Genomic DNA, 57,671 nt, shown 5'->3' with positions numbered 1-57,671 from the left:
CCTTATTGGATATATTCTATTACTCACCTACACTATTTTATTAACCATTAAGTCAGGTATTGCTGCATCAGAAAGTATAGATTTTATTAAGGCTATTCGTTCATCTGACCAGGGTTCTCATCAAAAATAACCTTGGAAAAAATAATAACGAGTGGTGATAGTATTATGCAAATTTCTATTACCACAGCTAAAATAACATATCCATTATTAGTATTGTCCAGATTACTCAAACTAAAATGTGGGGTGGCATTGAGAAAACACACTGATAAAACAATGAACGAAAAATAAAAAATTACTGAAATAATTATAACAAGTTTCTTTTTCATATACATATCTTTTAACCTTTATCTTATATGCATAAAAATATCAAACCTATACTAATTGTCAATGTTACTTTAAAAATAAAAAGCAAGGGCTAACTCTCCGAAGCTCCGCTTCTCTGAGTTGCCTTGCTTTTCCTCCTTTCAGTCAGAAAAGAAAAAATCAAAAGCGAAGCTATTGACATTGTTCGCAACCACTATATAAATAATATAATAACGTAAAGCATAAGGAATATGCTTATTAATGTTGAACATACATATAAAAGGAGTTTATATGGAAAACAAATCAAATCTTCGAAAGCATTGCGTCAGTGCAAGATTTAACAAAGAGGAATTAGAGCTTCTCAATTTAAAGCGAAACACTAAGAGTAAAGGCGAATGGCTTCGCATAGCATCGCTGAATCAACTACCTCCTATTATTCCTGAAATAAATCACGCTACCTGGATTAAGTTAGGCGAAATCGCACAACAGTTTAATCGTGTTATTTCTCACTTGAACAGTAAGAGCTTCGATAGCGGTCTGACAAAAACAGAGATTTTCTTTATAAAAAAACTAATCAGAGAGCTTCGAGCCAATTTGCTGCAAGGAGCTTCTTATGAAGGGAATGCAGAAGATAAAACGGGGTAAGCAATTCGAAGGTGCAGTGTTTTACGTTTTAAAACCAGGACAACACCATAGGTGTGATCCATATGTGATCGGCGGTAATTTGGTCGGTGCTTTGGCAACAGAACTTATTGAAGAGTTTAATCTGTCAAAACAACAGCGCCCGGAAGTAGAAAAACCCGTTTGGCACAATTCGCTTCGGTTGCCTGAAGGTGAATCGCTGTCAAAAGACAAATGGGTTATGTTCGCAGATGATTACATGAAGAGAATGGGGTTCAATGACACTCATCTACGCTGCTATGTCCTACATGATGACTCAGCAGGTCAGCACATACACATTATCGCCAGTCGTATCGACTTCAACGGCGGTAAACTTTACCTTGGTAGGAACGAAAACCTTATCAGCACCCAGATCATTAGTGAACTCGACATCGCTCACGGTCTGACAGTGACCAAAACTGCATCTTCCTCCTCACAAGCACAACCGAAGCGGAAGAGAATCTCTCGGAATGAACAGATGCTTTCTGAACGGACTGGCCTTCCCTCCCCTAAGGAAGCTCTCCAGCAGATACTTGATAAAAGTTTGACAGATACACCTGACCTTTTAACTTTTATCAAGAGGCTGGAAGAAGCGGAAGTCGGCTGGACGGCAAATGTCGCTTCTACCGAGAAAATGAACGGGTTCTCGTTCTCCTACCGCGATATAGCTTTCAAGGCATCTCAACTTGGAAAGGCATACTCTTGGGTAAATCTTCAAAAGCAGCTTAACTACAACCCAGACCACTTAGAAGCTCTTCGAGAGACAAAGGAAGCTATCCCAGCACCAGCACCAGCACCAGCACCAGCACCAGCACCAGCACCAGCACCAGCACCAGCACCAGCAGGGATGGTAATCAAGACAGCTAGGGAAACGCTAACGATTTCAGAAAAAATAGCTTCTCTTACTCCTTCTCCAAAGGCTTCTATTGCTCTTACACCGTCTTTGACACCGAAGACAGCAGTTAAGGAAGATAAGCGCAAACGTATAATTAATGCCGTTCTCGATTTGCAAAACTCACAAAAAAGGAACAAAGCAAAACCTCCCCGCTTCATCTTATGGCTTCCTTTCCTTAGCTTGCTGAAAATACTTGGTTTTTTCTTGATACATACTTTCAAAAAATTCAAGAGAGTCCTAAAAGCCCACGCATTAACCCCATCAATTCAAACACAACTCACTGCAAATATTAAAAATCATAAATAACAGAAAGTTACGGTTCAACTGGGTCAATCATAAAATCCAGGCTTTTTTAAACGATTGATTTTCCGTAATTTTATTGATCGGTTTTACAGATCAATAAATTATTGTTGATAGTTTTTAACTATCACAGGTGCAGCATCGATCGGTACAAACGTTTTTACTTCAGGCCGGTAAACATCGAAGATTCATCGAGATACGCCTAACCGCAGTTAAAAATTGTCGATCTGGAAAATAAAATGAAAAAATATACTTTTGTTGCAGCAGTCATAATTTCGTCTTTCATGCTTGCAGGGTGCGATAGCGAACCATCTGAGCAAGATATGTTTAATGCCTTAAATCAATCTATAGAAAGCGGAAATTCTGCAGTTCGAGCCATTAACCCAAATGTTCCGGAAGCAATGCTTAGAACGCTAAAAACAGTTAAGAAGATTGATTGTATAAATGAATCTGATAAAAGCTATAAGTGTAATGCAGAAGTAACTATTAATAATGAACACCGAACTACCACCCTGAAATTTTTAAAAAATGACGATGGATGGAAATTGATAGGAAATTAATGACTAAATCCCTTACAAAAGCTCCCAAAAGGGAGCTTTTTTCTAAATCATCACAGCCTTGCCCTTTTTCTGGAACTGCCTTTATTGATAACGATCTCTCTGCTGATCTCTTTCATTTCATACTGGGCTTTTAACTCGACATAGACTTGCTCTAATCTGCTTTGATTCCCTTCGATATAGTCAACAAGTGCATTTAATTGGATAAAAATGACTTCTTTATTTCCTAATTTTTTGATGAAGTTACTTTTCAAACATTTAAATACACTACAAAACATTTGCATGATATTGTCAACGTTATTAGTTGAACAACAATATTGAGGGATTGGACTAAAATATTTTATATGGTAGCCCACAAAGAGCAGGTATAGCTTGTATGTATACATCTCATCTTCTGGACTGTATGTATCAGTAATATATTTATCAATAAGTATGATAAATTGCTCTTCTTTCGAGAGATAATTCTTTTCTTTTTCCATATGGTTGCATCCTTGCAATCTATAATCGTCTTCCTGACGAACATGTATATAGTTTTATCATATAATATAAATTAATCAAGCATTCCGTAAACATTTATTTACATCGTAATGTATTAATTCCATATTTAAGTTAGTTTTCGGTCAGTTCTTCTTCTATCTATTAGTGGTAACGGCTCATCTAAAATATGCTTAGTTATATTATGTTTAAATGCATTATATTGCCACAATACAAATTGTTGCTTTAAGTTTCTATTTTCCACTTCAAGAAGTTGAAGTCTGGATTCCAGATGAAAAATTCTTTGAGAAGCAATAGAAAGTGAAGAAGGCTTTTTGAAATTATTATGATTATCTTTAATACCATTCTTCTTACTTTTAAATGCCTCTTTTATCTCGTTATGATAAGACAAAGTTTGTCTACTTGGCCTATTACTAAGAAAAGTGGCACATTCTTCGCAAAGCTCTTCCCAGGTAATTTTCGGCTTACTCCAACCCAGCAACCTATTCATAATAAGAGTTTTTTCATTTTTAGTTAATTTTTTTGACATGAATAATTTCCTTTTTATTATTTAATAATTTTTCCGCATTATAGATTCTTGATAAGTGTGAGTAACTTTTATTGGATAATCGAACGAATGATCCTTCAGGAACCTCTTTACTTTCTAATATACTAATTAACTCCTGCAATCGTTCCTTTATTTTTAAATGGAAGTTTAACCACCGATCTTTATCGATTTGACGATCATTTTCATTTGTATCTTTCATTGTCGTTTCAATTAACTCATTAGTTTCTGACAATCGTTCTTTGAGTCTGGTCAAACTATCAAGCGAACCTTTGATGCAGATCTGCTCTGAACAATTTAAGCAATCTCTGAACTTTTCACATGGAGATATAGCGTAGTCATGAATGCAATATCCAAACTCTGTCTTATGAACAGCCCCATGACTTACAGATAAAAAGCTTTCTCTTGAAACAGGGTTACGGACTGTTATATTTTCACTAACTGTATAGTTAGTTGCAGCGCGCTTTAAAGATTCATATTTTTCGATTATCTCCTCTTCACTAACATGATTGTAAACCCTGTTTTGTTTTATGCTTGCTCTTCCTGACCATTTAGCTACTTCGTATTCAGTCATGCCGTTACGTTGAGCTATAGTATTTAATAGATGTCTTATTTGATGGGAGTGAAAGTGAAAACTCTGTTTGTTCCCATTTTGATATTCATGTCTTTCGAAAATATTTTTTCTTTTTTCTTGGTAATAAGTATCACTATAAAAAGAACTTGTATGGGGTGTATATAATTCTATTATGTTGTCAGACTTATTTAAATGAAGGCTATCTTTAAAAAATAAAAAAAGCAAATCGCTAAATTTAATATTTTTCTTTTTGTTATACCATGGGAATCCATCAGGAAGACGGCTTTGCAATTCCTGCCATAAAGTTCTTAATGAATATATATTATCATGAGATTTGATAGATAAACGTTTTAGAAGCTTTACTCCCTCTTTTTCTGAAATTGATTCATTTAACAAAACCTCACAAACCTGAACAGTTGTTAGTAATTTACTCTCGGAATAGCGGCTGAATCTTGTCTGTTTATGGAACGCTTCAAAATTTAACTCCATCAGCTTTGCAAACGTTCTGGGTTTATTAGTTAACCTTCTTACTCTATCAATTGCTTTTTGAGTGACAGGAGCCATGACACTCGGAATCCATTTTATATCTCCTCCGTAGCCTTTTCCTGCCCAAAATCGTAAGCCCCATTTTTCATTACCTTTCTGTGTTGTATTTGTGAATACACAATCAATAGATAAAGATAGAACTTCTGAAATACGTGACGGTGCTGACATTAATAAAGCAACAACGGATGTTGTAAAAATATCTCGTTTATCTGTTAACTCCTGGCTGAAAATATCTGCGAAGATATATATAATCTCTTCGTTTGGGATTTTTTTATTATGTTTTTCTTTATCATCTAAAAAATAATCTTGTTTAAATCTGATAGGACTTTTCCACCCCGCTATATTTTTGTATGTTAGTTTATTTTTGAATAAAAATGAACATATACCTTTCAATTCCCGACCAATAACATAAGCATAATTATTACTATATCTATTTTTGATAAAGGAAATAATTTCATCAAGAATAGTATAATTAACAAGGCATATATTAGCACACGAATGTGTTTTAATGAGGATATATTCAACGCACCTTAGAGTGGCGATTACTATCTCTACTCTGTTTGATTCAAAAGGATATTCATGGGTAATATATGCTTTTGCAAAATCGATAAAATCCGAATTCATTTTTTCATTATGAAAGTGTTCTTCACTTAATTTAGTAAATTTTATTTTTTGTTTTTTTATAACCCACACATCCGAACCCCAGGATTTATGCATATCATTTGTCGCCTTATCCTGCATATTACTAATGAATAAACTCATAGAGTTGGTAACGTTTCGGATCTGTATGTCTTTTATATTAATTACACTCATTACCACCTCCTGATTTTATTACATTGCACTTTTTAATAACTTCGCTTACAGCTACGATTGTTCGATCTAGCGCCGTTGTAACTTTTATATCCTCTGTAATATCCGAAATTCTTTTCCTTTCTTTTATAAGAAAGTCATATAGCTCATTATGAGGAGCCTCTATCCAAGGTTTGAAATATGGACATGTGTAGCAAGGAATTGGGACGGGAGCATTGCAATCGTTACAATTGGAGCAGTTACCTGAATCTTTACCTTTATGGTTTTTTATTTTAATACTCCCAGTATCCGAATTAACCAATTCCCCTTTGAAGGCTTTAACATAGTTCAATATACTTCCAGCAACCAGGTCGTCTATTTTGTCTGCATGTTCTGGTATGTTTTTCACATAACAAGCTACAAACTTTGTCGAACGATGGTCTAATAATTCCGCTATAATACTCTCTCCATAGCCCTCTTGTGCAGCCCTTGTCCCTAACGAATATCTAAATCTTCTTGCATTGATAACTTTTGCGTATTCCAATGAGTCAATATTATTTGCGATTTTTTGTATTTTGCATGTAATCAAATTAGCTTTGATATGAAAATAGTCAGTTTCTAATAATCTTGAAAAATCATTGTTATTTGTAATTACATTTAAAGCTTCAAGATCAATAAATAATGGTAGTTCTGCTAACTCATCATTAGTTAAATCTCGGCCCACTAAATTTTCTACAACATTAATATTCTCCTTACACAAAATAATGATCAAGTCATTAAGCTCTTCCGTTATTTTTAATTTTTTAAATTCAGATCGAAAGGCACCACTATGTTTTGCTCTTGGATATTTTAATGCTATTTCATTAGAATGAACATCGGAAAGGCTCAATATGTCTTTCAATTTTAAATGCGAGGTTTGTATTGGTCTACGCCCTGTGTATGAGGTTATCAATGCCATAACTAATTCGGAAATTTTAATAATTCCTTTTTCATATAATAAAATAGCGCCTTCGTTAAAATTTATTATGTCATTTTCTATCAATGGACCTTTTCTTAAATCCATCGTATTTACCATTTCTCCTATACGTCTTTTTTTTGTTTTACCCTCACACAAAACTTTAACCTGATCATCAGTTACGCCTGGATATTCTAAATAAAGCCATTTTTTAAAAAAAACTCTCATACTTTCAAGGTGGTCTGATTTATTGTTTATTGCTTCCTTATAATAGTTTATTACAGAAAGATCTGTTATTAGCCCATCTTTTGAGCTTTTCAAAAAATCATTAAAAGCCCAGAACATTTTCTTTGTATAAGAAGTAGACCTTGTTGTAGCAAAAAAACTCAATGTATTCAAAAAATAGTCATGGTGCGATGAATGTAATTTTTCAAGAATCAGACTTATATTCAATTTTACATTTTTATCTAAAACCCATGCAGGATCTGCTAATGAGAATTTATATCTGCTATTTGCTGTGATCAATTCATAATCTCTTCCTCTGCACTTTGTATTATTTATCATTTTGCACTCCTCTATTTCTACAACTTAATCTTTCTTGCAATCTTACTGAAGCATCATTTGCTTTCTCTTTAACAAATCTTTTATTATATTTTTCGGCTGTTCCAGAATTCGGTCTCCACCCCATTACTTTTTCCCTGATGACTCCCTGTTCTTTTTCACTCACATTAAGTGAATCCATTAAGCAAGAAAAGTTGTAATTCCAAGTGTGACGAAATTTATGACCTGTTAGACCTTTTAGTAAAAGATCACACTTACTGATTGTAGATAAAATTTTAAAATAACCAGATTTACTCAATGGCTCTCCCTGAAAGGGTCCAGATTTATATGTTATAAATAAGAAGTCAGATTTACCTTTTGAAAAGAGCTTTCTATCATAAATGATATAATCCATCAATTTAGATGATAATTCATTACTTAATGCTAATGCTCTGCCAAGGGTTTTAACCAGTGGCTGATTTAATCTCGGATCATTTACCTCGTCTGCTCGCCTTCGAATGTAAAGCATTTGTTCTTGAAAATTAATATCTCCAATTTTTATATTTAATAACTCACCACCTCTAATCCCCAATTCAGTTAGAACCATTATAATTATTGCATTTCTATTTCTTACAATAGATTCGAATGGATTATCGGGTGAATGAGGATCGATACTTTTCATTATTATATCTACTGCACTATCACTCAATGCTTTATCTCCATCTCCAGCGCACTCACTATCGTTATAGTAATTACAAATTGGCTTCCTTGCATTTATAGTTTTAAGCATTTTAGACAGGTGAGTTTTATACTTTGGAAAATCATATTGTAAAAGTTCTTCTGTTAACCATGAAAGATAAGCAGTAATATTATCTAACCTATTGCATAAAGTTCGTTTTGACACATAATCAGATTTATGTCGCATACCTTTTTTCAAATCAGAAGTCTTGGAAAGAAAAATAATCAAATGATCGATATCCCTTCCTGACAAATATTTTCCACTTAAAATATATTCTTCGATATCGATATTTTTCTTCTCCATGAATCTATAAAACAGAGAAAGATTAACTGCTTTTGATTCTATTGTAGCAATAGCATGTCCACTATTTCTAACTTGTGTCGTTAAGTATAAATTAGGATGAAAAAGTGGTATTCCTGTTTCTTTATTTATTATGACGCAATATCTTTCCCCTGAATCAAGAAGGAATTTATTGACTTTTATTTTACTCATATAGTCTCCTTTTTTGCATTTTTATAAGGTGTAACACTTATAATTATTTTGGCAATATTAATTTTGCACTTTTAGGATTTTTTATTGCATAACGACATGTTTAAGAAGGATATTTTTTTAGAATCTTGCGATTCCCCTGCAGGGGAATATATAATCCTTTCTGTTTACCTGAGAATAACTAAAGCCTTCTTCATATCATATAACAAGCCAATGTCCGTAAAAAACGTAAAAAATAATGCAAAAAACAGTTACTAAACTTCTTTATTTTTTGCATTTTGCCAAAGTAATTACTATATATATATTCTATGTTTTTTCATAATTCAAATTTATTTTTAATGAGAGATACTTATTTTACATGTTTATTTTTTTGATTGCTTTATTGCTATGAATTAAAACATGATACAATATATTGTTGCTTATAAATGTATTTGCTAAGGAAGGTTTATCATGAGGAAGATATTGAAATCATTTTTAATTGGATTATCAATTATCATCGGATCTGCTGGTTCTCTTTTCGGAATATATTCATATTTCTTTCCTAACCCACCGGATATGCACAGAAAAGACGATATAATTGGAACCTGGACAACAAATTATTCATATTCGTATGATAACAAAGGAATTGTTGTCTCTGTAAAGGACAAGACCTCTTATTTCTCAAATGGAAAATACAATGTTAGCGGAAAAATATCTTATAAAGCAGATAAAATCAACAACTCTGATATTTATGTTTCTTATTTAGTCAATGGCGCGGGGGAGTGGGAGATAAATAATAAAGAATTAGTTATCTCTTTAAACAATTTGAAATCAACTCCTGAGAAAATTATTTATAATGGAGAAAATATTGATCTTAAAAACCTCTCTTTATTAGAAAATATCACACATAAGAAATTCCCGGTAGTTGAAGACATGATGGCTAACGGTGCAAGTCAATCATATAGATTAATAATTGATGAGCATAATTACAAAACACTTGATGTGGTAAATCCATTTGGAAAAGATTTCAATATAGAGATGTATAGAGAAAAGTAAAAAATACATTTCTGATATACACGGCCAATGCAGAATTGGCCACGTTTATCTATTCATCAAAGGCATCATTCAACGTATATCTTTCCTGTTCTGATTCCGAAGCACGAGCTATATTATCTAATGTTGACGTAAAAATTTCGTTCCAAATATTTCTTTCTTCTTTAATTTTCCACTTCTGAAATAGAGCATTTTCAATTGAAATCCATACCACGTCTGCGTTTGGCTCTAATAGGTTTTTCTTGAAGTCATCATCAGAAATAATAAGAGCATGAGATATAATTAAGTTTATATCTTTTGAATTATTGGCAATCTTCCAGAAAGGTTGAGGTTCGCAGAAATCGATCAATGATTTGAAAGCTAACCCACGCACCTGAGCCGCGTGCATTGTGTTGCTTACTTTGTGGTTATCTCGCCAGGAACGAAGATCCTTTAAAAGGTAGTTTATTCTCTGGTTTCTGGCCTTGCTGTCTTCCGATTGATACTGGATATATTGTGGCCCACTACCACTCTGTCGATATCTTGCTAACGTTTTTACACTGACACCAAGATATAGAGCGGCCAAGTCAACACTTAGTGTTGTATCGTCTGGCATATCACTGAACAAACGCCAGACCTCAGATAGTTCTCTTAATGTCTCCACGACGCCCATAGCTCAGACTCCTTGTTCCAATAGAACGCTATTTAATATAGATTTAAATGTATTTATCCAGGATTCGCAACTCTATATTACTTAATTTTTTTATAATCTCCAACCTTCTGCTTTTAAATGTATTTTGAATGTCTTGATGGTTTTCGCAATTGTAAAATACACTTGATATTTTTTTCATTATCTCTCTAGGTATTCCTGCATCACGTAGAATAATTTCGTGACTATCATTAGTACCATATTCAAGCAAAGAAACTATATAATCTAGACTTATTTCCTTTGATTTTTTTTCATTTGCAACAAAATTAAATATACTTTCAAATGCCTTTATATACCGAGGCCACATAAATTCAAAATACTTAGTGATCAAATCAAATGTAAATCTTATTCTTGAATTCTCTGTTTTCCTTAAAAACTTCACAGTATCTGAATTCAATAAAACAGGAAATGATGGCGTTAAATATACGTAATATTTCGTTAAATTTAAGAGGTTCTTTTTCCCTATCTCCCCTGAAAAACTACCACCTTTATTGCCTTCAGTGAATAGAAGGTCGTAAATAATCGATAAGATATTTTCTAAAATTCCCTTATCAGGTATTTGGGTAGAAAAAAAGTACTTATCCAAATTACCATTAACTCTCAAACTCTCCACCATTGATATTTGCCCAGAAATATCTACAAATTTGTTTCCCTTCAATAAATCAAGGGGGATTTTTAATTTCAATAGATTTTCAATGAATTTTTGATATTCAACCCTATTAGCTCCTATTATATCAGCGTCATTTAATTGAACTAACGTTTCCAATTTAGGATCACCACTATCAATAAACTCTATCTCTACGTTGGTATTTTGGTTTTCACTTTTTTCAATCTGCTCAAAGTAAAAAACTCTCCCAAGGAAATGTTGCATGAATCTCCCTGCCCGCCCTTCTATATTTTTCCTATCAAGACTTTTTATTTCTTCGCCATTACCTATTTTCAAGTCATAGAGAACAACGTTTTTTGCCGTAGAATTAACTCCTTCGGTTAGAGAAGTCGTACAAAATAAGTAATTTACTCCCTCACCGCTACTTTTATTAAACTCATCGATGATTAAGTCTTGTATATGCCTTGGCATTGCGCCATGATGAAAAGCAATTCCTTTTTTTAAACATTTAACCAAAGACCAATTCTTTGAAATATTACTTTCTAAATATTCGACCAGACTCTCATTATGTTTCTTCTCTTGTAGTTCGCCTAAAAGCCTTTCCGCAAGATCTTCCACATATTGCTTTCTATATCTATAAATTAAATACTTCCCATCGATACTTTCATTCCCTATAATTCTCTTCAAATTCTTATATTTATCACCGACAACTCTAATTGTTGCCCCCTCTATATTATGAATCCCTCTTTGGTTAATATAATCTAACTCGTAATAATCTTTTTGCACTATTTCAATATCAAATTTTAACATCTTGATGCTGAATTTATTTCGAAAACCCTCACTAAACTCACTAATATATGGTCCAATTAGATATAAATCAGCCCCACTCCTTGTCAATCTGTATAATATATCTGCAAACACTCTAAATCTGTCATCATTCAGCTTGTAGTCAGCTTTGTAGATCTCATCCATCACGAAAAAATCTACATTCATATGAACATTATCTTGCATTAAAACACTCATTCTTTCCGGTGTAAGAATAAGTATATATTCTTTTTCTTCTTCTATTTTTATTTTAGATGATTTAGATACTATATACCTATCAGAGAATTCTTGCTTAAAATCGTTATATGACTCTGAAAGCAATGATACTGTTGGCATAATAATCACGATCATTTTGTAATCATTATGAGAAATTATTTCACGAATTATTCTAGTTTTTCCAAATGAAGTAGGAGCACTTACAATTAATCGTCGGTTCGTCTGAAACTCATTAAATATCTCTTTTTGCGGTTTGGTTAAAGTTGTTTCAGATACAGAGCTTGTGTAGAATGCTTTTAAGAATATGTCTTGTGGAGAAACACTTGGGTTATAGCCTATTTCGCTATTTTCAAGCATGTCATCGTACAAGAAAATTCTCGATTTTATAATGCAATCGTGCAAAAGCTGTTGAACCATTGCATCTTCTAAATGAAGATTGGCAATATGGCATATTGCTTTTACACATAAATTATAGTTTTCATTATTATCAAGAAGACGATAAATATCAATTAGGAAGTCTTCAACAACGTTAGTTTCTCTGCCTTTTGTTTTTTTTATTTCTTCTAATTCGATATCAATGTTTTCAATAATCATGGAACCCTCGTTATCAAAACTTCATAGCCTGTTCAACTAACTCTATATTTTCTTTTAACTTTGCCACATCCTCAAACGGAAAAAGGAAAAATACTAGTTTTATATTTGAGTCTTTAGGCCAAGCCTTTTTATATATATCTTCGAAATGTTTGGTTAGCTCCGTTCCCAATTCTGATAGAAATGGATCTTTATCCATTAAAACCTTTCCCTTTCCGCAGCATTGACCTATATACTTACTGTCGTAAGTCAATAACACTGGAACAGCGATTTCAACTGAGTCCAGACTCTTCCCACCATCGACATAACTCTTTAATTGTAAATAGAGTTTTCTATCAAGGGTTTTGTTTATCTCAATTTCCCCACCCAATAACTTTAGTTCACTTGCTATTCTACTTTTATCGTTCAGATGGTCTGTTAGCGAACTCAGTGCTGATGATATTGCTCCGCTTATAGATTTATGAAATTTTGCTTCACCTAACCAAAGAGTGATTTTATCATTTTCAACTGAAAAATGAGCGCAATCAAATCCCTTTATCTGCTCTCTTGTCGTAGAACGTAATCTTGCCTTCGTTACGAATTTTGGCACATCATAAAAGATACTTAAAATCAAAAAAAGCATTAATTCCCCATAATCTCCTTTTGCCTGACGCCGTGCATCAGAGATTCGAGTAAAGCTACGTTTATTAATCTCGGAGGGATCTAGCTCTCTCATTTCATCTGCTGTTAAGGAGAAGTATGGAACAACATCTCGGATTAACCCAACCAAGTCGTCTTGCCGATACTTCCCATCAAAAAAATCCAATGTAAATGTGTTATCATCCAGACCTGATGACGGTAGTCTTACTTCATACTTAAATATCTGATTGCTGATTCTTATTTTTATTGAGTCGTCCATCATTCTAATCCTCAGAAGTTCACAGCAAAATAGTGATCAAACTTAAATAATGAATGTTTTTAATCACGGAACGGAACTATAATTTTTATCTTTGCAATGCTTTATGAAGTAGATACAAAATTTTTGTGATTCCCTCCACGAGACTCCTTCACTACTTATACTATCTTTTATTCATCTGCTGGCAACAACGGATACCGTACTGAAGCTAACAGCACATTGTATAACTTAGGTGCCGTCATCAGCATATGCAACTCTATTCGTTGTAGTGCTTCTAAAATTCGAGTCTGCTCAGGAATAGCATATCTTTCAGTAGGATCTGTTGTATTTCTATGATTGAGTAATCTCTTCACAACAGCATAAGAAGTATGTTCCTCAGCAACACGCCCGAAAGTTCGCCGTAGGTCATGCATTCCAAGCTTTACGATACCGGCATCCTGACATAAATATTCACGTAAACTTTTGCTGTCAGAATAGTGCCCTGCTTTGCTTCTTGGCGAACGTGCTGGAAAGACCCACTTCTGCTTATCTGGACAAGTTTCTGTGTTAGTGACGATATCTCGTCTGTCTTCAAGTATCCGCTTTACAGCATCACAAACTGGTAGTTCATGATCGTTGCGATTTTTTGTGTCGTAAAAACGAATGATTCTGTTATCAAGATCAACATAGCTGATAATTTTGGCTTCTTCACTGGTAAGAGATTCTCTCCAACGCAGCGAAGCTGTTTCTTCTTTCCTGGCTCCCAGCAGGATAGTCAACAGTAGGTAATCGCAACCAAGACGGTTGAAGTTTCTCTTGTCATGTAAGGCATTTAAAAAACGCCCTAGCGTGTCTTTTGGTGACAATGGATTTCTGACACCTTTTGCTCGGTAGCTGTCTTCCAGTTCCGAGCGAGTCCTGAATTTTTTCTGCACCTTTAAAATGGAAAAAGGGTTATACGACATGGAAGGTTGTCGTTGTTGTGTCTGAGCATTCCCTGCTTCAATTTCAATCGCGTGTTTGACTGCAACGTTAGCCCACCTGAATGTTTGCTCTGCTGCTGTTCTGGCTCTGCTGGCAATTTCATCAAACTTACGAAGAATTTCATTACCTGTTAAATCCTTTACTCGCAAACCAGCCCAGTCTTTCAAACGGTTCTCGGCTTTATCAAGCACCGCAAGGGTGTTTGGTTTAGCTGGTTTAGATCTACCCATTAAATGATTTCTGTATTGAGCAAAGATTTCGCTCATTGTGAGTTCTGCTGAATCTACTTCTCTCTTGATTTTATTAGGATTTCTTTTAGTTGCGATCATTGTCTGAACCAACTGTCGAGCGACTACACGGGCTTGATCGATACTGGGAAAATCAGACACATTCCCTACTTTCACTTTTAAGACCGAACTCGGTTTCTTGCCTTCTTTCACATCACGGTCACCGGAAGACACTCTTCGCTGGATTACATACGTTTTTTTCGTCAAACTTACTTTCACCCCGAATCCCACTGGGGCTTCTCTGTGATCATCAAAGACTATGTAAGGTTTTTGGTCAGGGTTAGCTTCGAAAACGACTTTTCCAGAGTTACTGAGTGCAGGCTTAACATTGATACTTAACTTCTTGATAATAAAACCCTGACTGAGAGTTGTTTTCAAAGCATCACCACCATTTGTAGCCCAGAGAAAGAGTAAAACCAATTTATCACGCATTGGGCTACAAGTGAGCTACAAATTTATGGGTTTATGTGAGTTTGAAAGGGTTTCACCTGGGGCCACATGAGCACTTGATCGAATATAAAAATGAGTAAAATCAAAATGAAAGAGTCTGCAAGCAAGGATCTATCAGACCACACCCCCATGATGCAGCAGTACCTGCGTCTTAAGGCAGAGAACCCGGAAGTTCTGCTGTTTTATCGTATGGGAGACTTCTACGAACTGTTTTATGACGACGCAAAACGTGCGTCTCAGCTGATGGATATTTCCCTGACCAAACGCGGCGCTTCGGCAGGCGAACCGATTCCGATGGCCGGTGTGCCTTATCACGCCGTTGAAGGCTATCTGGCCAAGCTGGTGCAACTGGGCGAATCCGTCGCTATCGCTGAACAGATTGGCGATCCGGCGCTGAGCAAAGGGCCGGTTGAGCGCAAAATTGTGCGGATCGTAACGCCCGGCACGGTCAGTGATGAAGCCTTACTGAGCGAGCGTCATGACAATCTGCTGGCGGCCATCTGGCAGGACGGGCGTGGCTTTGGCTATGCGACGCTGGATATCAGCTCCGGTCGTTTTCGTGTCGCCCAGCCAGACGATCTGGAAACCATGGCCGCTGAATTACAGCGTACAAATCCGGCAGAACTTCTGTATCCGGAAAGCTTTGAAGCCATGCCGCTTATCGCTTCCCGCCGCGGCCTGCGCCGTCGTCCGATGTGGGAATTTGAGCTCGAAACCGCAAAGCAACAGCTGAATCTCCAGTTCGGCACCCGCGATCTGAGCGGGTTTGGCGTGGAACAGGCCACTCAGGCTCTGCGCGCCGCCGGTTGCCTGCTGCAATATGTGAAAGATACCCAGCGCACCGCCCTGCCGCATATTCGTGGCGTGACCATGGAGCGCCAGCAGGATGGCATCATTATGGATGCGGCGACGCGCCGTAATCTGGAACTGACACAAAATCTGGCCGGTGGCGTGGAAAATACGCTGGCGGCAGTCCTGGATCAGGCCGTCACGCCGATGGGCAGCCGTATGCTCAAACGCTGGATCCACATGCCAAGCCGCGACATCAAAATGCTGACCCATCGTCAGCAGGCAATCGGGGCATTACAGGATCTGACCGCAGACTTGCAGCCCGTGCTGCGTCAGGTCGGCGATCTCGAACGTATTCTGGCGCGACTTGCCCTGCGCAGCGCCCGGCCACGCGATCTTGCCCGCATGCGTCATGCATTACAGCAACTGCCGGAAATCCGTGGGATTTTGCAGGACGCTGACGCCGCGCATGTCGCTACGCTGGTGGAGCAAACCGGCGAATTTACAGAGCTGGTCGAACTGCTTGAACGTGCGGTTGTTGAAGCCCCGCCGGTTCTGGTGCGTGACGGCGGTGTGATTTCGCCAGGCTATAACGCGGAGCTGGACGAATGGCGCGCACTGGCTGACGGTGCAACAGACTATCTTGACCGCTTAGAAATTCGCGAACGCGAAAAGCTGGGGCTGGAAACGCTGAAGGTCGGGTTTAACGGTGTACATGGTTATTACATCGAAGTGAGCCGCCGCCAAAGCCATCTTGTTCCTATTCATTATGTCCGCCGCCAGACGCTCAAAAACGCCGAACGTTACATCATTCCGGAACTGAAAGAGTATGAAGATAAGGTTCTGACGTCCAAAGGCAAAGCCCTGTCGCTGGAGAAAGCGCTGTACGAAGAGCTGTTTGATTTGCTGATGCCGCATCTGTCAGCTTTGCAGCAAAGCGCCAGCGCGCTGGCCGAGCTGGATGTTCTGAGTAATCTGGCAGAACGTGCCTACACGCTCAGTTACACCTGCCCGACGATGAGCGAGAAACCCGGCATCAACATTACCGGTGGCCGCCATCCGGTCGTGGAACAGGTACTGAAAGAACCGTTTATTTCCAACCCGCTGAACATGTCTCCGGTGCGCCGGATGCTGATCATCACCGGCCCGAATATGGGCGGTAAAAGTACCTATATGCGTCAGGCGGCACTGATTGTCCTGATGGCGCATATTGGCAGCTACGTTCCTGCGGATACCGCTGTTATCGGCCCCGTAGACCGGATATTCACCCGCGTCGGCGCGGCAGATGATCTGGCTTCTGGCCGTTCAACCTTCATGGTGGAAATGACCGAAACCGCGAACATCCTGCATAACGCCACGGAAAATAGCCTGGTGCTGATGGATGAAATCGGCCGCGGCACATCCACTTACGACGGTTTGTCGCTTGCCTGGGCGTGCGCCGAGAATCTGGCCAGCCGCATTAAAGCCATGACGCTGTTCGCGACCCATTATTTCGAGCTGACGACGCTGCCGGAAAAAATGGAAGGTACGGTCAACGTTCACCTTGATGCCATTGAACACGGCGATACCATTGCGTTTATGCACAGCGTGCAGGATGGCGCAGCCAGCAAAAGTTATGGTCTGGCCGTCGCAGCGCTGGCGGGTGTCCCGCGTGATGTCATTAAACGTGCACGCCAGAAACTGAAAGAGCTGGAAACGTTGTCCAACAACGCCGCCGCCAGCAAAGTGGATGGCCCGCAGCTGACGCTGCTGGCAGAAGAAGTGTCGCCTGCGGTAGAAGCGCTGGAATCTCTGGACGCAGATTCTCTCTCGCCACGTCAGGCACTGGAATGGATTTATCGTCTGAAAGACATGGTGTAAAACTGCGGCCGCTGGCGGCAGAAATGAAAAACGGTGGGGATTAACCCACCGTTTTTTTGATACCGAACTGTCTTTCCGGCGAACAGTTTTTCTTAACGAAAAGTTATTCGCGGAACAGTGCTTCGATGCTCAGCCCTTGTCCCTGCAGGATTTCACGCAGGCGACGCAGACCTTCTACCTGAATCTGACGAACACGTTCACGTGTCAGGCCAATCTCACGACCCACATCTTCCAGCGTTGCAGCTTCATAACCTAACAGGCCGAAACGACGCGCCAGAACTTCACGCTGTTTTGCATTCAACTCGAATAACCACTTCACGATACTCTGTTTCATATCGTCGTCTTGCGTGGTGTCTTCCGGGCCGTTGTCTTTTTCATCCGCCAGAATATCTAACAGCGCTTTCTCTGAGTCACCGCCCAACGGGGTATCTACAGAGGTAATACGCTCATTCAGGCGCAACATACGGCTGACGTCATGCACCGGTTTGTCGAGTTGCTCAGCAATCTCTTCAGCACTCGGCTCATGGTCCAGTTTATGTGCAAGTTCGCGTGCGGTACGCAGATAAACGTTCAGTTCTTTAACGATGTGAATTGGCAAACGAATGGTACGGGTTTGATTCATGATCGCCCGTTCAATCGTCTGACGGATCCACCATGTTGCATAGGTAGAGAAACGGAAGCCGCGCTCAGGGTCAAATTTTTCAACCGCACGGATCAGACCCAGGTTGCCTTCCTCGATCAAATCCAGCAGTGCCAGACCGCGATTACTGTAGCGGCGGGCAATTTTAACCACCAGACGCAGGTTACTTTCAATCATACGGCGGCGGGAAGGAACATCTCCCCGCAACGCGCGTCGTGCAAAATAAACTTCCTCTTCTGCGGTCAGCAGAGGGGAATAACCGATTTCACCGAGATACAGTTGAGTGGCGTCCAGCACTCGTTGGCTTACAGCCTGCGACAACAATTCTTCTTCAGCATCGTTGTCGGCAGTCTCTTCGACTATTGCTTTCTCGTCAAAGGCTTCAGCGCTGTTCTCATCGAAATCTACATCATCATGTAACTCGTTAACTTTCAGCGTATTCTGACTCATAAGCTGCTCCTACCCGTGGTCCCGAGGGCAGAATCAATGCTCTGCCCGGATTTATCGCTGCGGAAGATAACGCAGCGGGTTTACGGATTTCCCCTTGTAACGAATTTCAAAATGCAATCTTACTGAACTGGTTCCGGTGCTACCCATCGTCGCTATTTTTTGTCCCGCCTGCACTTCTTGTTGTTCCCGGACCAGCATTGTATCGTTATGTGCGTAGGCGCTCAGGTAATCATCATTGTGTTTGATGATGATTAGATTACCGTAACCGCGAAGAGCATTACCGGCATAAACAACACGCCCCGAGGCAGTTGCTACGACAGCTTGTCCACGCGAACCAGCGATATCGATCCCCTTATTTCCCCCTTCAGCAGCAGAGAAATTATCGATAATTTTCCCGTCAGTCGGCCATTTCCATGTGGAAACCGGACCGCCATTATTCGTTGAGGTGGCGACGGGAGTGCTGGCTACAGCAACAGGTGTTGTGGTGGTGACTGCACCTGATGTAGGCAACATCTTACCTACATTCTGTTTACCAGAAGATTCAGAATACGTGGTAGTTGGTTGAGATGCAACCACAGAACCTGTGAGCATTCCCCCAGTTGGAACTTTCGGAACACCGCTATTTGTGGCGTCTGTGACGGCCGTCGTACTGCTCGTGCTGGCGGCAGAAGAAACGTTATTTATCTGGACTGTCTGACCCACTTCTAGGCTGTAAGGAGCAGGGATATTATTGCGCGCAGCAAGGTCCCGGAAGTCATTGCCGGTGATCCACGCGATGTAGAATAAGGTGTCTCCGCGCTTCACCTGATAGGTGCTGCCGCTGTAACTTCCCTTAGGGATTGAGTTATAGCTGCGGTTGTACACAATGTGTCCGCCAGGGCCGACGGCAGGTGCCATTTGCGGAGGGGAATTCAGAGTATTCTGACTGCTGCTGCCGCTGTTTCCGCCGCCATTAACGCTGCTGATCGGCGCGGATGTGTTGGAATTGTTCGAACATCCCGCCATCCAGGCACTGATAAATGTACACACTGCAATGCGGCTTAGTGTTTTTATTGGGCTTCCCGTGCTCATATTTTCCCCCGTTACGGCAATCTCAGAATATCTCTTTATCCGCGCACACCGCGCCAACTGGCGATTTTCGTGTCATCTGACACTGTACGCGCAGGCGACATGCCCGTTCAGGTTTTCACCCGGAACAGACCGTGCCATAAAAAACTGTAGTGGATGCTATCAACATCGCCAGTACAGCACCATATAACAGTTGTATTTAAATTTTAAGGGGTTAGTCCTGCGCGCGTCTGGGTTCAGGCCAGTTCGCCTTTCACCAGCGGCACAAAACGGACAGCTTCGACGGTCTCCGCAACGAAATCGTCACCACGCCGGGTGACGCGCTGGAGAGTCTGGCTTTCTTCGCCGACGGGCAACACCATCACGCCGCCCTCGTCGAGCTGTTGCAGTAAATCTTGAGGTATTTCAGGCGGTGCAGCGGTAACAATAATGGCATCAAACGGGCCACGTGAAGGCCAGCCCTGCCAGCCATCGCCGTGACGCGTGGAGACGTTATGCAAATCGAGCTGCTTGAGACGCCTTTTGGCCTGCCACTGCAACCCTTTGATACGCTCAACCGAGTACACATGTTCAACCAGATGCGCCAGAATGGCCGTCTGGTAGCCCGATCCGGTGCCGATCTCCAGCACGCGGGATGTCGGCATCAGGCGCAGTAATTCCGTCATTCTCGCCACGGTATAAGGCTGAGAGATGGTCTGGCCTGAGCCAATCGGCAACGCGGTATTTTCGTAAGCCTTATGCTGAAACGCCTCATCCACAAAGCGCTCACGCGGTACGGACTCGATGGCATGCAGCAGTTTTTCATCATGAATGCCCTGCAGCCGGAGTTGCTCCAGCAGGTTATACATCGGCTTATTCACCATTCGCGCTCACCCCGGCCTTTTCCAACCATGAGACCACGACATCCTGAGCCGCGTAGGCGGTCAAATCCACCTGCAATGGCGTCACGGAAACATAACCTTGCGCGACCGCCGCAAAATCGGTGTCAGGTGCGACGTCAAACTTATCGCCCGGCGGGCCAATCCAGTACAAGTCTTGCCCGCGCGGATCCTGCTGACAAAATACCTGCTCAGCAGGATGGCGGCTACCGCAACGCGTCACCTTAATCCCTTTGATTTCGGAAAGTGGCAGGTCCGGAACGTTAATATTCAGAATTTTGCCAGTACGAAGAGGTTCGCGCGCCAGCGCCCTGAGCAGCCGGCAGGTAATAATCGCTGCGGTGTCATAATGCTGATGGCCGTCGAGTGAAACCGCCAGCGCAGGAAATCCCAGATGACGCCCTTCCATGGCCGCCGCGACAGTGCCGGAATAAATGACATCATCGCCCAGATTCGGGCCTGCATTGATGCCGGAAACGACAATATCCGGCTTCGGGCGCATCAGCGAATTGACGCCGAGATATACACAATCGGTCGGCGTACCGTTGATGACCGCGGTATCGCCGTTCGGATAGGACTGAATACGTAACGGCGCGTCGAGCGTCAGCGCGTTCGACGCGCCGCTGCGGTTACGGTCAGGGGCGACCAGCTTTACATCCGCAAATTCACGTAGCGCGCAGGCCAGTGTCTGAATGCCGGGAGCCAGTACGCCGTCGTCGTTACTCAGTAATATCCGCATTCATTTCATCCAGATGCATCAGTTCACGCACTACGCTGGTGGCATAACTGCCCGCCGGTAGCCAGAATTTAAGTTCCAGAGTGACGTCATCCCAGCGCTGCCATTTCATCTGCAAAGGCTGGAGCATAATGGCGCGACGTGCAGGTTCAACACGCTCGCGTTTGAGCAGTGAAAGCAAATCTTCCTGCCCGGCCAGACAAGCCAGCTCAAAGGCTTCGGCCTCTTCTGCCGTGCCTAACGATCCGTCTCCCGGCAAGGGTGCCGTCACCAGCAGTTCGCCGCTTTCGACACGCGGTTGCAGCGATTCAAACTCTTCCGCTTTCGCCACAAACCAGCTGCCGCGGCCACTGAGTTGTAACGCATCGCCCAGTATTGCCTGACGGACGGTGCCTTCTGCCAGGCGCTGGCTGGCGACAATGTTAAACATCGCACTGCGGCTGGCGGATAAATAGAAACTGCGTTTGGCGCGCTCTTTAGGGCGTGCTTCATTGGTGGCCCAGCGTTTCGCCTGCACCAGATTATTGCCGCCGCGGCCAAAACGCTGCGTGCCGAAGTAGTTCGGTACGCCCTGCTCAACAATTTTCGCCAGACGTGCTTCGACATTATCGATATCACTTATCTGTCGCAAAACCAGCGTAAATTCATTGCCTTTCAGGGTGCCGATACGCATTTTCTTGCGATGGCGCGAGGCGCGGATCACCTCGCACCCTTCGAGATTGAACTGGCTCAAATCAGGATCTGCCTTGCCGGGCATATGCAGGCAAAACCACTGTTCTGTTACCGCGTGCCGGTCTTTAAGCCCGGCGTAGCTGACATCGCGCGGATGCACTTTGGCAAAACGCGCCAGCTGCTCGGCAACAAACTGCGTGTTGCAGCCATTTTTACGGATCCGCACTAAGAGATGTTCACCTTCGCCATCCGGTTCAAACCCCAAATCCTCTTCGACGATAAAGTCTTCCGGATTGGCTTTCAGCAGGCCGGTAGCAGTGGGTTCACCCAGCAACCAGGTGAGACGCGACATATCTATCATGCGGTAATCTTCCACAACATCATTCCTTAATCAGCAGTGCAACGGCTTCGCAGGCGATACCTTCGCCACGGCCGGTGAAACCCAGTTGTTCAGTTGTGGTCGCCTTGACGTTGACGTCGTCCATATGGCACTGCAAATCTTCGGCCAGGAATACGCGCATTTGCGGGATGTGCGGCGCCATTTTCGGTGCCTGAGCGATGATCGTGATATCGAGATTGCCCAGCTTGTAGCCTTTTGCACGAATGCGACGATAGGCTTCGCGCAGCAGTTCACGGCTGTCCGCGCCTTTGTAGGCCGGGTCGGTGTCCGGGAAAAGCTTGCCGATATCACCCAGCGCCGCCGCGCCAAGCAATGCGTCAGTGGCGGCATGCAGCGCAACGTCGCCGTCGGAGTGCGCCAGTAACCCCTGCGGATAAGGAATACGCACACCACCGATCACCAGCGGGCCTTCGCCGCCAAACTTATGTACATCAAAACCGTGACCGATACGCATTATGCGTTCTCCTCCTGATACAAGCGGGTTAAGTAGAATTCAGCCAGCGCCAGATCTTCTGGTCTGGTGACTTTAATATTATCGGCCCGCGCCGGGATCAGCATAGGATGAAAACCACAATATTCCATTGCGGAAGCTTCATCAGTGACCACAGCGCCTTCATTCAGTGCGCGGCGCAGGCAGGTTTTCAATAATTCGAGAGGGAAGAATTGCGGCGTGAGCGCATGCCAGAGTTCCTGACGATCTACCGTATGGGAGATCGCATGCGCGCCGGGCTCACCGCGTTTCATGGTGTCACGAACCGGCGCGGCGAGGATCCCGCCAATTTTGCTAATCGCAGAAATGGCCAGAAGGTTTGTCAGATCATCGGGGTGCAGACAAGGACGTGCCGCATCATGCACCAGCACCCAGCCATGATCGCCCGCGGCCTCAAGGCCTGCCATCACAGATTCGGCGCGCTCATTTCCACCGGTAACCAGCTGGATCCGGGGATCACTGGCGACGGGCAACTGCCGGAACTGCGTGTCATGCGGGCTCAGCGCCACAATAACTTTGGTGACGTTGCTGCTGTGCAACAAGGCGCGAATCGAGTGTTCTATCAGCGTCTTACCGCCGATAGTCAGATATTGTTTGGGACATTCTGCCTGCATACGGCTGCCGATTCCGGCAGCAGGTAACACGGCAATGACCTCTGGAAGGGAAACTGCAGTATGGCTCATGGCTATTGATTCGGGTTGCTTTGCGATACGGTGCTGCCCGGCGCACGTTTGTTGTCAGGCACCAGGCGATAGAAAGTCTCACCGGGCTTGATCATGCTCAGTTCGTTGCGCGCGCGTTCTTCGATCGCTTCCTGACCGCCGTTCAAATCGTCGATTTCTGCGAAAAGTTGATCATTACGTGACTTCAGTTTGCCGTTATTAACTTGTTGCACCTGAACGTCATCGTTTACACGAACGTAATCGTGAATACCATTCTTGCCCAGCCACAGTGAATACTGAAGCCAGCCAAGTAAAATCAGTAAAAGCAGTGTTAGTTTGCCCATCCCCGCCCCCTAAAAAAGCCGGACAATCATCCCACAACTTTCCCTCTGACTCCACTGTGGCAGGGTAAATGCCTGCGAGAATCAGACTTACGCACTCAATTATGGGTGAGAATGACACAATGGGTTACATCGTGAAGGAGAATTGCAGGGAAAACCGCCGGAAAAACGCAGGGCCGCCGGACGACATCCCCGAAGATAAGGAACCGGAAAAGAGCCAGCCTGACTCACCAGCCCGATAGAAATGAGAAGACCGTCCAGAACATGCTGATCACGCAGATTGCGCTGGTCACCGACGTTTTAAACCAGCCGCCACGAAAGAACATGCTGAGCGCAATGCCAATCAGAACGGATACAGGCATGAGCGCAAGAAAGAAAGGCCAGGTGTAGAGCAGGAAAAACAGGGTGTTGGATCCGTAGACCAGGAAAGGGATCGCAAAGGCCAGCCAGTAAAAGACGAAGCCAATGAACCCGCCCTGCATAGAGTAGGACGGCTCGTCGTTGTCTGCACTGTCTGTGACCTGCGCCAGCCTCTGATAGCGGGTGTTTTCGACCCGGATCCGGCTGACAAGTCTGCTGAGTAAAGCCTGCATAGATGATCCCTGTATTCAGTGTAAACCGGCACGCTCTCTGGCGTTTGGCCGGCAAACATTCAGGGATTGATAATAGCGCGCTGACGCATCACATCTAATAATTGGGGGACCAAATGTGTTACCAATTGTTCACCATTAAGATGCACATCCGGCACTTCCGGCGGCTGATATTCAGAGTCAATTCCGGTGAAATTCTTCAGTTCACCCGCGCGCGCTTTCTTGTATAAACCTTTAGGATCACGCGCCTCACAAATCTCCAGCGGCGTATCAACGAACACTTCAATAAACTGCCCTTCCCCGAGCAAATTACGCACCATGTCCCGCTCAGCGCGATGAGGAGAAATGAAGGCGGTCAGCACGACCAGACCGGCATCCACCATCAGTTTTGCCACTTCACCGACGCGACGGATGTTTTCGCGACGGTCGTCATCCGTGAACCCTAAATCACGGCAAAGCCCGTGGCGGACGTTGTCGCCATCAAGCAGATACGTGCTGATACCCTGCGCATGCAGCGCCTGTTCCAGCGCGCCCGCTACCGTGGATTTCCCCGAGCCCGAAAGCCCGGTGAACCACAGAACTGCGCCGCGATGACCATGCTGTTTCTCGCGATCCGCGCGCGTCACCGCGTGCGGATGCCAGACAACATTGTCGTCTTTTAAGAAAGAGCCGTTTTGCAACGTCATCTTATTTTCCACCCAGCAAATCGCGCGCGCCCCAGTGCGGGAAGTGGCGGCGAACCAGGCTGTTCAGTTCCAGCTCAAACGCGCTGTATTTATCCGCTTCCTGATAAACTTCTTCCAGCGCTTCGCGAACCAGACCAGCGCCCACGGTCACGTTCGTCAGGCGATCGATAAAGATCATCCCGCCGTTCACCGCGTTGCTCTGGTAGTTATCCAGCACCAGCGGTTCGTCAAAGGTCAGTTCGACCAGGCCGATACCGTTGAGCGGCAGGTTTTCCACCACACGCTGAGTCAGTGAGTTGATCTCGACCTGATACTCGATGTTTTCCACGCGCGCACGGGCTTTCTTTCCACCGACTTTGATGTCATAGCTTTGGCCGACGCTCAGCGGTTGCTCCGCCATCCACACCACGTCCACTTTCGCATGCTGCACCGGTTTAACGGTTTCATCCGCGTCCACCAGCGTATCGCCGCGGCTGATATCACGTTCGTCGGCCAGCACCAATGTGATCGCTTCTCCTGCCCAGGCTTCCTGCAAATCACCGTCAAAGGTCACGATGCGTGCCACGGTAGATTCCACACCAGACGGCAGAACCTTCACTTTCTGGCCGACGCGGACAGAACCGGACGCCAGCGTTCCGGCATAACCGCGGAAATCGAGGTTTGGACGGTTCACATACTGCACCGGGAAACGCATCGGTTGCTGTTCGCGAATGTTAATAATGTTGACCGTTTCCAGCACGTCGAGCAGCGTTGGTCCGGTATACCAGCCCATTTTCTCGCTTGGCGTCGCCACGTTATCGCCTTCCAGCGCGGAAAGCGGAACGAATTTGATGTCCAGATCGGTCGGCAGTTGCTGAGCGAAATCCAGATAATCCTGTTTAAATTGCTCGTAAACAGACTCGCTGAAATCGACCAGATCCATTTTGTTCACAGCCACAACCAGATGGCGGATCCCCAGCAGAGTGGCGATAAAGCTGTGGCGACGGGTTTGATCCAGGACGCCTTTACGGGCGTCGATCAGCAGGATCGCCAGATCGCAGGTCGATGCACCGGTCGCCATATTACGGGTGTACTGTTCGTGTCCCGGCGTATCCGCGATGATGAACTTACGCTTTTCAGTGGAAAAATAACGATAAGCCACATCGATGGTAATACCCTGTTCGCGTTCCGCTTGCAGGCCATCAACCAGTAAAGCCAGATCCAGTTTTTCGCCCTGCGTGCCGTGACGCTTGCTGTCATTGTGCAGCGAGGACAGCTGGTCTTCGTAAATCTGGCGGGTGTCGTGCAGCAGACGCCCGATCAGCGTACTTTTGCCGTCATCGACGCTGCCACAGGTCAGGAAGCGCAGCAGGCTTTTGTGTTGCTGAGCGTGCAGGTAAGCTTCGACGCCGCCCTGCTCCGCGATTTGTTGTGCAATTGCATTATTCATTAGCTGCGGCTCCTCAGAAGTACCCTTGACGCTTTTTCAGTTCCATCGAACCGGCCTGATCGCGGTCGATCGCCCGTCCCTGACGCTCACTGGTTGTGGAAACCAGCATCTCTTCGATGATTTCCGGCAGCGTTTGCGCTTCGGATTCCACGGCACCGGTCAGCGGCCAGCAACCCAGCGTACGGAAGCGCACCATTTTCTTCTCGATCACTTCGCCCGGCTGGAGATCAATACGATCGTCATCCACCATCAGTAGCATACCGTCGCGCTCGAGAACCGGACGCGGCGCGGCCAGATAGAGCGGAACGATTTCAATATTTTCTAGATAGATGTACTGCCAGATATCCAGCTCAGTCCAGTTGGAGAGCGGGAACACGCGGATGCTTTCGCCTTTGTTAATCTGGCCGTTGTAGTTGTGCCACAACTCCGGACGCTGGTTTTTCGGATCCCAGCGGTGGAAACGGTCACGGAACGAGTAAATGCGTTCTTTGGCACGGGATTTTTCTTCGTCTCGGCGTGCGCCGCCGAAAGCTGCGTCAAAACCGTATTTGTTCAGCGCCTGTTTCAGCCCTTCGGTTTTCATGATGTCAGTGTGTTTGGCACTGCCGTGAACGAACGGGTTGATACCCATCGCCACGCCTTCCGGGTTTTTATGTACCAGCAGCTCGAAACCGTAGTTTTTCGCCGTGCGGTCACGGAACTCGTACATTTCGCGGAATTTCCAGCCGGTGTCCACATGCAACAACGGAAACGGCAGCGTGCCCGGGAAGAAGGCTTTGCGAGCCAGATGCAGCATCACCGAGGAGTCTTTCCCGATGGAATACATCATCACCGGGTTGGCGAATTCAGCAGCCACTTCACGGATGATATGGATACTCTCCGCCTCCAGTTGCCGCAAATGAGTCAGTCGTTTTTCGTCCATAACAGATCCTTTAAGCCAAATTCACAACCGACGGACGTTGAGTCCCGTCAGTCTCAGGATGATGCCCAAACCACGCCAGTTGCTGATGAAGTGCCACCACTTCACCAATCACCAGCAGCGCCGGTGCAGGCGCCTGTTGAGCCAGATGTTCAAGATTATCGAGCGTTCCGGTCAGCACCTGCTGATCGGCTCGCGTTCCCCGTCCGATGACCGCGACAGGTGTCGTTGCTGCACGTCCGTGAGCGATCAACTGCTGGCTGATTTCAGCCGCTTTGAGCGTGCCCATGTAAATCGCCAGCGTTTGTTTTCCTTTGGCGAGCGTCTCCCACTGCACGCCGTTATCATCAGAGCGGCAATGCCCTGTCACAAACATCACGCTCTGCGCGTAATCACGATGCGTCAGCGGGATGCCGGCATACGCCGTAGCGCCAGCGGCAGCGGTGACACCCGGAACGACCTGGAAAGGAATTCCGGCCGCTTTCACCGCCTGTAGTTCTTCACCGCCACGTCCGAAGATGAACGGGTCGCCGCCTTTCAGGCGCACGACTTTTTTTCCCTGCTGCGCCAGTTCGACCAGCAGACGGTTGGTTTCTTCCTGCGACACCGAGTGGCTGCCCGCCCGTTTGCCGACACAAATTCGGTCCGCGTCACGGCGGACTAAATCCAGCACGTCGTCGCTGACCAGATAGTCATACAACACCACATCAGCCTGCTGCATAACCTGCAAACCGCGTAAGGTGAGCAATCCTGCATCACCCGGCCCGGCGCCGACCAGCGTGACATTGCCGTTTTGCGCGATGTCTTCCGCACTTTCTAACTGTTCCTGCAACGCTTGCTCCGCCTGTGCGAGTTTCCCCGCAGAAGCCAGGCTGGCAAAGCGCCCGGAAAATGCCTGCTCCCAGAAGCGGCGGCGTGCACGCATGGAACTGAACTGGGTTTTTACCCTTTCACGCCAGCGCCCGGCGATATCCGCCATTTGCCCCAGGCTGTTCGGCAGCAATGTTTCGAGTTTTTCACGCAACATTCTGGCCAGCACCGGCGCTTTACCGCTGGAGGAAATCGCCACCACTATCGGCGAGCGGTCGACAATGGAAGGAAAGATAAAAGAACACTTGGGTTGATCGTCGACGACGTTCGCCATAACGAAGCGCTGATTAGCCTGCTCAAAGACCTCTGCGTTGAGTGCGGCGTCATCGGTCGCTGCAATCACCAGAAACACATCATCGAGCTGCTCTGGCAGAAATGCCTGCGCCAGCCAGATGACTTCATTGGCATGTTCACGTTGTTCCAGCTCGGGGGAAAGTGCCTGTGCAACTATCCGAACTTGTGCGCCCGCCCGCAGGAGAAGATCTATTTTGCGGGCAGCGACTTCGCCACCACCAACAACCAGCACCGGGCGTTGTTTGAGGTCGGCAAATATTGGTAGATAGTCCACAAAGGCCTTTATTGATTGTAAGGATTAATCATCAAACTATACGTGCAGGCAATAATTGATCTGAAATGACGAAAAGGAATGATTAGTTACTAAATGGAATATAGCGCGCCGTCAGGGGCGAAGATTTTTTATAATCCTCCCAGCCTGAATATTTTTCATGACCTTCCCCGACCATTCCGGATGACAAAAAGAGCGGTTTGAGATAACGGGAAATTGTCTATTGGCGCGGACAATCGCATACTATATCGCCTGCAAATATATCGCCCACAAAGACCGCCACACGCGGCCTGGCAGGTGTAGTGCCCTTTCCGGTCATTTTGACCCGCAAACAAGGATTTTTGGCTATGTTCTCTTTTTTACGCATGAAGCGGACGCTGCTCGCCATCGGGCTGAGCGGCGTCTTAATGGGTCATGCGGTGGCTGCCTCGTCGCCACTTCCGGCGATGGGTGAAATCGCCAGTCAGCAAATTCGTCATATCGCGACCTATTTTCCGGGACGTATGGCAGGCAGCCCTGCTGAACTTATCGCGGCAGATTACCTGAATCAGCAATTCAATAAATTAGGCTATAAAAGCGATCTGCGCGGATTCGATACCCGCTATCTGTACACCAGCAACGACGGCAAAAAGAACTGGCAGAATATTCACGCCACGTCCGTTATTGCCGCACGGACCGGCGACGTGCCGCAGCAGATTATTGTGATGGCGCACTTTGATACTTATGTGCCGCAAAGCGACAGCGATACCAACCATAATCTCGGCGGCCTGACCTTGCAGGGCGTGGATGATAACGCCTCAGGCGTCGGTGTGATGCTTGAACTGGCCGAACGCATGCAGGCCATTCCCACGCATTACAGCCTGCGCTTTGTGGCGCTGAGTGCCGAAGAAACCGGTGCGAAAGGGGCAGAAGATTTTGTGAAGCGCATGAGCGCCGAAGAGAAGAAAAACACGCTGCTGGTGATCAACCTGAATTCACTGATTACCGGCGACAGGCTGTATTTCAACAGCGGCGTGAATACGTCGGCGGCGGTGGCAAAACTAACCCGCGTCCGCGCCATCAAGATTGCGCACAGTCTGGGGATCCCGGCGGAAAGCCATGACAATACGCATTGCTGCGACGGCATCGGCGCGCTGGATGAAGCGCGATTACCGCTGCTGAACGTGACCGCCACGAATTATGCATTAGGCAAGAAAGATGGCGAGCAGCAACGTGCCATCAGCAGCCACTTCCCGCTGGGCACAACACGCTATCAGAGCCAGTTCGATAACCTGCAATATCTCGATACCGCGCTGCCGGGCCGCATTGAAAAACGTTCGCGGGATACCGTGAAAGTGTTATTCCCGCTGCTCAGGGATCTGGCGAAACCGGCGAAACACGCCTGACGAACGAAAGAAAACGGACGCTTTTAGCGTCCGTTTTTTTCTCTGTCATTCGTGCAGGCCGCACTCTCTTTTCAGTCCAAAAAAGCGAGTGTCTTCTTCCTTCATCCCTTCTTCCCACTTTTTCGTGGTGTGGGTATCGCCGACGGAAAGATAGCCCTGGTCCCACAGCGGATGGTAGCTGAGGCCATGCTCTTTCAGGTACTGGAAGACCTGACGGTTATCCCAGTCAATGATCGGCAGGATTTTAAACACACCACGCTGAACCGCCAGCACCGGCAGATGCGCACGGCTGCCGGACTGTTCGCGCCGCAGACCGGCGAACCAGGTCTGCACACCGAGCGTTTGAATCGCACGATTCATCGGCTCAACTTTATTGATGTGATTGTACTTCTCGATGCCTTCGACGCCCTGCTCCCACAGTTTGCCGTAACGCGCTTCCTGCCAGGCAGGCGATTGCTCCGCGCGGAAGATCTGCAAGTTCAGGCCGAGCTGTTCGGTTAACGAATCAATGAACTGATAGGTTTCCGGGAACAGATAACCGGTATCCGTGAGGATCACCGGAATGTCCGGTTTCTGCTGCGTCACCAGATGCAGGCTCACAGCGGCCTGGATACCAAAGCTGGAAGACAACGCAAATTCACCGGGCATATTCTCCAGCGCCCACTGCACACGCTCCTGCGCAGACAGCTTTTCAAGGCTGACGTTAATTTCCGCCAGCGCCATGGCCTGTCCGGACTTCGGCATGTCGTTCAGTTCGGCCAGAGTTAGATTCAATGAACTCATGGTGCCTCCTGTCATTCGTAACGGTTAATCGTAGAAATCACGGGCCGGATCAAGCACCGGCCGGATGATCCCCGCGCGGATCACGTAATCACCAAAACCTTCACCGGTTTCGCGCTCTTTTGCCCAGCGCCCTACCAGTTCGTCGATGATCGTCAGGATCTCTGCGTCTGAAATATTTTCGCGGTACATCCGCGGAATGCGCGTCCCGGCGCGGTTACCGCCGAGGTGCAGGTTGTAACGGTTGAGGGCTTTGCCCACCAGGCCGATTTCCGCCAGAAGCGCGCGGCCACAGCCGTTCGGGCAGCCGGTCACGCGCAGAACGATGTGTTCATCACCCACGCCATGAGCGTGCATAATGCCTTCCACTTTGGTCACAAACTCCGGCAGGAAACGTTCGGCTTCCGCCATCGCCAGCGGACACGTCGGGTAAGACACGCAGGCCATTGAGTTTTTACGCTGCTCGGTCACGCCGTCGTCGATCAGGCCGTGATTACGCGCCAGCGTTTCGATCGCGTCTTTGTCTTTTTCGGCGACACCGGCCACGATCAGGTTCTGGTTAGCAGTTAGCCTGAAATCGCCTTTGTGGATCTTAGCAATTTCTGCCAGACCGGTTTTCAGCGGCTTGCCCGGATAATCCAGAATACGGCCATTTTCGATAAACAGGGTCAGGTGCCACTGTTTGTCGATGCCTTTCACCCAGCCAATACGATCGCCGCGGCCGGTGAATTCGTAAGGGCGGATTTCAGCGAACTGAATTCCCGCGCGCTTTTCCACTTCGGCTTTAAATACCGGCACGCCAACGCGTTCCAGCGTGTATTTCGTTTTGGCGTTTTTACGGTTGGTACGGTTACCCCAGTCCCGCTGCGTGGTCACCACGGCTTCGGCCACGGCCAGCGTTTTCTCCAGCGGGATAAAGCCCAGCTCGCTGGCGGTACGGGCGTAAGTCGCTTTATCGCCGTGTGCGATAGAAAGACCGCCGCCGACCAGTACGTTAAAACCGATCAGTTTGCCGTTATCCGCAATCGCCACGAAATTCAGATCGTTCGCATGAAGATCAACATCGTTTTGCGGCGGGATCACCACGGTGGTTTTGAATTTACGTGGCAGGTAAGTCGCGCCCAGAATCGGCTCTTCGTCGGTGGTTTCGACTTTTTCCTGATCCAGCCAGACTTCGGCGTAAGCACGGGTGCGCGGCAGCAGATGTTCGGAGAGCTTTTTCGCCCATTCATAGGCTTCGCGATGCAGCTCAGATTCCACCGGATTCGACGTACACAGGACGTTACGGTTAACGTCGTTGGCGGTCGCCAGCGCATCCAGACCGAGTTTATTCAGCAACTGATGCACCGGTTTTACGTTCGGTTTCAGAATGCCGTGGAACTGGAATGTCTGACGGTTAGTAATACGGATGCTGCCGTAGAGCGTGCTGTCTTCGGCAAATTTGTCGATGCCAAGCCATTGCGCAGGCGTCATCACTCCACCCGGCAGACGGCAACGTAGCATCATGGCGTGACGCGGCTCCAGCTTTTGCTCAGCACGTTCAGCACGAATATCGCGGTCGTCCTGCTGGTACATGCCGTGGAAACGGATCAACAGGAAATTGTCACCGTTGAAACCGCCGGTCAGGCCGTCTTTTAAATCATCGGCAATGGTGCCGCGCAGGAAATCACTTTCCTTTTTCAGGCGTTCGGCGTCGGCCAGAGGCGCATCGACAATCAGCGGACCGGGGCCGGGATTGAGTTCACTCCACAACTTTTTGCTCATAAGTTTTTACTCATCGCTCTAATTTTTATAAACGCCAGATCAGTAGACGTCACGCTGATAGCGGTGATCCAGGCGCAACTCGCTGAGATATTCGTCGGCGGTTTCCAGATCCATCACGCCATATTCGGCAATGATCTCCAGCAGCGCCTGCTCTACGTCTTTCGCCATACGGTTGGCGTCGCCGCAAACATAGACGTGCGCGCCTTCCTGCAGCCATTGCCAGACTTCAGCGCCGCTCTCGCGCAACTTGTCCTGTACGTAAACTTTTTCCGCCTGGTCACGCGACCACGCCAGACTGATGTTGGTCAGCAGGCCGTCTTTTACGTAGCGCTGCCATTCCACCTGATAAAGGAAATCGTCGGTGAAGTGCGGGTTGCCGAAGAATAGCCAGTTTTTGCCGCTGGCACCGTCGTTATCACGCTGCTGAATAAACGCGCGGAACGGCGCAATCCCGGTGCCCGGCCCGATCATAATGACTGGCGTTTCAGGATTAGCCGGCAGACGGAAGTTGTCGTTATGCTCAATGAAAACTTTCACTTCGCCGTCTTCTTCCAGACGGTCGGCCAGATAACCTGACGCGCCACCGGAACGCGGGCGGCCATCAATGTCATAACGCACAACGCCGACGGTGATATGCACTTCGGATTCGGTTTCGGCCTGCGATGAGGCAATCGAATACAGGCGCGGCGTCAGCGGACGCAGTAAATCCACCAGTTGCTGAGCGTCGAGTTCAGTCGGTGCGCGGCGCACCATGTCAACGAACGGCACGGTTTGCGCGTATTGCAAAAGCGCAGGTTTGTCGGCCAGCAACCCGGTCAGATGTTCGTCGCGGCAAAGCGCGGCGTATTTCTCAATGATTGGCGTGGTGTTTTGCGTCAGCTCGATATGATGCTGAAGGGCTTCAGACAGCGACAGTGATTTGCCGTTGATGCCGACCGTCTCATCGCCTTTCAGCCACAGCAGTTCCACGACTTCCTGCACCAGCTGCGGATCGTTTTCAAACCAGATCCCCAGCGCATCGCCCGGCTGGTAACGCAGACCAGAATCACCGAGATCGATTTCCAGATGACGCACGTCTTTATCTGAATCGCGGCCGGTGATTTTCTGGTTCACCGCCAGCGTCGCCGTCAGCGGTGCTTCTTTCGTATATGGGCTGCTGTCGACCTGATTCACACTGCCCGCCAGCGTCGGCGCGGCTTGCGCGGAAGTGTCAGCTGGCACGCGCTGTTTCAGCACTTCAACAATGCGCTTGCGCCATTCGGCGGCAACCTCTTTATATTCAACGTCCGCATCCACACGGTCTGTCAGACGCTCCGCGCCCAGTTCGCCCAAACGCGTATCGAAGTCTTTACCCGCCTGGCAGAAGAACTCATAAGAGGTATCGCCAAGCGCGAACACCGCAAAGGCCGTGTCCGTGAATTTCGGGGCTTTTTTGGATTGCAGGAATTTATGCAACGCGACGGCTTCTTCCGCCTGCTCACCTTCGCCCTGCGTCGACGCCACAATCAGCAGCAGTTTTTCCTGAGCGATTTGCTTGAATTTGTAATCACCGGCATTCACCAGATTCACATTCAGTTTTGCTGCAATCAGGTCATCACGTAACTGTTCGGCCACACGGCGGGCATTACCGGTTTGCGAGGCAGAAATCAGGGTAATGGATGCGGCTGCCTGCACTGGTGCCGGCGTGGTGACAGCGCCCGGTTGCTGGTTAACCATCCCCCAGAAATAACCGGAAAGCCAGGCCATCTGAGTCGGTGAATAATCACTCGTTGCCGATTGAAGTCGTGCCAGTTGCTCGGGGGTCAGCGGGAGCAGTGAAATTGGAGGAGCCTGAGTCGTCATCGCAGTACGAATTCCCTTATGCATAAGCCAGTCATCAATCCGGCCTTCAGCGGCTTTCAGGGGATACCTACGCGCGGAAAAGACCTTCAGAAAGTGTAAGGTTAACGAGCCGGATAATAACAATTAAAGAAGTGATGGAAATAATAAATAACCAAAATGACTAAGAGGATTTAGCGGTAAGTTCTATCTGAAAAAGTGGTAAAGGGAGTTTTTTATCGTACTGAAATCGCTATAAAATTTCCCACACAGTTCGCGGGCATTTTCAAAGTGACGGAAAGTAAAAGAAAAACCCCGCCGGAGCGGGGTGATGAAATTTTTTCAGGACACGGCATTTACGCTCAAGTCTCAGAGATGGAAGGCGTTGTGCTGCTCGAACCACGCAAACTGACCAGCGGCAAAGACCGACATTTTACTGCCGCTGTGGCCGATGTCAGACAGGTCCATAAAGTGCCAGTTGAACGGCGTGTTGTTCTGTTCGGCACGCTGCTGGGATGTGGTGAAATAGCTTTCTGCACGTTCCAGCCGGTTAGTCCCCTGCGCCATCGCCTGTTTGGATTTACGCAGCAGATGATTTTCCGGATCGTCATCTTCAGCGCCCACGGCAATCAGCACCGGTTTCGCAAAATAATCATTGAGCTGTTGCTGGTTTACCGCCACCGGCGCTTCACGCAAACCATACGGCCAGCGCTGATCGGTGTCCGGCAATGTCCACCAGCCTGCCGCCGCGCAGACGGCAGCTTTGACATTCGGCTCAGGCAATAACGTCAGCATGCGGTGAACGAACTGGCAGCCCGCGCTGTTCCCGAACAGATAGTATTGCTTCTGGCCGGTCACGCCCTGCTTTTGCAACGTCGTAAACAGATTATCGACCATGCTGAACGCCCACTGAGATTTTGGCAGACGGCGGTGCGTTTTGCTGTCCACCAGATTTCCGAGGTTATACCCCGCCGCGCCCGGGAATTCCTGTTCGCTGAAATGCGGCACGATGACGCGCAAATGGTACTGATCCGCGACGGTTATCCAGTCATTACGGTAGGTTGAAGCATTGCGGTCAACGCCGGTCATGACCATCACTACCGGCGTATTTTCATCAGCCCCTGCTGGCTGGTAGGTGAAGACTTCCAGCATCTTTTTACTCTGAGCCAGAGGAACATGCATGACCCCGGCACCCGGCGGGAATATCAGCGGAGCTTTGGGCATTGCCGTTTTGGCGACCGGTGGCACTTTTGCCGCAGGCTGAACGGTTTTAGCCGCGGCGGGCGCGGCTTCCTGTGCGGGAGCCGTGGTTTCTGCCTGCACGCTGGCAGAGAACAACAGCGCCAGAACAGCGCAACGAAGCACAGTAATCATTCACTATCTCAACAGGTTAGTTTCTACCGGCTCACTGTAAGCCAGCAATGCGGGCGGAGTAAAGAGAGTAAAAGTCAGGATTTGGTGAAGAAAAGCGCAGTTAAGTCATGGCACGTAAGCCGGTATTCCGGTACTATGCCGCGTTTTTTCGAGCAACGAGACAGCCTCATGACCACCACATTATTTAAAGATTTTCAGTTCGAAGCCGCACACCATTTACCGCACGTCCCTGCCGGCCATAAATGCGGCCGGTTGCATGGCCACTCTTTTACCGTTCGTATAGAAATCACCGGTGAAGTGGATCCGCACACAGGCTGGGTAATGGATTTCGCCGATCTGAAAGCTGCATTCAACCCGACGCTGGACCGCCTCGATCATTATAATCTGAATGATATTCCGGGCCTGGAAAACCCAACCAGCGAAGTGCTGGCGGAATGGATCTGGAATGAGATGAAGCCGAAACTACCTTTGCTTTCCGCCGTGCGCGTGAAAGAAACTTGCACAGCGGGTTGCGTCTATAAAGGCTGAACTATCCCATCCGATCCCCAAAATCATTCGTGTTGCATCAAGGCGGCAAACGAATGATCCCCGGGAGCTTACATCAGTAAGTGACCGGGGTGAATAAGAGCAGCCAACGCAGAGGCAGCGCGAAGGATGCAGGGGATCAGGCGATATTTAAGTATTTATGGGTTTGCATCGACAGCCGCCAGTTCTTTGCAATGCAGGTCGCAATGCAAAGTTTGGTGGCTTCTTCTTTTTGGCTGATAGGCTGCAACGCGATAATGCGTGATTTGCTGTCGGTCAGCGTTTCCAGCAACGCTTCCAGTGCGTCGATATCACGCTGACGCGCCACCGGATGTTTCACTTCATCAGCACGTTTCAGCGCCTGCGGCAGAATGTCGTACCCGCCACGCATATTCACTTTAGGTGAAACGGTGACCCAGGTATTCACTGAACAACGCACTTCATGCGTGCCGCTGGTTTCAATCTGACAACTGAAGCCGTTTTTCTCGAGCAAAGAGGTCAGCTCGGTCAGGTCATAAATACACGGCTCACCGCCGGTAATCACCACGTGACGGGCGGTGTAACCCTGTTGTCCGATGACGTCCAGCAACTGTTCTGACGTCGCGTTACCCCAGGCATCACTCTCTTCGGTTTTGACCAGAATGCGCTGCATATCGACTTCCCGATCGGCAATTTTATCCCAGGTGTGTTTGGTGTCGCACCAGCTGCAACCCACCGGGCAGCCTTGCAGGCGCACAAAAATCGCCGGCACGCCGGTAAAATAACCTTCCCCTTGCAGGGTTTCGAACATCTCATTAATCGGGTACTGCATCGTTTTCTCAGTCATCTCTAAAAAATCAGCGCGCATTATCACAGATAAGACGGGTGAGGCCAAACTTGTGCTGTAAATGAGTATGGCAGATTTGCCCGTTGCTATCTTTCAGGTATAAAAAAACCCGCCGGAGCGGGTTTTTAAGAAAGCGTTACGGGGCAGTAATTACTGACCTTTAACTTCTTTCAGACCGTTGAACGGAGCAGGAGTACCCTGTGCCGCCAGCGCTTCTTCGATACGGATCAGCTGGTTGTATTTAGCAACACGGTCAGAACGGCTCATAGAACCGGTTTTGATCTGGCCAGCAGCAGTACCGACCGCCAGGTCAGCGATGGTTGCATCTTCAGTTTCGCCTGAACGGTGAGAGATAACGGCAGTGTAGCCAGCATCTTTAGCCATTTTGATCGCAGCCAGAGTTTCGGTCAGTGAACCGATCTGGTTGAATTTGATCAGGATGGAGTTAACGATACCTTTGTCGATACCTTCTTTCAGGATCTTGGTGTTGGTTACGAACAGATCGTCACCAACCAGCTGGATTTTGTCGCCCAGAACTTTAGTCTGGTAAGCGAAGCCAGCCCAGTCAGATTCGTCCAGACCGTCTTCGATAGAAACGATTGGGTACTGTTTGGTCAGGTCTTCCAGGAAGTGAGTGAACTCTTCAGAAGTGAAAGCTTTGTTGCCTTCGCCAGCCAGAACGTATTTACCGTCTTTGTAGAATTCAGATGCTGCACAGTCCATCGCCAGGGTGATGTCTTTACCCAGCTCGTAGCCTGCTGCTTTCACTGCTTCTGCGATAACAGCCAGAGCTTCTGCGTTAGAACCCAGGTTTGGCGCGTAGCCACCTTCGTCACCAACAGCAGTACCCATGCCTTTAGATTTCAGAACTTTAGCCAGGGTGTGGAAAACTTCAGAACCCATACGGATGGCTTCTTTCAGAGTTTTCGCGCCAACAGGCTGAATCATGAACTCTTGAATATCAACGTTGTTATCAGCGTGTTCGCCGCCGTTGATGATGTTCATCATAGGCAGTGGCATAGAGTATTTGCCTGGGGTGCCGTTCAGTTCTGCGATGTGAGCGTACAGTGGCAGACCTTTAGAAGCAGCAGCCGCTTTAGCAGCAGCCAGGGAAACAGCCAGAATCGCGTTAGCACCGAAGTTAGATTTGTTTTCGGTACCGTCCAGGTCGATCATGATTTTATCGATGTTAGCCTGGTCTTTCGCGTCTTTGCCCAATACAGCCTGAGCAATTGGACCGTTAACAGCAGCAACGGCTTTCAGAACGCCTTTGCCCAGGAAACGGGATTTGTCACCGTCACGCAGTTCCAGCGCTTCGCGGGAACCGGTAGAAGCACCTGATGGCGCAGCAGCCAGACCAACAAAACCACCTTCCAGATGAACTTCAGCTTCTACAGTCGGGTTACCACGTGAATCGATGATTTCGCGACCGATGACTTTAACGATTTTGGACATTAGGATTTCCTCAGTACAAGTTAACTAAAGCTTCAGACAAACGACGCATCTGCGACACGTCGTTTCCCCTGTATTTTATTTTACCTGACGCTTCTGATACTCACCGGCAGCCTTCACGAAGCCTGCAAACAACGGATGACCATCACGCGGCGTAGACGTAAATTCTGGATGGAACTGGCAAGCAACAAACCACGGATGGTTTGGCAGCTCGATAATTTCCACCAGTTGCTTATCGCCAGAGCGACCGGCTACGCGTAAACCTGCGGCTTCGATTTGTTTCAGCAGCATATTGTTCACTTCGTAACGGTGACGATGGCGTTCAACTATTGTCGGCTCGCCGTACATCTCGCGAACCAGGCTACCCTCGTTCAGGTGACATTGCTGACCACCTACACGCATGGTTCCGCCTAAATCACTGTCTTCGGAACGTACTTCGACGTTACCTTCTTCATCGCGCCATTCAGTGATGAGGGCGACTACCGGGAACTTACAGTCTGGCACAAATTCCGTTGAGTTGGCGTTATCCATACCCGCAACGTTACGGGCAAACTCAATCAACGCAACCTGCATACCCAGACAAATACCCAGATAAGGAATGTTGTTTTCACGCGCATAACGGGCTGTCGCGACTTTCCCTTCCACACCACGGTAACCGAAGCCACCCGGGATTAGGATTGCGTCCAGGCCTTTCAGCACTTCGACGCCACGGGTTTCGACATCCTGTGAATCGATAAGTTTAATGTTCACGGTCAGACGATTTTTCAGGCCACCGTGTTTGAGCGCTTCAATCACAGACTTATAAGCGTCTGGCAGCTCAATGTACTTACCGACCATACCGATGGTGACTTCACCGCCCGGATTAGCTTCTTCGTAAACAACCTGTTCCCACTCGGACAGATTGGCTTCCGGCGCGTTGATGCTGAAACGTTTACAAATATAGTCGTCCAGCCCCTGAGATTTCAATAGGGCCGGGATTTTATAAATGGAATCAACATCTTTAAGGGAGATAACCGCTTTTTCCGGCACATTACAGAACAGCGCGATTTTTGCACGTTCGTTGGCAGGAACAGCGCGGTCAGAACGGCAGATCAGCACGTCTGGCTGTATACCGATAGACAGCAGTTCTTTAACAGAATGCTGAGTCGGTTTTGTTTTCACTTCACCGGCAGCGGCCATGTACGGCACCAGCGTCAGGTGCATGTACAGCGTATGTTCACGGCCCACTTCAACCGCCATCTGACGAATCGCTTCCAGGAATGGCAGGGATTCGATATCACCGACAGTACCGCCAATTTCAACCAGCACGACATCGTGGCCTTCGCCGCCTTCAATGATGCGTTCTTTGATGTTGTTGGTAATGTGCGGGATAACCTGAATGGTCGCGCCGAGATAATCGCCGCGGCGCTCTTTGCGCAGCACGTCAGAATAGATACGGCCAGTGGTGAAGTTATTGCGGCGGGTCATCTTGGTGCGGATGAAACGCTCATAGTGACCCAGATCGAGATCGGTTTCAGCGCCATCTTCGGTAACGAAGACTTCGCCGTGTTGAGTTGGGCTCATCGTACCCGGATCCACGTTGATATACGGGTCCAGTTTCATGATGGTCACGTTGAGGCCACGGGCTTCGAGAATAGCCGCCAGAGAGGCTGCGGCAATGCCTTTACCCAGAGAGGATACGACCCCGCCGGTCACAAAAATATAATTAGTTGTCATGCTGAACCTGAGAGGTTAGGTTTAAAGATGATGGAATAACCAAGACGGGAAAACAGTATACCGGAACCTTGTGTGCGCCACAAATAATCGTTTTGCTGTCCATCATCGTTTCCTTGCCGTCAGTTCAGAAGGGTTTTGCCTTTCAGCCCTTCCCTCTCAATCTTTCAAAAACAAACAGTTAGCTGATAAAACGTGCATTACTGTTCGCATAACTCACTAAAACATCTTAGATTTCAATTTGTTGGACTTTAATGCTCGCAGATCAGCGTTTTAGCCCCTGAACGACACTGAGCTTAACCGTTTCAGCATCTTCAGATCTTGTCGCCGATCAAAGTCGCATTCGCCGATCTCAGCCTTCCTGCTTTTTCACCTGCTGCCAGGCAGCTTCCATCTGTTCGAGCGTGGCGTCTTCCATATTTAACCCTTTGCTGCGAATAATCTCCTCAACCTGCCGGAAGCGGCGCTCAAACTTGCGGTTAGCGGCCTGCAATGCATCTTCCGCTTTATGGCCGAGATGACGTGAAAGATTAACGGTCGCGAACAGCAGATCGCCAATTTCCTCACCGAGTTTTTCTTCATCGATGACCGCCTGACGCGCTTCGAACATGACTTCGTCAATTTCTTCATAGACTTTGTCGAGCACCGGCCCGAGCGTCGTCCAGTCAAAACCGACGTTCGAACAGCGTTTCTGAATTTTATGCGCCTTCATCAGCGCGGGCAGCGCAGAAGGAATATCATCGAGCGCGGAATGCAGCGATTTATCCGCACGCTCAAGCGCCTTGCGCGCTTCCCACTTCACCAGCACGTCTTTGCTGCTGGCGTCTTCCGACCACGCCGCTTCATCACCAAAAATTTGCGGATGGCGGCGCTCCAGTTTGTCGGCAATTGCATTGCAGATATCGTCGAATTCAAACAACCCCTGCTCGCTGCCCATCTGGGCATAGAACACCACCTGAAACAGCAGGTCACCCAGTTCGTCACGCACATCGGCGTAATCTTTGCGGGCAATCGCGTCCAGTACTTCGTAGGTTTCTTCCAGCGTATACGGCGCGATGGTCTCAAAAGTCTGCTCTTTGTCCCAGGGACAACCGGCTTGCGGGTCGCGCAGAGTTTTCATGATGGTGAGCAAACGTTGCAAAGGAGTTTCAGTCATAGCGCCTGTCCGTTTTTTAAAATTTTTTCTGGCGGAATAAAAATAGAAAAGGCCCGACTGGCGGGCCTTCAGATAACAATAATCAACTGCCGTGCAGTCGCTTCGCTTCAATAACGTCCGGAAGCTGATTCAGTTTGGCTATTACGCGCCCCAGAACCTGAGGGTTGTAGATCTCGATATCCATATCGATGGTGGCCAGTTGCTGTTTGGTATCACTGCGGCTGGCAACGCCCAGTACGTTCACTTTTTCGTTGGCCAGAATGGTCGTGATATCACGCAGCAGCCCGCTGCGGTCGTTCGCGACGACACGCACCACCAGCGAATAGCCGCTGGAATAGCTTTCGCCCCACACGGCGTCCACCACACGTTCCGGCGCATTCGAGCGCAAATCTTCCAGCTGATCACAATCGGCGCGGTGGATGGAAATCCCGCGCCCCTGCGTGATGTAGCCGACGATTTCATCGCCCGGAATTGGCTGGCAACAACGCGCAATGTGGTGCATCAGATTGCCCACGCCTTCGACCACGACGCGGCCATTGTCTTTGCTGCGCGCCGGCGGCGGTGTGGTTTTCTGCGTCAGCTGGCGCAGCGCTTCTTTATCCAGTTCTTCCGCGCTCGGCTTTTTCAGCTGCGATTGCAGGAAGTTAACCATCTGGTTGATGCGGATATCGCCGTTACCGATCGCGGCCAGAACCTCGTCGAGCGAGTTCACGTTGTAGCGCGGCAGCAGCAGTTTCTCGGCATCTTTAATGCTGATATCCAGCCGGTCCAGCTCATCGTCGAGGATCTGCTTACCGGCAATGATGTTCTTATCGCGATCCTGCTTACGGAACCAGTTCTGGATTTTAGAACGCCCGCGGCTGGTAGTGACATAACCGAGGCTCGGGTTCAGCCAGTCGCGGCTTGGGTTCGCATGCTTCTGGGTGATGATTTCAATCTGATCCCCCATCTGCAACTGATAGGTGAACGGCACGATGCGCCCGCCAATTTTGGCACCGATACAACGGTGACCGACATCGCTGTGGATGTGGTAAGCAAAATCGAGCGGCGTTGAGCCCATCGGCAGGTCGATAACGTCGCCTTTTGGCGTAAACACGTAAACGCGATCGTCGAAGACCTGGCTGCGGACTTCGTCGAGCATTTCGCCCGAATCGGCCATTTCTTCCTGCCACGCGATCAGTTTACGCAGCCATGCAATACGGCCTTCGTAGCCCCCGCTGCGGCCACCGACCACGGCGGTACCTTCTTTGTATTTCCAGTGCGCGGCGACGCCCAGCTCGGCGTCTTCGTGCATCTGACGGGTACGGATCTGCACTTCCAGCGTTTTACCGCGCGGGCCCAAAACCACGGTATGAATCGACTGATAACCGTTTGGTTTCGGGTTGGCCACGTAGTCGTCAAACTCGTCCGGCAGATGGCGGAAATGCGTGTGCACAATCCCTAATGCGGCGTAACAATCCTGCAAGCGTTCCACCACGATACGCACGGCGCGCACGTCGAAAAGCTCGTCAAAGGACAGGGATTTTTTCTGCATCTTGCGCCAGATGCTGTAGATATGTTTCGGACGGCCATAGACATCAACTTTGATGCCTTCTTCCAGCATGGCGTTTTTTACCGTCGACACGAAATCGTCGATGTACTGCTCGCGGTCGATACGGCGCTCATGCAGCAGTTTGGCAATGCGTTTGTATTCGTCGGGATGCAGATAGCGGAAGCAGAAATCTTCCAGCTCCCATTTGAGCTGGCCGATACCCAGGCGGTTCGCCAGCGGCGCATAGATATTGGTACATTCTTTTGCGGCCAGAACGCGCTCTTCTTCCGGCGCGTCTTTGACTTCACGCAGATGCGCGATACGTTCGGCGAGCTTGAGCACCACGCAGCGGAAATCTTCCACCATCGCCAGCAGCATGCGGCGGACGTTATCCACCTGCTCGGAACCCATTGAATCGTTTTGTGTGGCTTTCAGCTGGCGGATGGCGTCCATATCACGAACACCGTGAACCAGATCCGTGATGCCTTTGCCGAATTGCTGCGTGAGAGTTTCTTCGTCGATGATGCCGTCATCGACCAGCGGGAACAGCAGCGCGGCGCGCATACTGTCGTTATCCATGCTGAGGGTCGAGAGGATTTCAACCATTTCCAGACCGCGCCACAGCAGAAGCGACGCGTCAGGATGGCCCTGCGTTTGTTGTTCGCAGTAGCGCCAGGTTTCGGCTAAACGCTCACATGATTGCTGGCTGGACAGCCCTAAACTGTTGATCCAGTCGTCGAGCGCAAACTCGCCAGCCGTATTCAGATGTGCACTTCTTACCGCAACCATACCCTCTCCCTACGTTTCTGATACAACGCCTGTATCAGACGGGTTGATAAACAGAGCCATCGATTCAAGGTGCCCGGTGTGCGGGAACATATCCAGCATGCGAACCTGAGCTAAGCGATAACCCGCCTCCAACAAAATTTTACTGTCCCGGGCCAAAGTCGTGGGATTACAGGACACATACACCACGCGCCTCGGGGCAAGCTTAATAATATGCGTCATTACGCCAGCAGCGCCGCCCCGGGCCGGATCCAGCAGGACTTTCGTGAAGCCTTGCGCCGCCCAGGGTTGTTTACTGACATCGTCTTCCAGATTTTCGTGGAAGAACGACACATTATCTAATCCATTATTCCGGGCATTATCTTGCCCATTCGCCACCAGTGTAGCAACACCTTCGACGCCGACAACCTGCTTCGCTCTTTTTGCCAGCGGCAGGGTGAAATTTCCCATCCCGCAAAACAAATCCAGCACGCGATCTTCGGGTGTCAGCGCCAGCCATTCCAGCGCCTGCGCCACCATTTGCTTATTTACGGCGTCATTAACCTGAATGAAGTCGCGCGGGCCGAATTTCAGATTCAGGCCATCGATGTGGTAATACGGCGTCTCGCCGCACAATAGTTCCAGCGACTCGCTGTCCGCCGCCAGAAAAAGGGTTATCTGATGTCGGGCACCGAAAGCCATCAGGCGCGCGCGATCGGCCTCGCTGAGCGGATCCAGATGACGCAGCACCATCACCGCGCCGTTATCGGCCAGCACCAGTTCCAGATGCCCTAAACGTTTTACCGCCGACAACGATGCCAGGCATTCCTGCACCGGCACCAGCAGAGTTTCCAGCTCCGGGCGCAGCACCGGGCAACGCGTAATGGCGACCAGATCGTTCGACCCTTCCTGACGGAACCCCATCACCAGCGGGCCGTTTGCAGAACCCGGTTTACGGCCAGGTTTAACGCCCGCGATTTGTAATCCCAGCCGCGCACGACGGCGGTAGCCATATTGCGGCCCGGCAATCACCAGCTGTTCCTGCGCCTGCACGCCGGTTTCGCGGGAGATCAGGCGCAACAGTGACGCCGCTTTACTGCGCTGTTGCAGCGCCTCGCTGGCGTGCTGCTGCTGACACCCTCCGCACGTCGAATAATGCGGGCACTGCGGTTTTACGCGCTCTTCACTGGTATTCAGCAAACGTTTCAGACGCCCTTTGGCGTACTTGCTTTTATCTTCTGTTAAAGTGACTTCCGCCTGTTCGTCAGGCAGTAAACCACTGACAAATACGGCTTTGCCGTTGTGACGCGCAACCCCCTGCCCGAAAGCATCAAGGTCGGTGGCGGTCACAGTTATCGTTTGCCGGGTCGTCACGCGGCGGTTCGGAGAGTAGAATTGAGCCATTATTGTCGATTGCACGCTGGTTTATTAAGCTTACTTTAGGTAATTCTCCCACATTGGAACCTCATGACCAAATATAGCCTTCGCGCACGGATGATGATCTTGATTCTGGCACCGACGTTAATGATCGGTTTGCTGCTCAGCACCTTCTTTGTGGTGCACCGCTACAACGAGTTGCAGAACCAGCTGACAGACGCCGGAGCCAGCATTATCGAACCTCTGGCGGTCGCGAGTGAATACGGCATGACGTTCCGAGAACGCGAACCGGTGAAGCGCCTGATCAGCCGCCTGCACCGCAATCATTCAGATATTGTCCGCAGTATCAGCGTTTTCGACGGCGACAACAAACTGTTCGCCACCTCCAACTCGCTGCGCGAAGGCAGCCCGTTGCAGGTGAAAAGTGTCGACGATATTCCGCGCAGTCTGACCAAAGTCCGCGCCGGCGATATGTTAATCCTGCGCACGCCGATTCAGGCCGAAAACCACACGGAAACGGATGATGAAGCGTTCAGGATGTCGCAGGAACACATGCTGGGCTATATCGCCATTGAGCTGGATTTACGTTCCGTGCGCCTCGCGCAATATCAGGAAGCGTTCGTTTCCACCATGCTGCTGTTGCTGTGTCTCGGGATCGCCACCCTGTTTGCTTACCGCCTGATGCGCGACGTCACCGGCCCCATCCGCAATATGGTCAATACGGTTGACCGTATCCGCCGTGGCCAGCTCGACAGCCGCGTGGAAGGCAATATGCCGGGCGAGCTGAGCATGCTGAAAAACGGCATCAACTCGATGGCAATGTCGCTGACGGCGTATCACGAAGAAGTGCAGCAGAACATCGATCAGGCCACGTCAGATTTGCGTGAAACGCTTGAGCAGATGGAAATCCAGAACGTCGAGCTGGATCTTGCGAAAAAACGTGCGCAGGAAGCCGCGCGTATTAAATCTGAATTCCTGGCCAATATGTCCCACGAGCTTCGTACGCCGCTGAACGGCGTGATTGGCTTCACCCGTCAGACGCTGAAAACGCCGCTCTCGCCAACGCAGGCGGATTACCTGCAAACCATCGAGCGTTCCGCGAACCACCTGCTGACCATCATTAATGACGTTCTGGACTTCTCGAAGCTGGAAGCCGGCAAGCTGGTGCTCGAACATATTCCCTTCGCCCTGCGTGAAATGCTCGACGAAGTGGTGATCCTGCTCGCCCACACCGCGCATGATAAGGGGCTGGAGCTGACGCTGAACGTCCACAACAACGTGCCGGAAAACGTTCTCGGCGACCCGATGCGCATGCAGCAAGTGGTCACTAACCTGCTGGGAAATGCGATTAAATTCACCGAAAGCGGCAACATTGATATCAATGTGGAATTGCGCTCGCAGAATAATTTGCAGGTGGAACTGGAAGTGCAGATCCACGATACCGGCATCGGGATTTCCGAGCGCCAGCAGTCGCAGCTTTTCCAGGCCTTCCGCCAGGCAGATGCCAGCATCTCACGCCGTCACGGCGGCACCGGTCTGGGGCTGGTCATCACCCAGCGTCTGGTCAAAGAAATGGGCGGCGACATCAGTTTCTACAGCCAGATCAACCGCGGTTCGACGTTCTGGTTCCACGTCACGCTGGAACTCAATGAAAACCGCCACGTAACGCCGGTTTCCATGAGCGGCCTTGAAGGCAAACGTCTGGCGTACGTCGAAGCCAACCCGGCGGCGGCGAAAGCCACGATGGAAATCCTGCAAGCCACACCGCTCGATATCACCCACCGCACCACGCTGGCGGCGCTGCCGGATGCGTATTACGACATGATGCTGTGCAGCATTCCGGTCAAACCGGATCAGACGCTCTCCGATTACGACGGCAAACTGAAAAAAGTGCTGAGCATGACGCGCCACCTTCTGCTGGCGTTGCCGAGCCAGTTCCAGGTCGATGCCGAAGAACTCAAACGACGCGGCGTGCAGGCTTGCCTGATCAAACCGATGTCCAGCATCCGCCTGCTGCCTTTGTTGCTTAAAGAACAACAGACCTCGGTCAGGGTGATCAACAACGAAGAAGGACGGACCTCGCGCCTGCCGCTGACCGCGATGGCCGTGGACGATAACCCGGCGAACCTCAAACTGATTGGCGCGTTGCTCGAAGAACTGGTGGAAACTACCGTGCTGTGCCACAGCGGTGAGGAAGCGATTGAAGTCGCGCGTCATACGGATCTGGATATTATTTTGATGGATATTCAGATGCCGGATATCGACGGTATCCGCGCCAGCGAAATCATTCACCAGATGGCGCGCCACGCTAATACGCCGGTCGTTGCGGTCACCGCGCACTCGCTGAGCGGCGAACGCGAACAGTTGCTGAAACTTGGCATGGATGATTATCTGGCGAAACCCATCGACGAAAGCATGCTGAAAAATGTGCTGTCGCGTCATCATTCTCATCAGACGCAGCTGAATTCGCCGTTACAAACCGAAGAAAAACTCGCGCCAATCAGCACACTCGACTGGCAGCTGGCGCTGAGCCAGTCCGCCAATAAAGTCGCGCTGGCGCAGGATTTACTGCAAATGCTGGTGGAGTTCCTGCCGCAGGTGACCGAGAGGGTGGAAGCCGTTACGCGTAACGAGCCAGATAACGACATTCTGGCGCTTATCCATAAACTGCACGGCAGTTGCAGCTACAGCGGCGTGCCGCGCCTGAAACACCTGTGTTTCTACATCGAACAACAACTGCGTCAGGGCGTGAGCGTCGATGCGCTGGAGCCGGAATGGTTCGAGCTGCTCGACGAAATCGAAAATGTGAAACAGGCTGCGGTGGCATATCTGCCGAGGTAAATCCGCAAAAGAAAACGCCCGGTCATGCCGGGCGTTTTGGTTTCCGCAATCAGCGCATCAGAACCAGGTTTTCACCGCGCCGGTGACATCCCATTGTTCATTGACCAGCAATAACTGACGCCATTTGTCGAACGTCAGGCACGGATGGCAGATATCGAACACCAGCATATCGCCGACTTTCAGATCCGCATTTTCCGGGATCGACATAAACGCATGCTGATCCATCATCGCGTAAACCTTCCAGTCGTCAGGTGCAGGCACCACCGTGGTGTAACCGGCCTGCGTGGCACTGCGCGGACGGAAATGCCCGGCGGCTTTCGGATAACCGGCGTCATAACCTGCATCGCGCTTACCTAAGGCGATAATCGCCCTGCCCGGTTCCGGCAAAGACTGCACCGCCGCCCAGACCTGCAACGCGGGCTGTAAACTGCTGTTCATTTCACGCGCCACCGGATTGCTGGTTTGCATACGTTCCAGCGCCGCCTGATACGCGCCTACGTCGTGCGTGACGTAACAGCCCGAACGCAAAATGATATCCAGCGTATAACGCTTTTGCGCATCCAGATGCGGATCTTCCCGCGTCAGTTCTTCCGCCACTACGTCAAACCAGGCCGAACCGGCACCGGTCAGAATCACCGTCGGTTCAGCGAATTCCCCGGCCTGCGCCAGCACTTCGGTGCGTGCCAGAACATGACGCAGAAAAGTGCGGATCACCGCTTCGTCGTTGCTGACTCCTTCATAAAGTTCGACGCCCACCAACGCCAGCGATTGCGGCCAGCGCTTCACGGCGGCGAGAACATCGGCTTCCTGCTGATCTGTGCGGATCCCGGTGCGGCCACCAGCAATCCCGTATTCAAACATGATCCGCAATCTGAGTTGCTGCCCCGCAAAATAGTGCCCGAGCGCGTCCACATTTTCGGCAGAATCCACAATACAGGTGAAATCAAAATCAGGATCTTCGCGCAGCAGTCCAGCGATCATCGCCATATTGCCTTTGCCGACCAGCTGATTCGCCATAATCACTTTTCGGACGCCGTGCTGAAATGCCGCGTTGACCTGCGGCGCGGTTGCCAGCGTGATGCCCCACGCGCCGTATTCCATTTGCAGCTGATACAGCTCGGGGCTCATGGTCGTTTTGCCGTGCGGCGCCAGTTTCAGGCGGTAGCGCTGGATAAATTCACGCATCCAGGAAAGATTGTGTTCGATTCTTTCTTCAAGCAGAACGGCGACCGGCAGGCTGACGTCTTCACGCAGAATATTCCAGCCCTGCGCACGGATATCGCCCGTCAGCGCACCGGCTTTCAGCGTTCCTAATCCTTTGGTTTGAGTTTCTACCGGCTGCTTCGAAAAATCAGTCTCTGACATGCGTGTTTTCTCATTGGCGAATGTCTCTAAAACCTAACGTAAAATCACCGCAAATAAAATACAAAAACCGGCGCAGGCTGGGCCTGAACACCGGTTTTTTATACTGACTGTTTCAGCTCAGAGTTTTTGCGATAACTTAATGGTGGCGGCAATATTGCGTGCCGACTTGCGCAGATTGTCTGCGGCATTTTTCAGGGCCTCTTCCAGCGTACACACGCTGTAAAGCACGCTGAAAACGGCGTCCAGTCCGTGGCTGTAAACAACATCCACATCTTTGGTCAGGCTGCCTGCGATACCAATGACAGGTTTGTTATAACGCTTGGCGACCCGCGCGACACCAATCGGCACTTTACCGTTGATGCTCTGGCTGTCGATACGCCCTTCGCCGGTGATAACCAGCGTGGCGTCTTTCACCAGCGCATCAAGACCCAGCGCGTCCGTGACAATCTCAATGCCCTGACGAAGTTCAGCATGGCAGAATCCGAACAACGCCGCGCCCATTCCGCCTGCCGCGCCGGCACCCGGAACATGCTCAACGTCAATGCCCAGATCCTGTTTGATCACCAGCGCATAATGATGCAGATAGCCGTCAAGCTGTTCGATCATTTCCGGCGTCGCACCTTTTTGCGGCCCGAAGATCGCAGAGGCGCCGTCTTTTCCGGTCAGCGGATTGGTGACGTCACAGGCCACTTCGAAGCGGCATTTTTTAATTCTGGGATCCAGTTCGCTGATATCGATATGGTGCAGTTTTTCCAGTTCGCCGCCACCCTGACCAATTTGCTTGCCGTCTTTGGTCAGCAGTTTTGCGCCCAGCGCCTGCATCATGCCTGCCCCGCCATCATTGGTGGCGCTGCCGCCGATGCCAATAATGCAATGCTTCACGCCATGATCGAGGGCGGAATGGATCAGCTCGCCCGTGCCGAAAGAGGTGGTTTTCAGGGGATTACGCTGCGCGGCAGGCACACTTTCCAGCCCGCTGGCGGCCGCCATCTCAATGAAAGCGATTTTTTCATCCCCGGATAGCCCGAAGAAGGCTTCAAGCGGCGTGCCCAGCGGCCCGGTGACAGTCACCTTAACGACGCGGCCCCCGGTCGCCGCCACCATCGCTTCAACGGTGCCTTCGCCGCCATCAGCAACCGGCAGTTTGACGTACTCCGCCTCGGGGAAAATCTCACGGAAACCACTCTCGATGGCTTTTGCCACATCCAAAGCAGTCAAACTTTCTTTGTATGAATCCGGTGCGATCACTATTTTCATAAAGTCATTACCTTCATAAACTGCACGCGCCGATGTGGAAAAGCGTCCTGTCAGTTTTGCATCCTGCCTGAAGGGAAACGCGGCCTGTTTGACGATTTTCGGCCACGTTGCCACCGCAGACTAACGGGTAACTTCAACCTTCGCTAAGGTTTCATAATAGCGTGCAATGGCGCTATGGTCAGATTGCCCGTGACCATCCGCTTTCAGTGCCTGCATCATTTCCATGACCAGCGAGGTCAGAGGCAGCTGCGCGCCGACGCCATGAGAAGTGTCCAGTGCATTGGCTAAATCTTTGATATGCAAATCGATGCGGAACCCCGGTTTGAAGTTGCGATCCATCACCATCGGCGCTTTTGCTTCCAGAACTGTACTTCCCGCCAGACCGCCGCGAATCGCCTGGAAAACTAAATCAGGATCCACGCCCGCTTTGGTCGCCAGAACCAGCGCTTCGGACATTGCCGCAATGTTCAGCGCCACAATGACCTGATTCGCCAGTTTGGTGACGTTACCTGCGCCGATATCACCGGTATGCACCACGGAACCGGCCATGGATTTCATGATTTCATAACATTTGTCGAAGACCGCTTTATCACCGCCGACCATGACGGACATGGTGCCGTCGATGGCTTTCGGTTCGCCGCCTGATACCGGCGCATCGAGCATCGCGATTTCTTTCACGGCCAGCGCCTGGCTGATTTCACGGCTGGCCAGCGGTGCGATAGAGCTCATGTCGATGAAAATCGTGCCCGGACGCGCGCCCTCAATCAGGCCATTTTCACCCAGCGCCACTTCTCTGACCTGCGGTGAATTCGGCAGCATGGTGATGATGACGTCAGAAAGCGCCGCGACGGCTTTCGGTGTTTCCGCCGACGTTGCGCCCAGTTTCACCACTTCGCCGACCGCGTCCTGATTACGGTCCATCACGACAACCTCATAACCTGCTTTCAGCAGGTTTTTGCTCATAGGTTTGCCCATGATGCCTAAACCAATAAAGCCAATTTTCATTCGGGTATCCTCTTTATATTGATGTGATGAGACCGGTTCACTTGGTGAAGCGATCGCACAGCGCCTGAGTACCGGCGCGGAAAACGCCTAGATCACTGCCGACGGCAACAAAGGTTGCGCCCCAGTCCAGATAGCGACGAGCATCCGCTTCAACCGGTGCCAGAATGCCGCTGGCCTTGCCGTGTGCTTTTGCACGTTCAAAAATGTGACGGATTGCCGCCTGAACTTCCGGGTGCCCGGCATTACCGAGATGTCCCATGGCCGCAGCCAGATCGCTCGGGCCGACAAAGATGCCGTCGATGCCGTCAACGGCCGCAATCGCATCAAGGTTGTCGACGCCTTGCTGACTTTCGATCTGCACCATCACCGCGATGTTGTCGTTAATACTGGTGAAATAATCCGGCACGGTGCCGAACATATTGCTGCGGTGAGAAACCGAAACGCCGCGGATCCCCGCTGGCGGATAACGGGTAGAGGCCACGGCGCGCTCAGCCTGTTCCTGCGTTTCAACGAACGGGATCAGGAAGTTGTAGAAACCGATATCCAGCAGACGTTTGATGACGACCGGATCATTAAATTGCGGGCGCACAACCGGCGCACTGCGGCTGCCTTTCAGCGCCATCAGCTGCGGAACAAACGTCGTGACATCATTCGGCGCGTGTTCGCCATCAAGCAGCAGCCAGTCGAAACCCGCCACACCGAGCACTTCTGTGGAGATCGGGTTGCACAGCGCTGACCAGCAGCCAATCAGGGTTTTCCCTTGCAATAAGTCCTGGCGGAACCGGTTTGGAATCATTTGATTACTCATCTCTAACCTCGTTATGGAGCGGGAGCCGGAGTGCCCGGAAAACCCGCCATCGCAATTTACTGTTTTCGAGTTTCAGACGTTTAGGTTCAGCCGCATCGGGCCGGAGCTGAACTCTCATGTTGTACATCACACTATTTATGCAGAATTCTTCGCAGGAAAAAATTCAGTTTTGGAATACTGTTTTATTTTTCTACTTTCTATTATTTCCTGCGAAAAAAACTTATATAGCACCCGCATTTCTTGCATTTACCCTTGCGTTAAATTAGCTCCCAAGGTGTTCCAAAATGCTTCCGGAGAGCCAATACAGTATAAAAAACAGGGCTCAAAATAACACTGTGCAATCGCACAAGAATGAACGATGTTATTGTGACTATTCTTTTGCATCCACACATCAGCGTGGGAGGAGAATCACAGATTGTGAAAACCTGATATCCCTGCAAAACAAAGGGTGATGTTCATCACATTTAATCTGTCACCTGCCCCACAGAATGACGCTCTGCGGGCAAAAAGCTAGTCAGTTGCACAATGAGCTTCCGCCATCAGTCCTTTATAATGAACTCCCTCTTCCGTACGGACAGCAAGAGTGTCAGCGTAACGTTCAGAGAATTACCTGAAGCCTTCTTTCGGGATATTTAATAAAGCGGAGACAGTTATGTCACGTAATAAAGATAAAGAACATGCTACCGAAGCGCTTTTTATAAAGGTTCACGAAAGCGATAACGTTGCTATTATTGTTAATGACAATGGTTTAAAGGCCGGCACCCGATTTTCTAACGGTCTGGAATTAATTGAGCATATCCCGCAAGGCCACAAAGTGGCTTTAACCCCTATTGCGAAGGGCGGCGATATAATTCGTTATGGTGAAGTCATTGGATATGCCGTTCGGGATATTGCGCAAGGCGGCTGGATTGATGAATCCCTGGTAGAGCTGCCGGTTGCGCCGGAACTCAACAGCCTGCCGCTGGCGACACGCGTCCCGCAACCGTTGCCGCCGCTGGAAGGTTACACCTTTGAAGGTTATCGCAATGCCGACGGCAGCGTCGGCACGAAAAACCTTCTGGGGATCACCACCAGCGTTCACTGCGTGGCGGGCGTGGTGGATTACGTGGTGAAAATCATCGAGCGTGATTTATTGCCCAAATTCCCCAATGTTGACGGCGTTGTCGCGCTCAATCACCTTTACGGCTGCGGCGTGGCAATCAACGCGCCCGCTGCCATTGTGCCGATCCGCACTATCCACAATCTGGCGCTGAACCCGAATTTTGGCGGCGAAGTGATGGTCGTCGGGCTGGGTTGCGAGAAATTGCAGCCGGAACGTCTGCTGGAAGGTACGCCGGACGTGCAGGCGATTTCGCTCGATGACACCCACATCGTGCGTTTGCAGGATGAACAGCACGTCGGCTTTCAGTCGATGGTGGACGATATTCTCACCGTCGCGCAGTTCCATCTCGAACGCCTGAACCGCCGCCAGCGCGAAACCTGCCCGGCGTCGGATCTGGTCGTCGGCACACAATGTGGCGGCAGCGACGCGTTCTCAGGCGTCACGGCGAATCCGGCAGTCGGTTTTGCATCTGATCTGCTGGTGCGCTGCGGTGCAACCGTGATGTTCTCCGAAGTCACCGAAGTCCGCGACGCCATCCATCTGCTGACACCGCGCGCGGCGGATGTGGATGTCGGGAAACGCCTGCTGGAAGAAATGGCCTGGTACGATAATTACCTGTCGATGGGCCAGACAGATCGCAGCGCCAACCCGTCACCGGGCAACAAAAAAGGCGGTCTCGCGAACGTGGTCGAAAAAGCGCTCGGCTCGATTGCCAAATCCGGCACCAGCGCTATCTCGGAAGTTCTGTCACCCGGACAGCGTCCGACGAAAAAAGGCCTGATCTACGCCGCCACGCCTGCCAGCGATTTTGTTTGCGGGACGCAGCAACTGGCGTCAGGTATTACCGTGCAGGTGTTCACCACCGGTCGCGGTACGCCCTACGGCCTGCTGGCGGTTCCGGTCATTAAGATGGCAACGCGCACCACACTGGCAAACCGCTGGCATGACCTGATGGACATCAACGCAGGCACGATTGCCACCGGCGATGCCACCATCGAAGACGTCGGCTGGGAGTTGTTCCGTTTTATTCTGGATATCGCCAGCGGCCGTAAGAAAACCTGGTCAGATACCTGGGGTATCCACAATGCCCTCGCCGTATTCAACCCGGCACCGGTGACCTGAGTTTTAGGGTTTCGGGAAGAATTTGCCCATCAGTTTTCTGGTGGGTAAAATTTTATTGCCTTTAAAAATATCAATTTCTCTTAACTGTTTATCCCTTTGTGATCTTCCTCTCGGTTACTTCTGCCCGACAAGTCTACCTTTGCCTGAATTTTAATAATCAATTGATTTAATTGTATTTATTTCAATTATGAGTATTTAAAAACTCTATCATTCTATCAATGATTCCATCAGTTAAAGGACTAACATCATGCCGGTCAATGGCACTCGTTTTACCTTCACTGCGGGCAGTACGCCTGAGAATACTTTCGCCGTAGTGAACTTTGAACTCTCCCAGTCTTATTCAGAGCTTTTCACCCTGCGCCTCACACTTGCCAGCACCGATCCGGCTATCGGATTCGAAAAGGTGCTGGACGAGAAAGCAACGCTCACCATCTGGCAGGGTGAAGAAATAAAACGACGGGTACGCGGGATCGTTGTGTTTTGCGAGCAAGGCGATACCGGTAAACATCAGACACTTTATCGAATGATTCTTCGCCCGGAGTTCTGGCGCAGTTCGCATCGCCGTAACTGCCGGAGTTTTCAGAATGAAGATATCGCGAACATAATCAGGCCGTTGCTCGAAGAAATGGGCATCCACAAGCACGACACTCTTTTCGGATCAGTACATGGTCGTCGCGAATTTTGCGTTCAGTTTATGGAGAGTGATTTCGATTTCATTTCCCGCCTGGTCGCAGAAGAAGGCATATTTTTTTACGAAGAAGAATCTCTGGAGTCCGGCACTCAGAAACTCACCTTTGCGGATAACTGTAGCGTACTGAGTAGTCAGGGAAGCCTGCCGTACAACCCAAATGCGGCCTCCGAGGTTGAAACTTATTGCATCAACAATTTCCGACGCAGTGCGCAGATCAGGCCTTCTCAGGTCACTACTCAGGATTACACCTTTACCGCCCCCAATTGGGCGGCCCGTTATCAGGAGCAATCTTCAGCGCTTAAGTATCAGCGGGGTATGTATGAGATTTTTGATTACCCGGGACGTTTCAAGGATGAGCAGCACGGTGAAGACTTTTCCCGTTATCAGATTGAAGGCTGGCGTAACAATGCTGATGTGGTCGTTGGCAGCAGCAACACCCCACAATTACAACCCGGGGTTTGCTTCTCCCTGACCGATCATCCCCGCGAAGATCTGAATGCAAAATGGCAGGTCGTTAGCACCGAAATGCGAGGCAATCAGCCGCAGGCTCTTATTGGCAGCGAAGGCCAGGGAACCAGCCTGAGTAATACATTTGAAGTGATCCCCGCCTCGACAACATGGCGGCCCGCCCCTCTTCCAAAACCAAGCATCGATGGCCCTCAGATTGCCATCGTCACCGGCCCGCCAGGAGAAGAAATTTTTTGTGACGAGCATGGCCGCGTTAAGGTGAAATTTGCCTGGGATCGCTATAACAAAGCTGATGATGGCAGCTCATGCTGGATACGTGTTTCACAGGCATGGGCAGGTACTGGATTTGGCAATATCGCCATCCCCCGTATCGGGCAGGAGGTGATCGTTGACTTCCTTAACGGCGATCCCGATCAGCCAATCATCACCGGCCGCACCTACCATGCCAGCAACCGTTCACCGGGTAGCTTACCTGGAACAAAAACGCAGATGGCGATCCGCTCCCAGACCTATAAGGGCAGTGGCTACAATGAGCTGATGTTTGAGGATGCCACAGGTAACGAATTGTTGTCGATGCACGCACAGAAGGACATGAAAACCAAAGTGCTGAACAACCGTAAAACTGATGTGGTGGCAAACCATACAGAAAACGTCGGAGGCAATCAGATAGTGACTATTACGAAAAACCAGATCCAAAATATCGGAGCAAACCAGATTGAAACCATCACAGCTAATCAGATTGTGAAGATTGATAAAAACCAGTCCGAAACCATTAAATTTTTTAAAACAGAAAACGTAGGTCTTATCAGTGCCTTAACGGTTGGCATGGCCTATCAGGTCAGCGTGACTGGCGTCATGAACACCACGGTAGGGGTCACACAAACCTCTCAAATCGGCGTCGCTAAAACATTGCTGGTAGGTTCGAATTACAGCGTTACTGCTGGAAAGAAAATGACAGTGAATGTAGGCAACAGGAAAACCGAAAGCGTGGGCAGCGTCTCGCTTTATTCCGCTGGTGATCATCTTGAGCTGGGCTGTGGGGGGGCAAAAATCGTACTGACCAAAGAGGGAAAAGTGTTTATCTCCGGTCTGGAAATTAATCTTCAGGGCACAAAGTTTGTCAACGCGGATTCTCTGCTGATAAACCTCAACTGCGGTGCATCAGCACCTGCGCCGCCCCCCCCGGCTGACACAGATACCGACAGTGACACTAACCAAAAAGGCTCAATTCCTCCATTAGCTATGGATTTTTAACACCTAAAAGGACTTACTCATGACAGGATTTCCCGCTGCACGTCAGCATGATATGACTGCCATCGGCGGCCCGGTTGTGCAGGGCTCACTGGGCGTGATGATTGGCGCGCCCACCGGCGTGGCATGTTCCGTCTGTCCCGGCGGCGTGCTGGAAGGCAGCCCCGTGAACCCGTCGCTCGGTGCAAAAGTTCTGCCCGGCGAGACCGATATCGCACTGCCCGCGCTGCTGCCCTTTGTGCTTTCGCGCAGCTACAGCAGTTACAAAACCGGCACGCCCGCGCCGGTCGGCATGTTCGGCCCCGGCTGG

The 57,671-nt window shown here is 49.1% G+C and carries 48 protein-coding genes (1 of these 48 running past the window's edge); 12 read left to right on the top strand and 36 right to left on the bottom strand.

Annotated elements, in window-relative coordinates:
* From IV433_RS24960 to IV433_RS24945, 4 genes are all read left to right on the top strand, one after another.
* Positions 1-130: the 3' portion of a hypothetical protein gene (locus IV433_RS24960; protein WP_195816458.1), read on the top strand. Its footprint begins 308 nt before the window's first position; the window shows 130 of its 438 coding nt (coding positions 309-438); its start codon lies beyond the left edge, outside the window; its stop codon occupies positions 128-130.
* 464 nt (positions 131-594) lie between these two features.
* A complete protein-coding gene (locus IV433_RS24955) occupies positions 595-948 on the top strand; it encodes an ATP-binding protein (protein ID WP_229893705.1) in 354 nt (117 codons plus the stop codon).
* Positions 917-2,164: a relaxase/mobilization nuclease domain-containing protein gene (locus IV433_RS24950; protein WP_195816456.1), complete on the top strand. Its 1,248-nt coding sequence runs from the start codon at positions 917-919 to the stop codon at positions 2,162-2,164. The genes IV433_RS24955 and IV433_RS24950 overlap by 32 nt, the downstream gene beginning before the upstream one ends.
* A 233-nt stretch (positions 2,165-2,397) precedes the next feature.
* Positions 2,398-2,718 carry a cell wall-binding protein gene (locus IV433_RS24945; protein ID WP_195816496.1) on the top strand — a complete coding sequence of 107 codons (321 nt, stop codon included), beginning with the start codon at positions 2,398-2,400 and terminating at the stop codon, positions 2,716-2,718.
* A 50-nt stretch (positions 2,719-2,768) separates the two neighbouring features.
* Here the strand turns inward: IV433_RS24945 and IV433_RS24940 are convergent, their stop codons facing one another.
* From IV433_RS24940 to IV433_RS24920, 5 genes are all read right to left on the bottom strand, one after another.
* The gene (locus tag IV433_RS24940) at positions 2,769-3,194 is read right to left on the bottom strand and encodes a hypothetical protein (RefSeq protein ID WP_195816455.1); all 426 of its coding nucleotides are present in this window, start codon (positions 3,192-3,194) and stop codon (positions 2,769-2,771) included.
* 125 nt (positions 3,195-3,319) lie between these two features.
* Complete coding sequence (locus IV433_RS24935) at positions 3,320-3,739, bottom strand: hypothetical protein (protein ID WP_195816454.1); 420 nt, start codon at positions 3,737-3,739, stop codon at positions 3,320-3,322.
* On the bottom strand, positions 3,720-5,687 hold the full coding sequence (locus IV433_RS24930; RefSeq protein ID WP_195816453.1) for a hypothetical protein: 1,968 nt from the start codon (positions 5,685-5,687) through the stop codon (positions 3,720-3,722). The genes IV433_RS24935 and IV433_RS24930 overlap by 20 nt, the downstream gene beginning before the upstream one ends.
* Entirely contained in the window at positions 5,674-7,182 is a 1,509-nt protein-coding gene (locus tag IV433_RS24925) for a site-specific integrase (RefSeq protein WP_229893704.1), read from the bottom strand. The genes IV433_RS24930 and IV433_RS24925 overlap by 14 nt, the downstream gene beginning before the upstream one ends.
* The gene (locus IV433_RS24920; RefSeq protein WP_195816452.1) at positions 7,172-8,389 is read right to left on the bottom strand and encodes a tyrosine-type recombinase/integrase; all 1,218 of its coding nucleotides are present in this window, start codon (positions 8,387-8,389) and stop codon (positions 7,172-7,174) included. Before IV433_RS24920 ends, IV433_RS24925 begins: the two co-directional genes overlap by 11 nt.
* Before the next feature lie 447 nt (positions 8,390-8,836).
* On the opposite strand from IV433_RS24920, the gene IV433_RS26250 reads away from it, so the two are divergent.
* Positions 8,837-9,421, top strand: a complete 585-nt coding sequence (locus IV433_RS26250) for a hypothetical protein (RefSeq protein ID WP_229893703.1) — start codon at positions 8,837-8,839, stop codon at positions 9,419-9,421.
* Positions 9,422-9,470: 49 nt separating this feature from the next.
* Here IV433_RS26250 and IV433_RS24910 read toward each other — a convergent pair whose 3' ends face one another.
* From IV433_RS24910 to IV433_RS24895, 4 genes are all read right to left on the bottom strand, one after another.
* Positions 9,471-10,070, bottom strand: coding sequence for a hypothetical protein (locus tag IV433_RS24910; RefSeq protein WP_195816451.1), 600 nt, complete (start codon positions 10,068-10,070; stop codon positions 9,471-9,473).
* A gap of 43 nt (positions 10,071-10,113) precedes the next feature.
* On the bottom strand, positions 10,114-12,348 hold the full coding sequence (locus tag IV433_RS24905) for a DEAD/DEAH box helicase (RefSeq protein WP_195816450.1): 2,235 nt from the start codon (positions 12,346-12,348) through the stop codon (positions 10,114-10,116).
* A 13-nt stretch (positions 12,349-12,361) separates the two neighbouring features.
* On the bottom strand, positions 12,362-13,246 hold the full coding sequence (locus IV433_RS24900) for a HamA C-terminal domain-containing protein (RefSeq protein WP_195816449.1): 885 nt from the start codon (positions 13,244-13,246) through the stop codon (positions 12,362-12,364).
* Positions 13,247-13,410: 164 nt separating this feature from the next.
* The gene (locus tag IV433_RS24895; RefSeq protein ID WP_195816491.1) at positions 13,411-14,868 is read right to left on the bottom strand and encodes a tyrosine-type recombinase/integrase; all 1,458 of its coding nucleotides are present in this window, start codon (positions 14,866-14,868) and stop codon (positions 13,411-13,413) included.
* Positions 14,869-15,027: 159 nt separating this feature from the next.
* Here IV433_RS24895 and mutS point away from each other — a divergent pair, with 159 nt between their 5' ends.
* On the top strand, positions 15,028-17,589 hold the full coding sequence (gene mutS, locus IV433_RS24890) for a DNA mismatch repair protein MutS (RefSeq protein WP_195816448.1): 2,562 nt from the start codon (positions 15,028-15,030) through the stop codon (positions 17,587-17,589).
* 103 nt (positions 17,590-17,692) lie between these two features.
* On the opposite strand, the gene rpoS is transcribed toward mutS, so the two are convergent.
* The 13 genes from rpoS to cysG all read right to left on the bottom strand — a co-directional run bounded on the left by rpoS (position 17,693) and on the right by cysG (position 28,988).
* Positions 17,693-18,679, bottom strand: coding sequence for an RNA polymerase sigma factor RpoS (rpoS, locus tag IV433_RS24885; protein WP_095923512.1), 987 nt, complete (start codon positions 18,677-18,679; stop codon positions 17,693-17,695).
* 51 nt (positions 18,680-18,730) lie between these two features.
* Positions 18,731-19,750 carry a murein hydrolase activator NlpD gene (gene nlpD, locus IV433_RS24880; RefSeq protein WP_195816447.1) on the bottom strand — a complete coding sequence of 340 codons (1,020 nt, stop codon included), beginning with the start codon at positions 19,748-19,750 and terminating at the stop codon, positions 18,731-18,733.
* Between the two features lie 233 nt (positions 19,751-19,983).
* Positions 19,984-20,610, bottom strand: coding sequence for a protein-L-isoaspartate(D-aspartate) O-methyltransferase (locus tag IV433_RS24875; protein WP_195816446.1), 627 nt, complete (start codon positions 20,608-20,610; stop codon positions 19,984-19,986).
* The gene (gene surE, locus IV433_RS24870; protein WP_195816445.1) at positions 20,600-21,364 is read right to left on the bottom strand and encodes a 5'/3'-nucleotidase SurE; all 765 of its coding nucleotides are present in this window, start codon (positions 21,362-21,364) and stop codon (positions 20,600-20,602) included. The genes IV433_RS24875 and surE overlap by 11 nt, the downstream gene beginning before the upstream one ends.
* Positions 21,345-22,391, bottom strand: coding sequence for a tRNA pseudouridine(13) synthase TruD (gene truD, locus IV433_RS24865; protein WP_195816490.1), 1,047 nt, complete (start codon positions 22,389-22,391; stop codon positions 21,345-21,347). The genes surE and truD overlap by 20 nt, the downstream gene beginning before the upstream one ends.
* A 22-nt stretch (positions 22,392-22,413) precedes the next feature.
* Positions 22,414-22,887, bottom strand: coding sequence for a 2-C-methyl-D-erythritol 2,4-cyclodiphosphate synthase (ispF, locus tag IV433_RS24860; RefSeq protein ID WP_101078465.1), 474 nt, complete (start codon positions 22,885-22,887; stop codon positions 22,414-22,416).
* Entirely contained in the window at positions 22,887-23,606 is a 720-nt protein-coding gene (gene ispD, locus IV433_RS24855) for a 2-C-methyl-D-erythritol 4-phosphate cytidylyltransferase (protein ID WP_195816444.1), read from the bottom strand. Before ispD ends, ispF begins: the two co-directional genes overlap by 1 nt.
* Before the next feature lie 2 nt (positions 23,607-23,608).
* Positions 23,609-23,929: a cell division protein FtsB gene (ftsB, locus tag IV433_RS24850; protein WP_152324014.1), complete on the bottom strand. Its 321-nt coding sequence runs from the start codon at positions 23,927-23,929 to the stop codon at positions 23,609-23,611.
* A gap of 224 nt (positions 23,930-24,153) precedes the next feature.
* Positions 24,154-24,519 (bottom strand): DUF3561 family protein, encoded by a 366-nt coding sequence (locus IV433_RS24845; protein ID WP_195816443.1) that lies wholly within the window; start codon positions 24,517-24,519, stop codon positions 24,154-24,156.
* A gap of 59 nt (positions 24,520-24,578) precedes the next feature.
* The gene (gene cysC / locus IV433_RS24840; protein ID WP_195816442.1) at positions 24,579-25,202 is read right to left on the bottom strand and encodes an adenylyl-sulfate kinase; all 624 of its coding nucleotides are present in this window, start codon (positions 25,200-25,202) and stop codon (positions 24,579-24,581) included.
* Between the two features lies 1 nt (position 25,203).
* Positions 25,204-26,631 (bottom strand): sulfate adenylyltransferase subunit CysN, encoded by a 1,428-nt coding sequence (gene cysN / locus IV433_RS24835; RefSeq protein ID WP_195816441.1) that lies wholly within the window; start codon positions 26,629-26,631, stop codon positions 25,204-25,206.
* Between the two features lie 13 nt (positions 26,632-26,644).
* Complete coding sequence (cysD, locus tag IV433_RS24830) at positions 26,645-27,553, bottom strand: sulfate adenylyltransferase subunit CysD (RefSeq protein ID WP_101078459.1); 909 nt, start codon at positions 27,551-27,553, stop codon at positions 26,645-26,647.
* Between the two features lie 10 nt (positions 27,554-27,563).
* Entirely contained in the window at positions 27,564-28,988 is a 1,425-nt protein-coding gene (gene cysG, locus IV433_RS24825; RefSeq protein ID WP_195816440.1) for a siroheme synthase CysG, read from the bottom strand.
* A gap of 344 nt (positions 28,989-29,332) precedes the next feature.
* Between cysG and IV433_RS24820 the strand changes: the two genes are divergently transcribed.
* Positions 29,333-30,370: an aminopeptidase gene (locus tag IV433_RS24820; protein ID WP_195816439.1), complete on the top strand. Its 1,038-nt coding sequence runs from the start codon at positions 29,333-29,335 to the stop codon at positions 30,368-30,370.
* Between the two features lie 45 nt (positions 30,371-30,415).
* Here IV433_RS24820 and IV433_RS24815 read toward each other — a convergent pair whose 3' ends face one another.
* From IV433_RS24815 to IV433_RS24800, 4 genes are all read right to left on the bottom strand, one after another.
* Positions 30,416-31,153 carry a phosphoadenylyl-sulfate reductase gene (locus IV433_RS24815; protein WP_104924446.1) on the bottom strand — a complete coding sequence of 246 codons (738 nt, stop codon included), beginning with the start codon at positions 31,151-31,153 and terminating at the stop codon, positions 30,416-30,418.
* Between the two features lie 24 nt (positions 31,154-31,177).
* Positions 31,178-32,914 (bottom strand): assimilatory sulfite reductase (NADPH) hemoprotein subunit, encoded by a 1,737-nt coding sequence (gene cysI, locus IV433_RS24810; RefSeq protein WP_195816438.1) that lies wholly within the window; start codon positions 32,912-32,914, stop codon positions 31,178-31,180.
* A gap of 39 nt (positions 32,915-32,953) precedes the next feature.
* A complete protein-coding gene (gene cysJ, locus IV433_RS24805) occupies positions 32,954-34,756 on the bottom strand; it encodes an NADPH-dependent assimilatory sulfite reductase flavoprotein subunit (protein ID WP_195816489.1) in 1,803 nt (600 codons plus the stop codon).
* Between the two features lie 345 nt (positions 34,757-35,101).
* On the bottom strand, positions 35,102-36,106 hold the full coding sequence (locus IV433_RS24800) for a hypothetical protein (RefSeq protein ID WP_195816437.1): 1,005 nt from the start codon (positions 36,104-36,106) through the stop codon (positions 35,102-35,104).
* Positions 36,107-36,274: 168 nt separating this feature from the next.
* Between IV433_RS24800 and queD the strand changes: the two genes are divergently transcribed.
* Positions 36,275-36,634 carry a 6-carboxytetrahydropterin synthase QueD gene (gene queD / locus IV433_RS24795; protein WP_120134241.1) on the top strand — a complete coding sequence of 120 codons (360 nt, stop codon included), beginning with the start codon at positions 36,275-36,277 and terminating at the stop codon, positions 36,632-36,634.
* 136 nt (positions 36,635-36,770) lie between these two features.
* Here the strand turns inward: queD and queE are convergent, their stop codons facing one another.
* The 6 genes from queE to rlmD form a co-directional block, all read right to left on the bottom strand.
* On the bottom strand, positions 36,771-37,442 hold the full coding sequence (gene queE, locus IV433_RS24790) for a 7-carboxy-7-deazaguanine synthase QueE (protein ID WP_195816488.1): 672 nt from the start codon (positions 37,440-37,442) through the stop codon (positions 36,771-36,773).
* A 165-nt stretch (positions 37,443-37,607) separates the two neighbouring features.
* Complete coding sequence (gene eno, locus IV433_RS24785) at positions 37,608-38,912, bottom strand: phosphopyruvate hydratase (protein WP_101078452.1); 1,305 nt, start codon at positions 38,910-38,912, stop codon at positions 37,608-37,610.
* Positions 38,913-38,987: 75 nt separating this feature from the next.
* On the bottom strand, positions 38,988-40,625 hold the full coding sequence (gene pyrG / locus IV433_RS24780) for a glutamine hydrolyzing CTP synthase (protein ID WP_152324024.1): 1,638 nt from the start codon (positions 40,623-40,625) through the stop codon (positions 38,988-38,990).
* A gap of 349 nt (positions 40,626-40,974) precedes the next feature.
* Positions 40,975-41,778, bottom strand: coding sequence for a nucleoside triphosphate pyrophosphohydrolase (mazG, locus tag IV433_RS24775; protein WP_195816436.1), 804 nt, complete (start codon positions 41,776-41,778; stop codon positions 40,975-40,977).
* An 82-nt stretch (positions 41,779-41,860) separates the two neighbouring features.
* Positions 41,861-44,098 (bottom strand): GTP diphosphokinase, encoded by a 2,238-nt coding sequence (relA, locus tag IV433_RS24770; RefSeq protein ID WP_195816435.1) that lies wholly within the window; start codon positions 44,096-44,098, stop codon positions 41,861-41,863.
* Between the two features lie 9 nt (positions 44,099-44,107).
* Positions 44,108-45,478: a 23S rRNA (uracil(1939)-C(5))-methyltransferase RlmD gene (gene rlmD / locus IV433_RS24765; protein WP_195816434.1), complete on the bottom strand. Its 1,371-nt coding sequence runs from the start codon at positions 45,476-45,478 to the stop codon at positions 44,108-44,110.
* A gap of 63 nt (positions 45,479-45,541) precedes the next feature.
* Here rlmD and barA point away from each other — a divergent pair, with 63 nt between their 5' ends.
* Complete coding sequence (gene barA, locus IV433_RS24760; RefSeq protein ID WP_195816433.1) at positions 45,542-48,292, top strand: two-component sensor histidine kinase BarA; 2,751 nt, start codon at positions 45,542-45,544, stop codon at positions 48,290-48,292.
* Positions 48,293-48,349: 57 nt separating this feature from the next.
* Here the strand turns inward: barA and IV433_RS24755 are convergent, their stop codons facing one another.
* The 4 genes from IV433_RS24755 to garL form a co-directional block, all read right to left on the bottom strand.
* Positions 48,350-49,657, bottom strand: a complete 1,308-nt coding sequence (locus IV433_RS24755; protein ID WP_195816432.1) for an amino acid deaminase — start codon at positions 49,655-49,657, stop codon at positions 48,350-48,352.
* A gap of 117 nt (positions 49,658-49,774) precedes the next feature.
* Positions 49,775-50,914 (bottom strand): glycerate kinase, encoded by a 1,140-nt coding sequence (locus IV433_RS24750; RefSeq protein WP_195816431.1) that lies wholly within the window; start codon positions 50,912-50,914, stop codon positions 49,775-49,777.
* A 120-nt stretch (positions 50,915-51,034) separates the two neighbouring features.
* On the bottom strand, positions 51,035-51,973 hold the full coding sequence (garR, locus tag IV433_RS24745) for a 2-hydroxy-3-oxopropionate reductase (protein WP_326838676.1): 939 nt from the start codon (positions 51,971-51,973) through the stop codon (positions 51,035-51,037).
* Positions 51,957-52,727, bottom strand: coding sequence for a 2-dehydro-3-deoxyglucarate aldolase (gene garL / locus IV433_RS24740; protein ID WP_195816429.1), 771 nt, complete (start codon positions 52,725-52,727; stop codon positions 51,957-51,959). The genes garR and garL overlap by 17 nt, the downstream gene beginning before the upstream one ends.
* A 652-nt stretch (positions 52,728-53,379) precedes the next feature.
* Between garL and garD the strand changes: the two genes are divergently transcribed.
* The 3 genes from garD to IV433_RS24725 form a co-directional block, all read left to right on the top strand.
* A complete protein-coding gene (garD, locus tag IV433_RS24735; RefSeq protein ID WP_195816428.1) occupies positions 53,380-54,951 on the top strand; it encodes a galactarate dehydratase in 1,572 nt (523 codons plus the stop codon).
* A 247-nt stretch (positions 54,952-55,198) separates the two neighbouring features.
* Entirely contained in the window at positions 55,199-57,364 is a 2,166-nt protein-coding gene (tssI, locus tag IV433_RS24730; RefSeq protein WP_195816427.1) for a type VI secretion system Vgr family protein, read from the top strand.
* A gap of 19 nt (positions 57,365-57,383) precedes the next feature.
* The coding region (locus IV433_RS24725) for a DUF6531 domain-containing protein (RefSeq protein WP_195816426.1) at positions 57,384-57,671 on the top strand (288 nt) is incomplete at its 3' end.

The organism is Rahnella laticis (genome assembly GCF_015644585.1).
In the GTDB taxonomy this organism is placed as follows: domain Bacteria; phylum Pseudomonadota; class Gammaproteobacteria; order Enterobacterales; family Enterobacteriaceae; genus Rahnella; species Rahnella laticis.
The sequence above is the reverse complement of the archived record's forward strand: the minus strand, read 5'-3'. Positions and strand labels throughout refer to the sequence as shown.

Excerpts from the sequence above, each read along its gene's own strand:
- eno (WP_101078452.1), bottom strand. The coding sequence starts at position 38,912 with ATGTCCAAAATCGTTAAAGTCATCGGTCGCGAAATCATCGATTCACGT.
- IV433_RS24800 (WP_195816437.1), bottom strand. The coding sequence starts at position 36,106 with ATGATTACTGTGCTTCGTTGCGCTGTTCTGGCGCTGTTGTTCTCTGCC.
- mazG (WP_195816436.1), bottom strand. The coding sequence starts at position 41,778 with ATGACTGAAACTCCTTTGCAACGTTTGCTCACCATCATGAAAACTCTG.
- IV433_RS24920 (WP_195816452.1), bottom strand. The coding sequence starts at position 8,389 with ATGAGTAAAATAAAAGTCAATAAATTCCTTCTTGATTCAGGGGAAAGA.
- cysJ (WP_195816489.1), bottom strand. The coding sequence starts at position 34,756 with ATGACGACTCAGGCTCCTCCAATTTCACTGCTCCCGCTGACCCCCGAG.
- pyrG (WP_152324024.1), bottom strand. The coding sequence starts at position 40,625 with ATGACAACTAATTATATTTTTGTGACCGGCGGGGTCGTATCCTCTCTG.
- barA (WP_195816433.1), top strand. The coding sequence starts at position 45,542 with ATGACCAAATATAGCCTTCGCGCACGGATGATGATCTTGATTCTGGCA.
- IV433_RS24900 (WP_195816449.1), bottom strand. The coding sequence starts at position 13,246 with ATGATGGACGACTCAATAAAAATAAGAATCAGCAATCAGATATTTAAG.
- IV433_RS24925 (WP_229893704.1), bottom strand. The coding sequence starts at position 7,182 with ATGATAAATAATACAAAGTGCAGAGGAAGAGATTATGAATTGATCACA.
- tssI (WP_195816427.1), top strand. The coding sequence starts at position 55,199 with ATGCCGGTCAATGGCACTCGTTTTACCTTCACTGCGGGCAGTACGCCT.
- IV433_RS24940 (WP_195816455.1), bottom strand. The coding sequence starts at position 3,194 with ATGGAAAAAGAAAAGAATTATCTCTCGAAAGAAGAGCAATTTATCATA.
- cysD (WP_101078459.1), bottom strand. The coding sequence starts at position 27,553 with ATGGACGAAAAACGACTGACTCATTTGCGGCAACTGGAGGCGGAGAGT.
- ispF (WP_101078465.1), bottom strand. The coding sequence starts at position 22,887 with ATGCGTATCGGTCACGGTTTTGATGTACATAAGTTTGGCGGCGAAGGC.
- IV433_RS24910 (WP_195816451.1), bottom strand. The coding sequence starts at position 10,070 with ATGGGCGTCGTGGAGACATTAAGAGAACTATCTGAGGTCTGGCGTTTG.
- queD (WP_120134241.1), top strand. The coding sequence starts at position 36,275 with ATGACCACCACATTATTTAAAGATTTTCAGTTCGAAGCCGCACACCAT.
- IV433_RS24875 (WP_195816446.1), bottom strand. The coding sequence starts at position 20,610 with ATGGTGAATAAGCCGATGTATAACCTGCTGGAGCAACTCCGGCTGCAG.
- IV433_RS24935 (WP_195816454.1), bottom strand. The coding sequence starts at position 3,739 with ATGTCAAAAAAATTAACTAAAAATGAAAAAACTCTTATTATGAATAGG.
- cysN (WP_195816441.1), bottom strand. The coding sequence starts at position 26,631 with ATGAATAATGCAATTGCACAACAAATCGCGGAGCAGGGCGGCGTCGAA.
- rpoS (WP_095923512.1), bottom strand. The coding sequence starts at position 18,679 with ATGAGTCAGAATACGCTGAAAGTTAACGAGTTACATGATGATGTAGAT.
- surE (WP_195816445.1), bottom strand. The coding sequence starts at position 21,364 with ATGCGGATATTACTGAGTAACGACGACGGCGTACTGGCTCCCGGCATT.
- IV433_RS24755 (WP_195816432.1), bottom strand. The coding sequence starts at position 49,657 with ATGTCAGAGACTGATTTTTCGAAGCAGCCGGTAGAAACTCAAACCAAA.
- cysI (WP_195816438.1), bottom strand. The coding sequence starts at position 32,914 with ATGAGCAAAAAGTTGTGGAGTGAACTCAATCCCGGCCCCGGTCCGCTG.
- IV433_RS26250 (WP_229893703.1), top strand. The coding sequence starts at position 8,837 with ATGAGGAAGATATTGAAATCATTTTTAATTGGATTATCAATTATCATC.
- IV433_RS24945 (WP_195816496.1), top strand. The coding sequence starts at position 2,398 with ATGAAAAAATATACTTTTGTTGCAGCAGTCATAATTTCGTCTTTCATG.
- IV433_RS24905 (WP_195816450.1), bottom strand. The coding sequence starts at position 12,348 with ATGATTATTGAAAACATTGATATCGAATTAGAAGAAATAAAAAAAACA.
- IV433_RS24950 (WP_195816456.1), top strand. The coding sequence starts at position 917 with ATGAAGGGAATGCAGAAGATAAAACGGGGTAAGCAATTCGAAGGTGCA.
- ispD (WP_195816444.1), bottom strand. The coding sequence starts at position 23,606 with ATGAGCCATACTGCAGTTTCCCTTCCAGAGGTCATTGCCGTGTTACCT.
- mutS (WP_195816448.1), top strand. The coding sequence starts at position 15,028 with ATGAAAGAGTCTGCAAGCAAGGATCTATCAGACCACACCCCCATGATG.
- relA (WP_195816435.1), bottom strand. The coding sequence starts at position 44,098 with ATGGTTGCGGTAAGAAGTGCACATCTGAATACGGCTGGCGAGTTTGCG.
- rlmD (WP_195816434.1), bottom strand. The coding sequence starts at position 45,478 with ATGGCTCAATTCTACTCTCCGAACCGCCGCGTGACGACCCGGCAAACG.
- IV433_RS24955 (WP_229893705.1), top strand. The coding sequence starts at position 595 with ATGGAAAACAAATCAAATCTTCGAAAGCATTGCGTCAGTGCAAGATTT.
- IV433_RS24815 (WP_104924446.1), bottom strand. The coding sequence starts at position 31,153 with ATGAGTTCATTGAATCTAACTCTGGCCGAACTGAACGACATGCCGAAG.
- cysC (WP_195816442.1), bottom strand. The coding sequence starts at position 25,202 with ATGACGTTGCAAAACGGCTCTTTCTTAAAAGACGACAATGTTGTCTGG.
- garD (WP_195816428.1), top strand. The coding sequence starts at position 53,380 with ATGTCACGTAATAAAGATAAAGAACATGCTACCGAAGCGCTTTTTATA.
- ftsB (WP_152324014.1), bottom strand. The coding sequence starts at position 23,929 with ATGGGCAAACTAACACTGCTTTTACTGATTTTACTTGGCTGGCTTCAG.
- nlpD (WP_195816447.1), bottom strand. The coding sequence starts at position 19,750 with ATGAGCACGGGAAGCCCAATAAAAACACTAAGCCGCATTGCAGTGTGT.
- IV433_RS24845 (WP_195816443.1), bottom strand. The coding sequence starts at position 24,519 with ATGCAGGCTTTACTCAGCAGACTTGTCAGCCGGATCCGGGTCGAAAAC.
- garL (WP_195816429.1), bottom strand. The coding sequence starts at position 52,727 with ATGAGTAATCAAATGATTCCAAACCGGTTCCGCCAGGACTTATTGCAA.
- IV433_RS24750 (WP_195816431.1), bottom strand. The coding sequence starts at position 50,914 with ATGAAAATAGTGATCGCACCGGATTCATACAAAGAAAGTTTGACTGCT.
- IV433_RS24820 (WP_195816439.1), top strand. The coding sequence starts at position 29,333 with ATGTTCTCTTTTTTACGCATGAAGCGGACGCTGCTCGCCATCGGGCTG.
- queE (WP_195816488.1), bottom strand. The coding sequence starts at position 37,442 with ATGCAGTACCCGATTAATGAGATGTTCGAAACCCTGCAAGGGGAAGGT.
- IV433_RS24930 (WP_195816453.1), bottom strand. The coding sequence starts at position 5,687 with ATGAGTGTAATTAATATAAAAGACATACAGATCCGAAACGTTACCAAC.